The sequence below is a fragment of the Fuscibacter oryzae genome (assembly GCF_016765795.1).
Taxonomy (GTDB): Bacteria; Pseudomonadota; Alphaproteobacteria; order Rhodobacterales; family Rhodobacteraceae; genus Fuscibacter; species Fuscibacter oryzae.
In genome coordinates this window covers 1-56,685 of the sequence record NZ_JAESVP010000005.1, presented here as the reverse complement: position 1 = coordinate 56,685, position 56,685 = coordinate 1, and the positions used below count along the sequence as shown (strand labels likewise).

Here is a 56,685-nt window from a genome sequence, read left to right as displayed (position 1 = left end):
CGCCGCATCGCCGTTCTGGGCGACATGCTGGAACTTGGCCTGACCGAGGCGGCGTTGCACCTTGCCATCGCCCGCCACCCCGGCCTTGACCAGATCGACGTGATCCACTGTGTTGGCCCTCGGATGAAGGCGCTTCACGCCGCCCTGCCACGCAGCCAGCGCGGCCAGTGGGTTGAAAAGGCCACCGACCTTGCCAGCCATTCCCGCAGCCTGATCGATCCCGGCGATGTGATCCTTGTAAAAGGGTCAAAGGGGATCAAGGTCAGCCTTGTCGTTGACGCGCTGCGCAAATTGGGGCAACAGGCGACCCTCGTAAAAGGAGAGGCGTAATGCTCTACTGGCTTGCCGAGTTCTCGAAGGGGGGGGATTTCTTCAACCTCTTCCGCTATATCACGTTCCGGGCGGGCATGGCCTTTATCACGGCGCTGATCTTTGGCTTTATCTTCGGACGCCCGCTGATTGACCTCTTGCGCCGCAAGCAAGGCAAGGGCCAGCCGATCCGTGATGACGGGCCGCAAAGCCATTTCGTCAAGGCGGGCACCCCCACCATGGGCGGCCTGTTGATCCTGTCGGCGTTGATGGTGTCCACGCTGGTCTGGGCACGGCTGGACAATCCCTATGTCTGGATCGTCATGCTGGTGACCGTGGCCTTCGGCCTGATCGGGTTCGCCGATGACTATGCCAAGGTGACCAAACAGAACACCAAGGGCGTGTCGGGCCGGGTGCGGATGCTGCTGGGCCTTATGATCGCGGCACTGGCCAGCTATGCCGCCGCGCAGTTCCACCCGACAGAGCTGACCGGGCAACTGGCGCTGCCCTTGCTGAAGAATGCGCTGATCAATCTGGGTATCTTTTTCGTGCCCTTTGGCATGATCGTGATCGTCGGCGCGGCCAATGCGGTCAACCTGACCGACGGGCTGGACGGGCTGGCGATCATGCCGGTGATCATTGCGGCGGCCACCTTGGGTATCATCGCCTATGTCGTTGGCCACGCGACGTTTTCCACCTATCTGGGCGTGCATTTCGTGCCGGGAACGGGCGAATTGCTGGTCTTCACCTCTGCCCTGATCGGCGGGGGGCTTGGGTTCCTGTGGTACAATGCACCGCCTGCGGCGGTGTTCATGGGCGATACCGGATCGCTGGCGCTTGGCGGGGCCTTGGGGGCGATTGCGGTCTGCACCAAGCATGAAATCGTGCTGGCCATCGTCGGCGGCCTGTTCGTGGTCGAGGCGATGTCCGTCATCATTCAGGTTGCCTATTTCAAGCGCACCGGACGGCGGGTGTTCCTGATGGCGCCGATTCACCACCATTTTGAGAAGAAGGGCTGGGCCGAACCGCAGATTGTGATCCGGTTCTGGATCATCTCTCTGATCCTTGCGATGCTGGGTCTGGCGACGCTCAAAGTGCGCTAAGGTCAGCAAAGTGCGACAAGGGCCGCCTTCGGGCGGCCTTTTGCATTTTGGCGGCGTCATATGCGGAATGTTTTATCTGTTTGATGCGGATCAAGGCGCCGCGTTGCGCGCATCGGCAGAATGCCCCGAACGCGCCGATATGGGAGCCGAAGATGACCCGCCTGATGATGATCCTGTTTTCGATGATCTCGACCACGCTGATGGGCGTGATGATTATTGTCGCGCTGACGACCGGATACGGCACGTTGCGCCCGATCATGATTGCGGCGGTTGTTGGCTTTCTTCTGGCGATTCCGGTCAGTTATCTGGTGGCGCGCCGTCTGACAGAGTAGCGCGGCGCGACGGAACATGTTTGGCTGCCCGTGAAATGCGCAGCACATGGAGGTTCGCATGACGTCTAAAGGTTACTCTTCCACCCAGATCGCCCTGCATTGGGTTGTGGTCATCCTGTTCGCCGCGCAGTTCCTGTTTTCTGACAGCATGTCAGAGGCTTGGGACGCCTATGAAGAGGGTGGCACGACCGTGGCCGGGTCAGGCATCTGGGTTCACATCATTCCGGGCGTTCTGATCCTGATTGCGGCGCTGTGGCGGTTGGCGCTGCGGCTGTCGCATGGCGTGCCAGCCGCTCCAGAAGGCCCGGCCTGGCAGCGGCTCGCCGGAGAGGTGGTGCATTGGGCGCTTTACGCCGTGATGATCGCGCTGCCCCTGTCGGGCATGGCCGCATGGTTCGGCGGGATTGAGGATGCGGGCGACGTGCATCAGCTGTTCAAGATGGCGGCAATTGCGCTGGTGGTGCTGCATGTCGTGGCGGCGCTGTATCACCAGTATGTGGTGAAAGACGGGTTGATCCGCCGGATGATGCGCGCCGAAGACTAATCCGCTGTGCCGGGGGCGTTCAGGAAAACGCGCACCGTTTCCTCGAACTCTCTCGGCTTGTCGGCGTGCAGCCAGTGGCCCGCGCCCGGCAGCTTGGCAAACCGCGCCTTGGGAAACAGGGCGCGGATCGTCTCGCGGTATTCGGGCTTGACGTAATGGCTGTCAGCCCCGGTCAGGAACAGGGCGGGGCCCTCAAAGGGGCCGGGTTCGCCGGGCCAGCCGACGATCTTGGGCATCTCGGCCTCCAGCACATCAAAGTTCAGCCGCCAGCGCGGCCCGCCTTCGGCCTTCAGGTCCAGCGATTGCAGGAAGAAGGCGCGCAGCGCGGGGTCATCCAGCACAGCCGTCAGGCGCCGGTCGGCCTCACCCCGGCTGGTCAGGCCGGTCAGGTCAAGGCTACGCATCGCGGTGATGTATTGCGTCTGGTCGTGTCTGTAGGGCACGGGTGCCACATCGGCCACCACCAGCCGCCGGATCAGCCCTCCTTGGGTCAGGGCAAGCTGCATCGCCGCTTTGCCGCCCATCGAATGGCCCAAAAGGTCGGCCTTGCCGCCAAGCGACAAGATCACCTCGGCCAGATCGGCGGCCATGTCGGGATAGCTGTGGGTCGGATACCACGGGCTGCCCGCATGGTTGCGCATATCGACCGCGATCACGTCGCGCCCCTCGGCCAGACGGCGCGCGATGACGCCCCAGTTCCGGCCAGAGCCATAAAGGCCATGGGCGATCACCAGAGGCAGCGATCCATCAGGGGCGGCGGCGGGATGGCGGATCATCGTCAGCATGGTTTCAAATAGCGCAGCCTGTTGTTTCCCGCCAGAGCGGTTGATGGGAGGCCCATGCAGCCCTAGACTGCCCTCAACCAGATGGGGACAAGATGAGCGCGACAACGATCCAGCAAATGGCCGACCGGGTGGCGCAACTGATGGAGGCGCGCCTGCGCCTGAAAGGCAAGGGGCTGGCTGACAAGCTGCGCCGGGGCGGTCGGTCGGTGCCCAAGCGCCTGCGTACCAACGCCACCTTTCTGGCCGAAGCCGAGGATCTGTCCCGCAACCCCCGCCTTGCCCTGCAAATTGACCCGGCCCGCGTGGCCGAGGCCTATGATCAATGCCTGTCGCAACTGGGGGCAGGCGGGCGCAAGGAGGGCTGGGGAACCTGGGCCGTGAACCGGCTGGCCTCTGTCGTGCTGTCGCTGATGCTGCTGGCGGCGCTGATCGCGCTGATCCTGCGCTGGCGGCATCTGATGTGACGAAAAAGGCCCGCAGGGCTGGGTGCCATGCGGGCCTTTCGTTTTCTGTCGCCAGATTACAGCGTCGGATACATCGGGAAGCGGGCGCAGAGGGCCTGCACTTCCTTTTTCACCTTCGCCTCGACCGCGCCGTTGTCATCGCCGTTCTTGGCCAGCCCATCGACAACTTCGACGATCCAGCGGGCGATCTGGCGGAACTCGGCCTCGCCAAAGCCGCGGGTGGTGCCGGCGGGGGCGCCCAGACGGATGCCGCTGGTGACAAACGGCTTTTCCGGGTCAAACGGCACGCCGTTCTTGTTGCAGGTGATGTGGGCGCGGCCAAGGGCAGCCTCTGCCGCCTTGCCGGTCACCTTTTTCGGACGCAGGTCGGCCAGGCACAGGTGGTTGTCGGTGCCACCCGACACGATGTCGATGCCGCCCTTCATCAACTCATCCGCCATGGCAGCGGCATTGGCCTTCACACGGGCCGCATAGTCTTTGAACTCGGGCCGCAGCGCCTCGCCAAAGGCGACGGCCTTGGCGGCGATGACATGCATCAGCGGGCCGCCTTGCAGGCCGGGGAACACGGCCGAGTTCATCTTTTTCGCAATTTCCTCGTCATTGCACAGGATCATGCCGCCACGCGGGCCGCGCAAAGATTTGTGCGTGGTGGTGGTGACCACATGGGCATGGGGCAGCGGCGAGGCATGAACGCCACCGGCCACCAGACCCGCGATATGCGCCATATCGACATGCAGATAGGCGCCAACCTCATCGGCAATGGCGCGGAAGGCGGCCCAGTCCCATTCGCGGGAATAGGCGGTGCCACCGGCCAGAATCAGCTTGGGCCGATGCTCCAGCGCCTTCTGGCGTACCTCTTCCATATCCAGCCGCTGGTCCTGCTGGCGCACGCCATAGGACACGACGTTGAACCATTTGCCCGACATGTTGACAGGCGAGCCATGAGTCAGGTGACCGCCAGAGTTCAGGTCGAGGCCCATGAACGTGTCGCCTGGCTTCAGCAGGGCCAGAAACACCGCCTGGTTCATCTGCGAACCCGAATTCGGCTGCACATTGGCATAGTTGCAGTTGAACAGCGCCTTTGCACGCTCAATCGCCAGCGTCTCGGCCACGTCCACATACTGGCAGCCGCCGTAATAGCGCTTGCCCGGATAGCCTTCGGCATATTTGTTGGTCAGAACCGAGCCTTGGGCCTGCAACACGGCCAGTGATACGATGTTTTCGGATGCGATCAGCTCGATCTCATCGCGCTGGCGGCCAAGTTCATTGGTGATCGTGGCGAACAGGTCGGGATCGCTGGAAGACAGGTTTTCGGTAAAAAAGCCGGTGGTCGCGGACATGACGGTCTCCTGACTGGGGTTGGCGCTGTTTACGACAGGGCAGGGGGGTGGGAAAGGTGTGAAAACGACGCTTTCCGGCAGCAGCACGAAAAAAGTTTCCGATCGGAAACTTGGTGCCTTCGCAACGTCATCCCGGAAAGGGCTTGAGTTTGCCGCCCGCCCCGCCATTCTGCCGCCATAGCCGGAGGTGCCGCTTGTCATTCACCCATATCGCCTTTCGCGCCAGCACGGCACCCGCCGCACAAGAGGCGCTGGCTGCGCTGACGGCGCGCCATGGACAGACCGCCTTGGGCAAGGCCAATGTCGTGGTGGCGCTGGGGGGCGACGGCTTCATGTTGCAGACCCTGCATGAAACCCAAAGCGCGGGACTGCCCGTCTACGGCATGAACTGCGGCACCATCGGTTTCCTGATGAACACCTATTCCGCCGAGGATCTGCCTCAGCGGCTGACCGCGGCGGAAGAGGCGGTGATCAACCCCTTGTGGATGCGCGCCGTGGGGGCCGATGGCCGCGTGACCGAGGCTCTGGCGATCAACGAGGTGTCGCTGTTGCGCGCGGGCCCGCAGGCAGCCAAGCTGCGGATCAGTGTCGATGGCCGCGAACGGATGCCGGAACTGGTCTGCGATGGCGCGCTGTTGGCAACGCCCGCCGGGTCCACCGCCTATAACTATTCGGCGCATGGCCCGATTCTGCCCATCGGTGCCGATGTGCTGGCGCTGACCGCGATGGCGGCCTTCCGTCCCCGGCGCTGGCGCGGCGCGCTGTTGCCCAAGGCTGCCGTGGTGCGGTTTGATGTGCTGGAACATGACAAGCGCCCGGTGCGCGCCGATGCCGACAGCCGCCCCGTTCCCGATGTCGTGCAGGTCGAGGTGCGTTCAGAACCGGCGATCACCCACCGCATCCTGTTCGACCCCGGCCATGGTCTGGAAGAACGCCTGATCGTCGAGCAATTCGCCTGAGGGATCAGGTCTTTACGCCCCAACCTTCCAGCTTGCGGTAAAGGGTCGAGGGCGACACTTCCAGCGTGCGCGCGGCCTTGGGCACCGATCCGCCGTGGCGGGTCAGCACCGCCTCGATCACCAGTCGCTCGATCTCGGCCAAAGGGCGGGCCAGCAGGTTTGGTGGCAGGCCCGTCGGAATATCATGCAGCGGCATATCCGTGGCGGTCGGGGTAGGCCCGTCGATCCCTTGTAGAAACAGGCTTTCAGGCAGCATTCCCGGCGTTACCAGCCCGCCCATATGCAAAACGGCTATGTTGCGGATCACGTTCAAAAGCTGTCGCACATTGCCCGGCCACGGCAGGCGGCGGAACAGGGCGCGCACCTCGGGCGACAGGCCATCAAAGTGACGCCCCTCTTCTTGCGCGAAGCGGGCCAGCGCGGTTTCGGCAATCTCGATCACATCATCGCCCCGGTCGCGCAGGGGCGGCATGTGGATGGGCACAACGAACAGCCGGTAAAACAGGTCTTCGCGGAACTGGCCGCGCCGCACCGCATCCATCGGGTCACGGTTGGTGGCGCAGACGATCCGCACATTCACCTTGCGCGGCTTGGTCGCACCGACGGGAACGATGGTCGATGTTTGCAGGAACCGCAGCAGCTTGGTCTGCAAAGGCAGCGCCATTTCGCAGATTTCATCCAGAAACAGCGTGCCGCCATCTGCCGCTTGCGCCGCCCCCGGCTTGTCCGACAAAGCCCCGGTGAAAGAGCCCTTCATGTGCCCGAACACCTCTGATTCCAGCAGATCCTGCGGAATGGCACCACAATTCAGCGCAATGAACGGGCCGTTGGCGCGGGGCGAGGCGGCATGTATCCCCAATGCCGCCAGCTCTTTTCCCGTACCGCTTTCGCCGGTGATGAAGACTGTGGCCATCGATTTTGCCACCGATTCGATCTTGCCATGGATGCGCTGCATCGGCTCGGATGACCCGATGAACAGGTTGGCCTGCGGGCCTGCAGGCGCGGGCAGCGTGCGTTGCGGGGCATTTGCGGCATTGGCCAGCGCTGCGGTCAGACGCGCCTCGTCCACCGGCTTGACCAGAAAATCCTGCGCCCCGGCGCGCATCGCCTCTATCGCGCGGTTGACCGAGCCATGGGCGGTCAGCACGATCACCAGCGTCTCGGGCCGTTCGGCCAGCATCGCGCGCATCAGCGCCAGACCGTCGCCGTCAGGCAGCACCACATCCAGCAGCACGATATTGGGCGCTGTGGCGTGAAATTGTGCCAGCCCTTCAGCCGCACTGCCCGCCACCGCAACAGGATGACCCGCTGCCATGGCAATAGCGCGGTAAACCAGCCGCAGGCTGATGGTATCCTCGATGATCAGAACGGGGGGGTGCCGGACCGGACGATTGCCCATGTCTCAGCGCCCCAATTCGGTCGCGAGACGCTCTGCCAGCCGCGCGGCCCCTGTTTGCAACGAAAGGGCCAAGGCGCGGGCCTCTGTATCAAGGCCAGCGCCGATCTGATCCCGCAAATCACAGGCTTTCTGGTGCAGGCAGGCTGCCCCCGCCGTGCCGCACAGGGCCACCAGCGCGTGGATTGGGTGGCGCATCGCCTCTGTGTCGCCCAGCGTCAGGGCATGGTCCAGCGCATGGGCGGCGGCGGACAGATCATCCTTCAGGTGATGCAGGATCAGCGCGGCATCGGCAGGCCCGGCCAGCGACAGGATGTGCAGCAACCCGCTCGGGTCCCATTTGGTCAGGCCGTCCGGCAAGGGCGACCCCCACTGCTGATTCTGCGGGGATATTGGCAATCTGAACGGGAAATCGGTTTGCGCATCATCCCCGAAGGCTAGCGAAAAACCGGGTCAAGTCCAGTCACCTTTCGCGAAATGCAAAGCGCAAAACGCAACGAGCCTTAGCCTTTTGCATAGCCTAACGATTGCAGCGCCAGCGTGATCTCGTCCAGAATGGTCGGGTCGTCGATGGTGGCGGGCATCTTCCAGTCGGTGCCATCGGCAATTTTCACCATGGTGCCACGCAGGATCTTGCCCGAACGCGTCTTGGGCAAACGGTCCACCACCACCGCGCGCTTGAAATCGGCGACGGGGCCAATCTTTTCGCGCATCAGCTTGACGCATTCGGCCACGACCTCTGCCGGATCGCGGTTTGATCCACGGTTGAGGCACAGGAACCCGACCGGCGATTGCCCTTTCAGGTCATCCGCCACACCGATCACGGCGCATTCGGCCACATCCTTGTGGCTGGCCAGAACCTCTTCCATGCCCCCCGTGGAAAGCCGGTGACCCGCGACGTTGATTACGTCATCTGTGCGGGCCATGATGTAAAGGTATCCGTCCTCATCCACATAGCCCGCGTCGCCGGTTTCATAATAGCCGGGGAAGTGGTTCAGGTAGGATTTGCGGAACCGATCTTCGGCATTCCACAGGCCGGGCAGCGTGCCGGGGGGCAGCGGCAGTTTGACCGCAATAGCACCCAGCGTGCCGGGCGAAACCGGGTGGCCGCCTTCATCCAGCACCTGCACGTCAAAGCCGGGCATGGCGACGGAAGGCGATCCGATCTTGACCGGCAGCTTCTCAATTCCCATCGGGTTCGCGGCGATGGCCCAGCCGGTTTCGGTTTGCCACCAATGGTCGATCACCGGCACATTCAGATGCTTTTGCGCCCAAAGGATCGTATCGGGGTCGGCCCTCTCACCCGCCAGATACAGCGTGCGCAGGGTCTTCATGTTGTAATCCTTGACGAACTCCCCTTCGGGATCGTCACGCTTGATGGCGCGGAGCGCGGTGGGGGCGGTGAAGAAGCTCTTCACCTTGTTCTCGGCAATCACGCGCCAGAAGGTGCCCGCATCGGGCGTGCCCACCGGCTTGCCTTCGAACACAATCGTCGTGCAACCGGCGATCAGCGGCGCATAGCAGATATAGCTGTGGCCGACGACCCAGCCCACGTCCGACGCCGCCCAGAACACCTCGCCGGGATTCATGTCGTAGATAGCCTTCATCGTCCAGTTCAGCGCGACCAGATGGCCTGCCGTGGGCCGCACCACACCCTTGGGTGCGCCGGTGGTGCCAGAGGTGTACAGAATATAGGCCGGGTGATTGCCCTCAACCGGCACGCAATCGGCCGGTTCAACGCCATATTGAAAGGTGTGCCAAGCGACATCACGCCCCTCGATCAGCTTGGCAACCTCTTGCTCACGCTGGAAGATTACGCAGAAATCGGGCTTGTGGGCCGCCATGTCGATGGCGGCATCCAGCAGGGGCTTGTAGTGAACGATGCGGTTCGGCTCGATCCCGCAGCTTGCCGCGATGATGGCCTTGGGGGTGCAATCGTCGATCCGCACCGCCAGCTCATTGGCCGCAAACCCGCCGAACACCACGGAATGAATGGCGCCCAGACGGGCGCAGGCCAGCATCGCCTCCAGCGCCTCTGGCACCATCGGCATGTAGATGATCACGCGATCACCCTTTTCGACGCCCTTGGCCCGCAGCGCCCCGGCAAGGCTGGCCACCCGCTTTTGCAAATCCTTATAGGTGATGCCGCGGCGCAGGTGGGTAACCGGGCTTTCATGGATGATCGCCAGAGTGTTGCCGCGACCAGCCTCCACATGCCGATCCACTGCGTTCCAGCAGGTGTTGACGGTGGCATCGGTGAACCATTCGTACAGCGGTGCGCGGCTGTCGTTCAGCGCGCGGCTTGGCGGGGTAATCCAGTCGATCCCCTCGGCTGCCTTCAGCCAGAATGCTTCAGGATTGGCTTTCCAGCCGTCATAGACGTCACGGTATCCCATGGTATGCACTCCTCCGCCTCTGTGCGGCTGTTACGCCCGCCAGATTGAGTCGCGCAACAAGCGCGAAACCCCTGCGACAAAAAGTTTGCAGATATTGCGCTAACATGCGAGCGCGTATTTGCAAACTGGCGACTTTTCAAACTGGCGCAGCTAAGCAGGCGGGGGTTTGCAAATCCTAGCCGTAATGCGCCACCGGCGTTCCCGCAATCGCCGACATATTGAGCAGCCCCCGCGCCGTGATGGAGGGGGTGACCACATGAGCCTTGTTACCCATGCCCATCAGGATCGGCCCGACCTCCAGCCCGCCGGCCTTCAACTTCAGCATATTGCGCGCGGTGTTGGCGGCATCGGTGAAGGCAAACACCAAAATGTTGGCCGGGCCCGACATGCGGGAATTGGGGAAGATACGGTGGCGCAGATCGGGATCAAGTGCGGAGTCGATGCTCATCTCGCCCTCGTATTCAAAGTCTGCCTCACGCGTATCCAGCAGTTCCATAGCCGCGCGCATCCGGCGACCGGAATCGCTGTCAAGGTTGCCAAAGTTGGAATGCGAACACAGCGCTACCTTGGGGGCTATGCCGAACCTTTTGGCATGGCGCACCGCGCCAATCACGGTTTCGGCGATCTGTTCGGGGGTGGGGGCTGCGTTCACATGGGTGTCAGCGATGAACAGGGGACCGTCCTCCATGATCATCAGGCTAAGGGCGCCAACGGGGCGTAGTTTGCCGCGCGCCAGAATCTCGCGGATATAGCGTAGGTGCCAGGAAAACTCGCCAAAGGTGCCGCAGATCATGCTGTCGGCATCGCCACGATGCACGGCCACCCCGGCGATGGCGGTCGTGTTGGTGCGCAGCACGGCGCGGGCGATGTCGGGCGTGACACCCCGGCGCTGCATCAGCTCGTGATAGGTGGTCCAGTAGTCGCGATAGCGGTGGTCACTTTCGGGGTTCACGATTTCAAAATCGCGGTCGGGGCGGATCGGCAGGCCCGCGCGTTCGGCGCGAATGGCGATGACCTCTGGCCGCCCGATCAGAATCGGCTTGTCGGTGGTTTCTTCCAGCATCGCGTTGGCGGCGCGCAGAACACGCTCATCCTCGCCTTCGGCAAAGATGATGCGCAGGTCGGCCTGACGGCTGGCCTCGAACACCGGGCGCATGATCAGGGCGGATTTAAAGACCGATCCGTTCAGCTTTTGGCGGTAAATCTCCAGATCGGGCAGGGGGCGGGTGGCCACGCCAGATTCCATCGCCGCCTTGGCGACCGCACTGGCGACGACGCCGATGAGGCGGGGGTCGAAGGGTTTGGGAATCAGGTAATCCGCGCCGAAGGTCAGCTTTTCACCCTGATAGGCTGCTGCCGCCTCGGCACTGGTGGTGGCGCGGGCAAGCGCGGCGATGCCGTCGATACAAGCCAGTTGCATGGCATCGTTGATCTGCGTCGCGCCTACATCCAGCGCACCGCGAAAGATGAAGGGGAAGCACAGCACATTATTGACCTGGTTGGGAAAATCGCTGCGCCCCGTCGCGATGATGGCATCGGGGGCCACGGCGCGCACGGCATCCGGCAGAATTTCGGGCGTCGGGTTGGCAAGGGCAAAAACGATGGGCCGCGGGGCCATTTTCGCCACCATCTCGGGCGTCAGGACACCGGGGCCAGAGAGGCCAAGAAACAGATCGGCCCCCGCGATCACTTCGGACAGGGTGGCCGGGGTGGTGCCTTGGGCATAGGCCGCCTTTTGGTCGGTCATCTGGTCGGTCCGGCCCTGATAGACCAGCCCTGCAAGGTCGCACAGCCAGACGTTTTCGCGCCGCACGCCCAGCTTCAGCAGCATGTTCAGGCAGGCAATCCCCGCCGCCCCGCCACCGGTGGACACCACCTTGATCTGGTCAAACGCCTTGCCCGCAACATGCAGCGCATTGGTGGCTGCCGCGCCCACCACAATCGCCGTGCCGTGCTGGTCATCATGGAAAACCGGAATGTTCATCCGCTCGCGGCACAATTGTTCAACGATGAAACAATCCGGCGCCTTGATGTCTTCCAGATTGATCGCGCCGAACGAAGGTTCCAGCGCGCAAACGATTTCAGCCAGCTTCACCGGGTCGGGCTGATTCAGCTCAATGTCGAAACAGTCGATGTTAGCGAATTTCTTGAACAGAACCGCCTTGCCTTCCATCACCGGCTTTGACGCCAAAGCGCCAATGTTTCCAAGGCCCAGAACGGCGGTGCCATTGGTGACAACCGCCACCAGATTGCCCCGCGCGGTATAGCGGCTGGCGGCGGAAGGGTCGGCCTTGATCTCCAGACAGGCCTCGGCGACGCCGGGCGAATAGGCCAGGCTCAGGTCGCGGCCATTGGCCAGAGGTTTGGTCGGGCGGATTTCCAGCTTACCCGGCTTGGGAAATTCGTGGTAATGCAATGCCGGATGGCGGGCACTGTCACTGCGCGTCTCGTCAACCATCTGGTCCTCCTATGATCTGGTTCAGCCCTAAACCATTTCTTGTGACCGGGCTATCTTTGGGATGCTGCTGGGTCATACCGCCGGGCTTGCCGCGATCATAGCCCGCAGAAACGTGATTCCGCCATGCACGGGTGGGAATGCTTGCGCTTTGCCCCGGCGCGGCCCAGACTCCAACCAGATGGTCAAGAAATGGTGGAGCCCCCGATGTCCCTTTTGCAGGCAGCCAAGGATGTGCGCGAAAAGGCCTATGCGCCCTATTCGCGGTTCAAGGTGGGGGCAGCGATCCGGGGGGCGGATGGGGCCATCTATCAGGGCTGCAACGTCGAAAACGTCGCCTACCCCGAAGGCACCTGCGCCGAGGCGGGGGCGATTGCCGCCATGGTCGCGGCTGGTGAAACCCGCATCGCCGAAGTTTTCGTGATCGCCGACAGCCCGTCGCCGGTGCCGCCCTGCGGCGGGTGCCGTCAAAAGATTGCCGAATTCGCCGCCCCCGATGTCAGGGTGACGCTTGCCACGACCGACGGGCTGGAAAAGGTGATGACGGTGGCAGAATTGTTGCCCGGCCTTTTCACCAGCCAACACATGGACCGCAGTTGATGGATGCGCGTGCCATCATTGCCCAGATTCGCGACGGGGGCGTGCCGTCGCGTGATGCGCTGCGCTGGTTCGCGCGCGGGCTGGCGGATGGCACCGTCACCGATGCGCAGGCCGGGGCTTTTGCCATGTCCGTGCTGCTGAAGGGCTTGGGAGAGGACGGGCGCGTTGCCCTGACCATGGGCATGCGCGATTCCGGTCAGGTGCTGCGCTGGGACATGCCGGGCCCGGTGCTGGACAAGCATTCCACCGGGGGGATTGGCGATTGCATCTCGCTGTTGCTCGCCCCGGCGCTTGCGGCGTGTGGTGCCTATGTGCCGATGATCTCGGGCCGTGGCCTTGGCCATACCGGCGGCACGTTGGACAAGCTGGAGTCGATTCCCGGGTTCCGCACCGGCCTTTCGGAAGACCAGTTGCGCCGCCAATTGTCCGACATCCGCTGCGCCATCGTATCGGCCAGCGCCGAAATCGCGCCCGCCGACCGGCGGCTATATGCCATCCGCGATGTGTCGGGCACGGTGGAAAGCATTGATCTGATCACCGCATCAATCCTGTCGAAAAAGCTGGCGGCGGGGCTGGAGGCGCTGGTTCTGGATGTGAAATGCGGCTCTGGCGCCTTTATGAAAACGCTGGATCAGGCCGAGGCACTTGCCCGCGCGCTGGTGACTACGGCGCAAGGGGCCGGTTGCATGACCTCGGCGCTGATCACCGATATGAGCCAGCCCCTGGCCACCGCCGCCGGAAACGCGCTGGAGGTGATCGAGACGATGGAGACCTTGACCGGCACCTCGGTGAACACCGCCTTGTGGGATCTGACGGTGGCTTTGGGGGGCGAGGCGCTGGCCTTGGGAGGGCTTGCCGCCGATGCCGCCGATGGGGCGGGCCGGATCGGGCAGGCCCTGCAATCGGGCGCTGCGGCCGAATGGTTCGGGCGGATGGTGGCGGCCCAGGGTGGCCCCGCCGATTTTGTCGATCGCTGGGCCGACCGGCTACCCGCAGCCCCCGTGGTGGTGGAGGTGCCAAGCCCCGAAGCGGGTCATGTCGTGGCCATCGACGGGCAGGTGCTGGGGCTGGCGGTTGTGGCTTTGGGTGGCGGGCGTCAACGTGAGGGCGAGCGGATCAACCCTTCGGTCGGGCTATCCGATCTGGCGGGTCTGGGGGACGAGATCGGGCGTGGCGATCCGTTGGCGATGGTTCACGCCGCCAACGCCGATGCCGCCGCTGCTGCGATTGCAATGGTGCAGGGGGCCTATCGGCTGGCAGAACAGGCCGGGACTGAACCTGCCCTTGTTCTCAAAAGGATTGCCTGACATGCCGCGCGCCTTTCTGATCGTAATGGATTCCGTGGGTTGCGGCGGTGCGCCCGATGCAACTGCCTTTGGTGATGAGGGCGCGAATACCCTTGGCCATATCGCGCGTGCCTGCGCCGCCGGTCTGGCAGAGGTGGGTCGCAGCGGCCCGCTGAACCTGCCGAACCTTGCCGCGTTGGGGCTGGGGCAGGCGATTGCACTGGCCTCTGGGCTGCGCGCGCCCGGATTGCACGATGGTACAAATGGCCTGTGGGGGGCTGCGACCGAGGTGAGCAAGGGCAAAGATACCCCCTCTGGCCACTGGGAATTGGCAGGCGTGCCGGTGCCATGGGACTGGCATTACTTTCCCGATACTGTCCCAGCCTTTCCAGAAAATCTTGTCAAGATTGTCTGTCAGCTTGCTGGAACAGAAGGGATTTTAGGAAATTGCCATGCCTCTGGCATGCCCATCATCGCCGCGCATTGTGAGGAACATCTGCGCACCGGCTGGCCGATCTGCTATACTTCTGCCGATAGCGTTTTCCAGATTGCCGCGCATGAAGAAACGTTTGGGCTGGACCGCCTGCTGAAGCTTTGCGCCGATCTTGCGCCCCATCTGCATGCGATGAAGGTGGGCCGCGTGATCGCCCGGCCCTTCACCGGAAGTTGCGATAATTTTCACCGTACTGCCAACCGCCACGACTATGCCATCGCGCCCCCTGCACCTACGCTGCTGGATTGGGTGGCAGGGGCAGGGCGGGCCACCCATGCCGTGGGCAAGATTGGCGACATCTTTTCAATGCGGGGCATTGGCAAGCTGTGGAAGGGCAAAAACGACATTGACCTTTTCGATCATCTGGACCGTCTTGGGGCGGATGCGGAAGATGGTTCCTTGACCTTTGCCAACTTTGTCGAGTTTGACAGCCTTTACGGCCACCCCCGCGATGTGGCGGGTTACGCCCGTGCGCTGGAATGGTTCGATGCCCGCGCCTGGGCCTTCCTTGCTCGCCTCAAACCTGGCGATCTGGCGATTTTCACCGCCGATCATGGCAATGACCCGACCTGGCGCGGCACTGATCATACCCGCGAGAGGGTGCCGCTGCTCTGCGCGGGGGCGGGTTCGGGCAGCATCGGCCTGCGTGCCTTTACCGATGTGGCCGCCTCCATCGCTGCACATCTGGGCGTGCCCTCACAAGGCCCGGGAAGGAGTTTTCTTTGACCCTCAAAGACTTGCCGAATGTGGAGCTGCACCTCCACCTTGAAGGGGCGGCACCCCCGGCCTTTATCCGCGGCCTTGCCCGCGAAAAGCACATCGACATTTCCGGTATCTTTGCCGAGGACGGCAGCTACAGTTACACCGATTTTTGGCACTTTCTGAAAGTGTACGAGGCGGCCTGCACCCCGCTGCAAACCCCCGAAGATTTTCGTCGCCTGACCCTGGCCGTGCTTGAAGAAAGTGCCGCAAATGGCGTGATCTACAGCGAAACCTTCCTGTCGCCAGATTTCTGCGGCAACCGTGATCTTGCCGCCTGGCGCGACTATCTGGCCGCGATTGAGGACGCCGCCGATCAGGCCGAACGCACCATGGGCATCACCCTGCGCGGCATCGTCACCCCCATCCGCCATTTTGGCCCCGACAAGGCCCGTGAAACCGCAATCTGCGCGGCGGAAACGGCGGGCCGGTTCATCACCGGCTTTGGCATCGGCGGCGATGAGCGGTCCGGCAAGCTGAAGGATTTCCGCTGGGCCTTCGATTGCGCGCGTGAAGCCGGGCTGCGCCTGACCGCCCATGCCGGCGAATGGAACGGCCCGCAGGAAGTGCGCGATGCCATCACCGATCTGGGTGTTGAGCGCATCGGCCACGGGGTGCGTGCCATCGAGGATCTTGCGCTGGTTGATGAGCTGGCCGAGCGCGGCACGGTGCTGGAGGTCTGCCCCGGTTCCAACATCGCGCTGGGCATCTATCCCGGCTGGCGGGCGCACCCGATCGAGCAGCTTTACGACCGGGGCGTGAAAGTGACGATCAACACCGACGATCCGCCGTTCTTCCACACCACCATGGCGCGGGAATATGACATGCTGAACCGCGCCTTTGATTGGGACGAGGGGGTGTTCCGTCAGATCGCCCGCACCGCGCTTGACGCCGCATTCTGTGACGCCGATACCAAGGCAAAGATCGCCAAAAAGCTGGAGGCCGCCGATGCTTGACCACCTGACCGTCGTTTCCCACCCGCTGGTCCAGCACAAGCTGACGCTGATGCGCGAGAAAGACACCTCGACTGCAAGTTTTCGCAAGCTGCTGCGCGAAATCAGCCTGCTTCTGGCCTATGAGGTCACGCGCGAATTGCCGATGACCACAAAGCGCATTGAAACCCCGCTGGAACCGATGGATGCCCCCACGATTGACGGCAAAAAGCTGGCTTTGGTGTCGATCCTGCGGGCGGGCAATGGGCTGCTTGATGGCATTCTGGAGCTGATCCCGGCGGCGCGGGTGGGGTTTGTCGGCCTATACCGAGACCCTGAAACGCTGCAACCCGTGCAGTACTACAACAAGCTGCCCGACCATCTGGATGAACGGGTGTCGATCGTGGTGGACCCGATGCTGGCGACGGGAAACTCCAGTGCCGCAGCGGTGCAGTTGCTGAAGGATGCAGGCGCGAAAGACATCCGGTTTTTGTGCCTTTTGGCCGCGCCCGAAGGCATCAAGCGCATGCAGACTGCACATCCCGATGTGCCGATTGTCACAGCAGCGGTAGACAGCCATTTGAATGATCATGGATATATTGTGCCAGGCCTAGGGGATGCGGGTGACCGCATGTTTGGTACAAAATAAGGGGGCTTTCCCCTTTACTCGGAAACAATCCTGCCGCATGATTCGCCCAAGTCTTTTGGGGTCGAATATGCTGTTTCGTGTCGTTTCGCTTGCGCTTTGGGCCAGCTTTTGTGGGGTCACTCTGGCTCCTGCGCAAGCTGTTGCTGACATCGCAGGGCCGACCAACACGCCGCCTGCCGGGTTCAAAGGGCAGCAATTCGTGGACAATCGCGGCTGCGTTTTCCTGCGCGCGGGCTATGGCGGGCAAACCAGTTGGGTGCCCCGCGTCACGCGCGATCACAAGGCGATGTGCGGCTATCCGCCCAGCTTTGGCCCGCAGCCAGTGATCGAAACCGTGCCGGATGCGGCCCCAAAGGCAGCATCTGCCCCCAAGGTCACGCCGGTTGCCGTCAAGCCCGTGCCCTATGCCAAGGCCCCGCCGCTGCCCGTGGCCGCGCGTCCGGTGGTGGGCAGGGCAACGGCAACTGGTGTATTCGGCTGCTATGCAGAGGCCCCCGTGGCCGAAGAGGTCAGCCTGGCCAGTGGCGGTGCGGCCATCGTCTGCACTCGCGGTGATGGCACTGCGACCGGCTGGCGTCCGCCCGCGACGGTGGCGGCCCCGGTGTCGCCGCGTGGCAAGACCAACCCCGCAAGCGGTGACTATATGGTGATCGAGCCGGTTCCCACCCCACCCAAAGGCTATGAACTGGCGTGGAAGGATGACCGGCTGAACCCGTGGCGGGGTATCGGAACCGAACAGGGCTGGGCCGATCAGGACCAGATCTGGACCCGCACCGTCCCCGCCCGTCTGGTCACCAGAAAGCAGGTTCCCGTGGCCCAACTGCGCCGTCAGGTGACCTATTCCACCAAGAACTCGGACGGCTGACACCTATTCGGTGCAGATCGCCTGCAATTCCAGCCAGGTCTCGTCGCCCAGAATCCTCTCTCCAGCCTCATGGGCGAAAGGGTCGGCCTCTATCAGGCCCAGCGTGGTTTCGCCGGTCGGGTCAAGGCTGTAGGCGTAGGGAGATGCGGGCACGCGCGCCTTGGCAAACTCTGGCAGCAGTGCTTCATCCGGCAGGGGCGGTGGCGGCGCTGCGGTAGAGATCACCTCGCCATACCCCTCCATTGCTCCCGCACCGGGCATGCCGGTGGTCAAAAGCCGGATGGTAGACCACAGCCCCAGATGTGCCAAAAGCGGCAGCACGGGATCAGTGCCTTGGGCGCGCAGATGTTCGGCAATCAGATAACCGGCCACCACCTCTGGCGATTTGGCGTCTTGTACCAGCTTGGCGGGCAACAGCAGAATGTTGCCGGGCAGGTTTGCCGGATGGGTCAGCCCTTCGCGCAACACCTCGATCTGGGGTGGCGCATCGGGGAAAAGCCGCGCGGCCAGCGTGGCCGCCGCGCGCCGCCCCGGCACTGTCCGGCACGGAGAGCCGGACAGCCGGATCAGATCGGCCAGCGCCTCTTGCCCTAGATCGGCGCGGGTCGGGTCGGGCAAGACCTGCGCGGTATGCCCCACCAGCCGCCCCGGCAGCCAGAACACCACGACCGAGGCCAGCGCCGCAACCGTCGCCAGCAGGATCAGGTTGCGCAACCGGCCCGGATGGGGTTTGCGCTTGGCGATCACAACATGCACCGTATCCAGCGCGGCGATCATCTCTTTGTCGTCAATCTCCAGCGTCTCGATTCCGTCGCTGCCGGGCGAAAAGATCGCAGGGCTTTGGCCGGGGTTCATCCGCTCAATCGCGGGCAGCGACCATTGCGCCAAGGGCGTCTCGCTGCGCGGATCGGCCAGAATCAGCGTCGCCTCGCGCAGGCCCACAATCACCTCGCGCCGTTGGGCCGCAGGTGTTTCACGCCAAAGTCCGGGGCTTTCCAGCCGTTCATATTTGCGAAGCGCCGTCCGGGGCGGCATTGCCTGCCTTTCTGGTTTTTTTGCAGGTTAGCCGAGCCGCTGCGGCTTCACAATCGCCGGGCAGACATGATTGCCGCCGCTTAGAGAAGTTTCGCGACGGCGCGCAATTCAAACTTTTGTATCTTGCCGGTCGAGGTTTTGGGCAGTTCGGCAAAGACCACCATCTTTGGCGTGGCAAAGCCCGCCAAACGGGCGCGGCAATGGGCGATCAGCTCTTTGTCCGTCACCTCCATGCCGGGTTTCAGCTCGACAAAGGCGCAAGGCACCTCGCCCCATTTCTCATCGGGTTTGGCGACCACGGCGCACAGGCTGACGGCGGGGTGGTGCATCAGTGCGCCCTCAACCTCGACTGAGCTGACGTTTTCGCCGCCCGAGATGATGATGTCTTTCGCGCGGTCGGTGATCTTCAGATAGCCGTCAGGGTGCTGGAACGCGATGTCGCCAGACCGGAACCAGCCGCCCTTGAACGCCTCGGCCGTGGCGGTGGGGTTCTTGTAATAGCCCTTCATCACCAGATTGCCGCGCAGGGCGATCTCTCCCAGATGGTGGGCGTCGCGGGGCACGGGATTGCCTTGGGTGTCCTGCACCTCGGCCCCTTCCAGCATGGCCATGCGCACGCCGGTGCGGGCCTTGAGCGCCGCGCGCTCTTCGCCGGTCGCGCCCGCCCAATCCGGTTGCCACAGGCATTCGGTCGAGGGGCCATAGGTCTCGGTCAGCCCGTAAACCTGCGTGACGTTGAAGCCCAGGGGTTCAAACGCGGCCAGCGTCGCGGCAGGGGGTGGGGCACCGGCGGTGAACACCTCGACCACATGGTCAAAGGGGCGACGGTCTTCGGCTTTGGCGTTGATCACCATGTTCAACACGATGGGCGCGCCGCCGAAATGGGTGACACCCTCATCTGCGATTGCGTCATAGATCGCCTTGGCGGTGATGTCGCGGCAGCAGACCAGCGTGCCCCCCATCATCGGCACCAGCCAGGGCTGGCACCAGGCATTGCAGTGAAACAGCGGAACGATGGTCAGCACCGCGGGGAAAAGCTGCATCCGCCAGGCGATGGCATTTGCCATGCAGGCCAGATAGGCGCCACGATGGTGATACACCACGCCCTTGGGCCGCCCGGTTGTGCCAGAGGTGTAGTTGATCGCCAGGCTTTCCCATTCATCCTGCGGGGCGATCCATGCGGCGGCGGGGTCGCCCCCGGCCAGCAGGTCTTCCCATGTCGAATGGTGGCCGCTGGCGGCCTGGCCGTGATCGACAACCTCGATCAGTTCGGGGCGCGGCCCGGTCATGCGGCGCAGTGCTTCTTCGGCCAGCGGGATCAGCGTGGAATCCACCAGAACCAGCTTGGCCCCGGCATGTTCGAAGATATAGGCGACGGTATCGACATCCAGCCGCGTGTTGATCGTGTTCAGCACCGCACCTGCCGCAGGCACCCCGAAATGGGCGATGGCCTGCTGGGGGATGTTGGGCAGCAGGCTGGCCACCACATCGCCCGGCTTGATGCCCCGCAAGGCAAGGGCTGAGGCAAGGCGGCTGACCTCTTCCGCGTAATCGGCATAGGTCAGGCGGGTCGATTTCCAGACAATCGCGGTGCGGCTGGCGTACAGATCCGCCGCGCGTTTCAGGAAGGACAGCGGCGACAGCGGCACATAATTGGCGTCACACTTTTCCAGCCCGCTTTCATCGGCCAACCATCCCATCGCGTGTCCTCCCCCGGAAACTCTTGAGCTTGTGTCGTTTTCCGCCATGCACAATGCAGCCGCCCGCGCCACAAGAAAAGACAAGAAGCGAAGGAACCCCCATGCCTGCATCACAAGACCGCACCTTGGCGGCGGCCGGCCTGATTTTGGTCTATGCCATGGTCATCGGCTTTACCGACAATTATGTGCAGGTCATCGCCCGCGATGCCGGGCTGTGGCAGTTCCACCTGACGCGCGGCTGTATGGCCATGGCGATTCTGGGGCTGTTTTGCGCGGTGACAGGGCGGCGCTTGCGCCCGGTGAACCTGCGCGCCGTGGTGGCGCGGTCACTGATTCATGGCGTGGCGATGCTGATCTATTTCGGCGCGCTGGCCTTTCTGCCGGTGGCAATGGTGGCGGCCGGCCTGTTCACCGCCCCGATCTTCGTGCTGCTGATTTCACGGTTCGCCTATGGCCACCCGATCGGGCCGGTGCGCATTCTGGCCGTGGCGCTGGGGTTTCTGGGCGTGCTGCTGGTTCTGGGGCGCGAGGCCACGTCTGGCGCGTCACTTGCGGCCCTTTTGCCCATCGCGGCGGGGGCGATGTATGCCATGGGCAATATTGCCACGCGCGAATGGTGCGCAGAAGAGCGGGCAGAGACGCTGCTGGCCGGGTTCTTCATTGCCCTTGGCATTTTTGGTGCGATCGGCATCGTCGTGCTGGCCATCGCCGGGCCGCAAGTGCCCAGCGGGGCCGAGTATTTCCTGATGCGCGGCCCCGTCTGGCCCAATGCGGGCTTTTGGTTCTGGACCTTTGTTCAGGCCGCCGGGTCGCTGCTGGGCGTGGGCTTTATGATCCGGGCCTATCAGATAACCGATGCGGGCCGTGCCTCGGTTCTGGAATATGTCATCCTGCCGGCCTCGGCCTTTTGGACCTGGGTAATCTGGGGGCAGACGCTGCATGCGCAGGCGTGGATCGGCATGGCGCTGATCGTGGCGGCGGGCAGCATCATCGCCCTGCGCGCCCGCCAGCAAGAGGCGGGCTAAAGGTCGCCCGTCGCTGCACGCCAGTGGCGGCGGCACAGGCTTTGATAGGTGTCATTTCCGCCGATCACCACCTGCTCGCCTTCGCGCAGCACGCGGCCATCTGGGCCTTTGCGCACCACCATGGTGGCCTTGCGCCCGCAGTGGCAGATCGTACGCACCTCGCGCATTTCGTCGGCCCAAGCCAGCAGCGCCGCCGATCCGGGGAACAGGTTGCCCTGAAAATCGACCCGCAGGCCATAGCACATCACCGGCACGCCCAGATCATCGACCGCGCGGGCCAGTTGCCAGACCTGTGCCTTGGTCAGAAACTGCGCCTCATCGACAAAGACACAAGCAACCGCCCCCTGCGCCAGCCTTGCCTGCACCATCTGATACATATCGTCCTGCAGGGCAAAGGTCGCGGCGGGTTCGGCAATGCCGATGCGGCTGGCAATCTGGCCGTGCCCGGCGCGGTCATCCATCTGCGCGGTCATCAGGAAGGTCGCCATCCCGCCTTCGCGGTAGTTGTGCGACGCCTGTAGCAGCAGGGTCGATTTCCCGGCATTCATGGTGGAATAGTGAAAATACAGCTTGGCCATGACCGGCCCTTAGCCGAAGCAGCCCCCGGCCCGCAAGGGGCCGGGTAGCGAGAGGGTAGGGGCCATCCGTGGTGGCTTTATCTTGCCGCACACCGCGCCACAGGCCGGTTACTCGTACACTCAGGAAACATCCTGATCACTGATACACGGGACAGGCCCGCCGGCACCGCCAGATTGCACTGTGCGGCGGACCCCCACCCTTGGCCAATGCTGGGGACATCGGCCTTAAACTCGTTACGCTTCCGGTAGCCCGGAATGCCTTTATGAATGACAAACTCTTGCCGCGTGATTAATGGGAAAGTTCTATGGGTTTTCCCCGCCCTGATCCTTTTGGGGAAGAAGGTGAATACAATATGAGTGCGGCGAGCTATCTTAAGAAACATACCGAAGCGTTGGTCAAGGATGTGGGCATCGAAGCCGCCTGCGAGATCACCGGCAAGTCGAAGGCGACGCTGGGGCGCTATTATTCAGACAATGACGAACACGGTGACCGCTTTATGCCGATCGACGTGGTGGCAGAGCTGGAGTCGGCCTCGCGCTTTCCGCATGTCACCTCGGCCTTGGCCGAGTTGCGCGGCATAACGCTGTCTTATGACCATGATAAGCGCAACTCGACCTCAAAAGGGGTCAATCAGGATGTCGTGGCGCTGGCACAGCGTTTCGCCATGCTGATGGGAGAGTATAATCTTGCCATCGCAGATGGTCAGATTACCGTGAATGAGGCCAAACGGATGCTGCGCGAAACGCTGGCCTTGCAGGAAGTGCTGCTGGAGATGAAGCTGAACCTTGAAGACGAGGTCAGCTAAGCCGGGTAAGCTGGGGCGGTCAGCTAGACCGCCGCCCGCCGCCCGGTTTGCCGCCGCTGCCACCCCGGCGCGGCGCTTGGGCACCGCCCCGTGCTGCGGGTTTCGGCCCGCGCGGGGCCTGAGCGGGGCGATCCCCTTTTGGCGCTGCTGCCTTGGGTCCGGCAGAGCGTGGACCGCCTCCCTGTGGCCGCTGGCCCTGCGGCCTTCCGCGGCCCTGGTTGGGCTTGGGGGCCGCCGCAATCGCATCTGCCGCCCAAGGGGCACCGCCCAGAACCGGCAGCACCTTTTTCAGGATCTTTTCGATGGCTTGCAGTTCGCCCATTTCGGCTGGCGCGCAGAAGCTGACCGAAGTGCCCTCGGCCCCGGCGCGCGCGGTGCGGCCAATGCGGTGAACGTAGTTTTCGGGCACGTTCGGCATGTCATAGTTATAGACGTGCCGCACAGTCGGAATGTCGATGCCTCGCGCGGCGACATCGGTCGCTACCAGCACATCCACCTCACCGGCCTTGAACTCTGACAGGATGCGGTCTCGCTGGTTCTGGCTGCGGTTGCCGTGAATGGCCCCGACCTTGAAGCCCCAGCCGCCAAGCACCTTGGCCAGCTTGTCCGCGCCATGCTTTGTACGCGAAAAGACCAGCGCCTGTTCGCCGGGATGCTTGAGCAGATAGCTTTCCAACAGCTTGGCCTTGTCGCCGTTGGGGATATAGTGAACCCCTTGGCTGACCTTTTCAGCCGGTTTGCCCGGCGGGTTCACCTGAACGCGGATCGGATCGCGCAGATAGGTGTCGGCGATTTCCTCGATATCCTTGGGCATCGTGGCCGAGAACATCATGGTCTGGCGGCGCAGCGGGATATGCTTGGCAATCCGGCGCAGGGCATGGATGAAGCCCATGTCCAGCATGTGGTCGGCCTCGTCCAACACCAGATAGCCGCATTTTTCCAGATTGACGTCGTTGCGCTCGATCAGGTCGATCAGACGGCCCGGCGTTGCCACCAGAACATCGGCACCTTTGGCCAGCGACATGGCCTGCCGGTTTACCGAGGCCCCGCCCACGACCATCACCACCTTGACGGCGGTGCCCTTGGTGAAGGTTTCGAAATTGTCCTTGATCTGCTGTGCCAACTCTCGGGTCGGGGCCAGGATCAGCGCGCGGATGTTGCGCGGGCCGGGAGGGTGGCCGATATCCAAAAGCCGGTGCAGCAGGGGCAGGCCAAAGGCCGCCGTTTTGCCGGTGCCGGTCTGGGCAAGTCCCATCAGATCGCGCCCCGCCATGATCGGCGGAATGGCTTGCGCCTGAATCGGGGTGGGGGTTTGCAAATTCGTCGCGGCCAAAGCCTGGACGAGTTTGGGCGAAAGGCCAAGGTCCGCAAATGTGGTCATGCGCGGCGGATGGTGGATTTCAGCTCCAATGTCAAGCGAAGCTGCCGTGTAACTGGATCAGGCGGCAAAAGCAGCGACGGGGCGCCCTGCCTGTTCGGTCAGCGCGGGGCTGCGACGGGCGGATTTGCTCTGCGGTGCCGTGCCGGTCAGATGCTGTTGCAGCATGCCGATATCTTCCGCCGCGAACCCGGAGTTGTGGATCAGCGTCGGCACCACCAGCCCGGCAAAGTCGAATCGGTCGGCCATTCCACGGCAGTTTTCCATCAACACGCCGATCCGCGCCAAATTCGCCTCTACCCCGCGCGAAGGATCGATCTGAAAGGCAGTCAGGATGCGGTTCCAGACATGGAGTTCAGCGGCGATGACCGCCTCTGCCGTGTCACCGGCATAGCCGTTGACCTGGGCGACATACAATTTGCGGGCCGCTTCCAATGCAGCAAGGCGGGGGTTCGGTCGTGCGAAAAGCCCGGAGAACATGGATGCGCGCCTCTTGTTAGTCGATTCTACCTAGTTAACTTCACTCAGCCCTGAGGCGAGTCTCTGGCCGGATTGTGGCAAGATTGAGTTAAGCGCAGGTTAATCTCCCTTTGGTTGAGTTGCCACCCAGCCGATGAATGCAGGGCCAGTCTAGGCGGTTCATTGCCTGCGATGTGGGATTTCCTGTATGCAAAACATGATAATCCATTGATTAAAATGAAATATTATGCCAACATGGGGCAGGGTTGCACCATGCTGAATTGAAAAGGGGCGCATCTGGATGCGCCCTTTTAGATAACTGAGTCAGGCCGCCAGAATCAGGCGGATTTACGCTTTCTGCTGCGGCGACTGGCAAAACCCAAGCTGCCGATAGCGGCCAGCAACAGTGGTGCAGCCGCAGGCAGCGGCACCGGCGAAACTGCAGACACGTCCAGATTGTTCAAAGCCCAGGATTCATCGCCTGTGCCCTGATTGCCGCCATTGTAGGGGCCGACCGGATTATAGGTGACAGCGAAGCTGTTCGCGCCGGCGACCAGATTGGCCAGACCAGACACCGCAACCGTGCCGCCGTTCCACGAACCGCCGGAAACTGCGGTCCAAGCCCAGCCAAGGGTGTTGGTGATCACGGAATCACTGCCGCCACCGCCAAGGTTGAAATAGCCCTCGAACACGGTGACGCCGTTCAGAGCGACCGAGAACAGGTCATCATAGCCGTTGCCAAAGTCATCAACGCTTTGCGCGCCGAACAGATCGAATGACAGCGCGGTCGAGCCGCCAGCGGCACTAAAGTTGACGGTCAGGGTTTCGGGGCCGCGATAGGCACCGTTGGGCTTGGTCGCGCCGTCGGTGTAAATCACCGCGGCCGGTGCGACCGCCGCCGACAGGACAGACGCCGACAAGGCAAATGCAGCACTTTTGAGAAACGAATAAGATATGGGTTCTCCAAAAGTTACAGAACGACATCAGCCAATTGCGCGCCGATCCGTTAAATTTTGGAGGATAAGGATGGCCCGCGATGGGGCGAAAAGCGTTGAGTTTTGGCACTCCACCCGCCGCATGACCAGATATGCCAAGGCGTGAGCATTGTTGATTGCCCGGCAACAAGTTGGCTAGGCGAATGCGCACCAATCCTGTCGGGCTGACGACCAAAGACACTTGTCGCCTGCGGCAAGCGAATCGCGATTTTTTCCACGGGGAGATGCTCTCTGGCCGAAGTGACGGCCAGAGATCGGATGTGGCCCGGATCTCAGCCCTGCAACGTCCGCACGCCATACCCTTCACCGCGCGCCTTCATGGCGGCGACGGTGGCGATGGAGGCGGCAGCGGTGGTGAAATAGGGGATCTTGTCCATCAGCGCGACGCGGCGGATGTCGCGGCTGTCGGCGATGGCTTGCGTGCCCTCGGTCGTGTTCATCACCAGAGCAATTTCGTTGTTTTTCAAGCGGTCAACGATGTTGGGGCGGCCTTCGTACACCTTGGCAACCGGGGTCGCGGCAATGCCGACCGAAGACAGCCATTGCGCGGTGCCCTTGGTGGCGACAATCTCGAACCCCATGGCAACCAGATCGCGGGCGGCCTCGGCCAGTGCCTCGGTCTTGTCCATGTCTTTCACCGAAACGAAGGCGCGACCGGTGTCGGGCAGTACCGTGCCCGCCCCCATCAGCGCCTTGAGGAAGGCCAGCGCGAAGGTGCGGTCCCAGCCCATGACCTCGCCGGTCGATCGCATTTCCGGCCCCAGAACGGGGTCAACGCCGGGGAAGCGGGCAAAGGGCAGAACCGCCTCTTTCACACTGAACCACGGGGTATTCGGGTTTGCCAGTGTCAGCGGATCAGCCAAGGGCAGCGGGCTGTCGGGGCCGACGCCTTGGGGATACGGGGCGCGGGCCGGGAAGTTCGACAGCGGTTCGCCCGCCATGAGGCGCGCGGCAATGGAGGCGATTGCGCTGTCGGTGGCTTTTGCCACGAAGGGCACGGTGCGGCTGGCGCGCGGGTTGACCTCCAGCACATAGATCACGCCGTCCTTGATGGCGAACTGCACGTTCATCAGTCCGACGACATGCAGGGCGCGGGCCATTTCAACCGTCTGGCGTTTCAACTCTTCAACGGTTTCGGGCGACAGGGAGTGGGGCGGCAGGCAGCAAGCGCTGTCGCCGGAATGAACGCCCGCCTCTTCGATATGTTCCATGATTCCAGCGACATGCACATTGGTGCCGTCACAGAGCGCATCCACATCCACCTCGATCGCGCCGGACAGATAGCTGTCAAGCAGCACAGGCGTATCGCCTGAAACCTGCACGGCGGTGGCGATATAGCGTTCCAACTGCTCATCCGAGCGCACGATTTCCATCGCCCGACCACCCAGCACGAAAGATGGGCGGATGACCAGCGGATAGCCGACCGCATGGGCAACCTTGAATGCCTCGTCCCGGCTGCGGGCGGTGCCGTTCACCGGCTGTTTCAGACCCAGCTTTTGCAGGAAGTGTTGAAAGCGCTCGCGGTCCTCTGCCAGATCAATCGCATCGGGCGTGGTGCCAAGGATCGGGATGCCCTCTTCATGCAGGGCGTTGGCCAGTTTCAGCGGGGTCTGCCCGCCGAATTGCACGATCACGCCATGCAGCGTGCCGTTTTCCTGCTCTACCCGCAGGATTTCCAGAACGTGTTCCAGTGTCAGGGGTTCGAAATACAGGCGATCCGAAGTGTCATAGTCGGTCGAAACCGTCTCGGGGTTGCAGTTGACCATGATGGTTTCATAGCCCGCCGCCGTCAGGGCATAGCAGGCATGGCAGCAGCAATAATCGAACTCGATCCCCTGACCGATGCGGTTCGGGCCACCGCCAAGGATGACGACCTTTTTGGCAGCACTGGGCCGGGCCTCGCACTCCACATCGCCCATCGCGGGGGCTTCGTAGGTGGAATACATGTAAGGGGTCTGCGCCTCGAACTCCGCCGCGCAGGTGTCGATGCGCTTGAAGACGGCGGTGACGCCAAGGTTGCGGCGGGCGCGGCGCACCTGCGCCTCATCCCGGCCGGTCAGCTTGGCCAGACGGGCATCGGTGAAGCCCATCATCTTGAGCTTGCGCAGACCATCGGCGGTGACGGGCAGGCCGGATTTGCGGATGTCGGCCTCGGTGTCGATGATCTCGCGGATGCGGGCCAGGAACCAGGGGTCGAAAGAGGTGATGGCCTGAATGTCGTCATTGCTGAGGCCATGGCGCATGGCTTGGGCGATAACGCGCAGGCGGTCTGGCGTGGCTTGGCTCAGGGCTTTGGAAATGGCGGCGCGGTCGGGCGTGCCCGTATTCGAAACACCGGGAATGGCGATTTCGTCAAAGCCGGTCAGACCGGTTTCAAGGCTGGCCAGTGCCTTTTGCAGCGATTCGTGGATGGTGCGGCCAATCGCCATCGCCTCGCCCACCGATTTCATCGCGGTGGTCAGCAGGGGTTCGCTGCCGGGGAATTTTTCAAACGCGAAGCGCGGGATTTTGGTGACCACATAGTCGATCGAGGGTTCGAACGACGCGGGCGTGACCTTGGTGATGTCATTGTCCAACTCGTCCAGCGTATAGCCGATGGCGAGTTTTGCGGCGATCTTGGCAATCGGGAACCCCGTCGCCTTCGACGCCAGCGCGGAGGACCGCGACACGCGCGGGTTCATCTCAATCACCACCATGCGGCCGTCGGCGGGGTTGATCGCCCATTGCACGTTGGAGCCGCCGGTTTCCACCCCGATCTCGCGCAGCACGGCGATGCTGCCGTTGCGCATGATCTGATATTCTTTGTCGGTCAGCGTAAGCGCAGGGGCCACGGTGATCGAGTCGCCGGTATGCACGCCCATCGGGTCGATGTTTTCGATGGAGCAGACGATGATGGCGTTGTCGGCCTTGTCGCGGACAACCTCCATTTCATATTCTTTCCAGCCCAGCAGCGATTGGTCCACCAGAACCTGAGCCACGGGCGAGGCCTCCAGCCCCGAGCGCACGATGGCCTCGTAGTCATCGCGGTTATAGGCCACGCCGCCGCCGGTGCCGCCAAGGGTGAAGGCGGGGCGGATGATGGCGGGCAGGCCGACATATTCGATTTCGGAAATCGCCTGTGCGACGCCGGCGGCGATGTCATACTTACCGTTGACCTTGGGGGCGGACACGATGGTTGCTTTGGGGTTTTCCAACCCGATGCGGTCCATCGCCTCGCGGAACAGCTTGCGGTCTTCGGCCATTTCGATGGCGTCGCGCTTGGCGCCGATCAGTTCGACGTTGAACTGGTCCAGCACGCCCATGTCGGCCAAGGCCAGCGCGGTGTTCAGGCCGGTCTGCCCGCCCATGGTGGGCAACAGGGCATCGGGGCGCTCTTTCTCGATGATCTTGGCGACAACCTCGGGGGTGATCGGCTCAATATACGTCGCATCGGCCAGACCGGGGTCGGTCATGATCGTGGCGGGGTTCGAGTTCACCAGAATGACGCGGTAACCCTCTTCCCGCAGGGCTTTGCAGGCCTGAGCGCCGGAATAGTCGAACTCGCACGCCTGACCGATGACGATGGGGCCTGCGCCGATGATCATGATAGACTTGATATCGGTTCTTTTTGGCATCTCATTCTCCATCGGGCGGGCAAACTGGCGGGGTTATAGTCGCCTGCTTTCCGGGCGCAAGGCGGAATCGGTCGGGCCTTGGGGCACAAAATCCCCGGAAGGATTGTGCAAATTTCTTTGAAGAAATCCGGCGCCAGATCCGGCGCAGCAAAAAGGGCCGGAAGTTTCCTTCCGGCCCTTTGCGTTTATGTCAGACCGCTCAGGTCTTTTCGCCGACCGCAGCCTCTGCCGCGGCGATTGCGGCCTTGCGTGCGGCGATGCGATCACCCGTTGGCGGGCCTTCGAAACGGCGGTTTTCCACCAGAACCCACAGCACGACGGCAAGGGCGATGAAGCCCAGCACCACATAGAGCACCCGTTCATTCGGCGGGGCCACGGCGATGAACAGGATCACCGCCATACCAACCACCGACAGAACGGTGACCAGCTTGTAAAGCCCCGCAGACATCGCCCAAGGGCCGGGGTTCGGCCATTTGGCGGTGCCATAGGCAAACAGGCCCGCGACCAGCGGCACGGTGAAGGACAGGAACAGGAACACAAGGGTCGAGTTCACGACGATCACATAGATCGAGGTTTCACCGACCTTGATGGTCATGGCCAGCACCACATACAGGATGCACAGCACCGTGGCCGTCCAGATGGCATTCACCGGGGTGCGATACTTGGGCGACACGGTGGCCAGCGCCTTCGAGAACATCGGGACACCATCGTCGCGCGAGAAGGCGAACAGCATCCGGCTGGCCGAGGTGACCGTGGCCAGACCGCACAGCAGTTGCGCGATGAAGATGCCCAGATACAGCACGTCTTTCAGCGCGGCAGGCAGGATCGCATCCATCGTGGCAAAGAACATGCCCCAGCCCTGACCGGCCGCGGTGGCCATGTCGGGGATTGCCAGAGTGATGGCGCAGATCATGATCCAGCCGATGAACGACGACCAGAACACGGCCGTCACGATGCCTTTTGGCACCGAGGTGGCGGCGTTCTTGGTTTCCTCGGACGTGTGGGCCGAGGCGTCATAGCCGGTGATGGTATAGACCGGCAGCAACAGGCACAGCAGGAACAGATAGCCTACGTTATCCGATTGCGGGAAGACGTTGCCGCCTGCCTCGCCCGAATAATTGGTGAACGTCCACAGCCGCGAGATGTCGATTGCGGGCGCATAGACCAAGCAGGCGATGACCAGAACGGCAGTCACAGCAAAGATGATATAGCCCGAGATGTCGGTCAGCATCGTGGTGACCTTGATCCCCAGATGGTTGAACAAGGCTTGCCCGGCGGTGATGGCGGCGACAAAGCCCACCACCTGCCAGTCGGTGCCGGTAAAGCCGAACATCGGACCGAAGGTGCCGGCAAAGAAATAGGCGGTGCCGATGTTGATGGCCCCCAGAACCGTGATCAGGCCCAGAAGGTTAAGCCAGGCGGTCAGCCAGCCCCAGAAGCGGTTCCCCAGAATGGAGCCCCAGTGATAAAGGCCCCCCGCCGTGGGAAAGGCCGAGGCGATCTGTGCCATCGACAGGGCGAACATGCCCGACAGGATACAGCCGACGATCCAGCCGATACCCGCGCCAGCGCCGCCGACCGAAGAGATGGCTTGGGCGAACGAGTTGATGCCGCCCGACAGGATACAGATGATCGAGAACGAAATGGCGAAGTTCGAGAACTTCGACATCGAGCGTGACAGCTCTTGTGCATAGCCCATGCCATGCAGGACTTTTACGTCCTCATGGTGGTCCTTGTCGGAATATTGGTCCGAAGACATGGTTTGGTTACCCTCCAATCCGTTGGGATGTTCTTATTGTTTTTGAGAGGTGCGGCTGCATGTCGCGCCCTGCGGCAAAGGAGAACCGGGATTTTTCAGTCTGGCAAGCGTTGAATAGAATTTTACAGCACGATGTCAGGGGGCAAGGCCGGGGTGGGGGCGGATTGCCCTTTGCGCGGGCGTCGCAAATGTCACCCGTCGGGGCGTGGCAATGCTGGCCTGCGGGGGGGAGGCGCGCTAGGTAGAGGGCGTGGCGGCAGGAGGCGGCGGGTTGTGATCGTTCTGGAAGATGGCCCGAACGGCGGGCCTGCGCTGTTTCACGGAGCCGAGACGGTACTGGTGGCCCATCGGGGTGACGAGGTGGCCGATCTGCTGGCACAGTTGGATGCAGCGCGCGCGCGCGGCCTGTGGGTGGCGGGCTGGCTGGGCTATGAGGCGGGTTATGCCGCAGAGCGAAGGCTGGCAGGTCTTGCGCCGATGCCAGAAGGGCCGCTGGCGGTGTTCGGGCTGTTTCGCGGGCCAGAGGCGGCGGATGCGGTGCTGGCCCGCGCGGCAGAGGAGGGGCGTGGCGTGGCTTTGGCTCCGGCAGAGCCGATGATCTCGCGCGCCGAATATGACACGGCGATGGCACGGGTGCTGGGTTATATCGGCGCGGGCGACTGCTATCAGATCAACCTGACCTTTCCTTTGCAGACGCGGCTTTTGCGCGGCACGCCGCTAGGCCTTTATGGCGCGCTGCGGGCCCGGCAGGCGGTGGGCCACGGGGCCTTCGTCGATCTGGGGGCAGGGCCGGTGGTTGTATCGCGCAGCCCGGAACTGTTCCTGCGCACAACGGCGGTGGGCCGGATCGAGGCCAAGCCGATGAAGGGTACCCGCCTGCGCGATGCCGATCCGGTGCGCGATGCCGAACTGGCCCAAGAGCTGCGCGAAAGCCCCAAGGACCGCGCCGAGAACCTGATGATCGTGGATCTTTTGCGCAATGACATCAGCCGGGTTGCCCGCATCGGCTCGGTCAAGGTGCCCAAATTGTTTGCGGTGGAAAGTTTTGCCACCGTGCATCAGATGGTGTCCACCGTGGTGGGCGATTTGGTCGATGCGCCCTCAATGGCCGGGCTGATGGCGGCGCTCTTTCCCTGTGGATCGATCACCGGGGCGCCGAAAATCCGCGCGATGGAGATCATCCGCGAGGTCGAGCCCCATCCGCGCGGGGTGTATTGTGGCGCGATCGGCTGGATGGCCCCCGATGGGGCCAGCAGTTTCAATGTGGCCATTCGCACACTATCGCTGTGGGCTGATGGCCGGGTCACCTTGAATGTCGGCGGCGGCGTGGTGCAGGATTCCACCGCGACAGGCGAGTGGGAGGAAGCGCTTTGGAAAGCGCGCTATATCCGGGGGCTGACGACCCCGACCTGAAGCTGATTGAAACGCTGCTGTGGGATGGCGCGCGCTTTCCCCGTTTGCCCTTGCACGCCGGGCGCATGGCGCAATCGGCCGAGGCGCTGGGCTGGGCATTTGATCTAGCCGCCTTTCGTGCCGCCCTTGCCACCCGGCCAGATGCCCCCGCCCGGGTGCGGGTTACCGCCAACCGGGCGGGCGAGGTGGTGGCCGCCTTTCACCCCTTGCCGCCCCGCGCGTTGGGATGGCGGATTGCGGTCTGCCCAGTGCGGCTGCGGTCGGATGACCCGTGGCTGGGGCTGAAAACCACACGGCGGGCGGTTTATGACCGTGCCCGTGCCACGATGCCCATCGGCATCGACGAGTTGCTGTTTGCCAATGAGAAAGGTGAGGTCTGCGAAGGCACCATCACCAACATCTTCTTTGACCGGGGCAAAGGGTTGCGCACGCCACCGCGCACATCCGGCCTGTTGCCCGGCGTGCTGCGCGAGGCGATGGCCTGCCCGGAGGAGGTGTTGCTGTTCGGCGATCTGCCGATGGTCAAGATCTGGGTCGGCAATGCCCTGCGCGGGCTGATCCCGACGGTCTGGGCGTAAGGGGGCAGGCGCCAGAGTTTGTCCGGGCGGAATTGGAAACGCACCGCGTTTCCCGCCCGCGCGTGCGGATATCACAAGAGACGGTGCCAGATGCGCCCAAGAAAGGCCGGTGCCTGCCCCCGGTGGGCGAGACGCGCCCGCCGATGGCGGGGCGGGCGCTGGCCGGGCCTTAGAGGCCCGGCGGTGCAAATTGCCCTCGCACCGCATGGCGAAGGCGATGGCCTTCGCCAGAACGCAGACAGGATAGCTGCTGTCCGCCCCCTCCCCACCGGGGGGTTGACTTGGCCGCGTGGCAGGGGTCTATCGGCGCGGACCAATAGCCTCGACCCAAGGGGACGCTTATGCACGCCTATCGCAGCCATACCTGCGCCGATCTGAACAAGGCCCATGTGGGCGAAACCATCCGCCTTTCGGGCTGGGTTCACCGTGTGCGCGACCATGGCGGGGTGCTGTTCATCGACCTGCGCGACCATTACGGCATCACGCAGGTTCTGGCCGACAGCGACTCGCCCGCCTTTGCCGCGCTGGAAAAGGTGCGCGCTGAATGGGTGGTGCGGATCGACGGGCGGGTGAAGGCGCGGGATGCCGCGCTGGTCAACGCCAAGATCCCGACCGGAGAGATTGAGGTTTACGCCACCGGCGTCGAAGTGCTGGGTGCTGCCGAGGAACTGCCGATGCCGGTCTTTGGCGAGGTGGAATACCCCGAGGAAACCCGCCTGACCTATCGCTTCCTTGATCTGCGCCGCGACACGATGCACCAGAACATGATGCTGCGGTCGAACGTGGTGCGCTGGCTGCGCAATGCGATGTGGGACCAGGGGTTCAACGAATTCCAGACCCCGATCATCACAGCCAGCAGCCCCGAAGGCGCGCGCGACTTCCTCGTGCCGTCGCGCCTGCACCCCGGCAAGTTTTATGCCCTGCCGCAAGCGCCGCAGCAGTTCAAACAACTGATCCAGGTGGCGGGCTTTGACCGCTACTTCCAGATCGCGCCTTGCTTCCGCGACGAAGACCCGCGCGCCGACCGTTCGCCGACCGACTTTTACCAGTTGGACATCGAGATGTCGTTTGTCACGCAGGATGATGTGTTCGGTGCCGTGCAGCCGGTGCTGCAAGGGCTGTTCGAACATTTCGGCAAGGGCCGCAAGGTTCACACCGACTGGCCCAAGATCGCCTATCGCGACAGCCTGAAATGGTATGGCAGCGACAAGCCCGACCTGCGCAACCCGATCAAGATGCAGGACGTGTCCGACCATTTCCGCGGCTCGGGCTTTGCGATCTTCGCCAAGCTGTTGGAGACCGAAGGCAACGAGGTCCGCGCCATTCCCGCGCCGGGCGGCGGCAGCCGCAAGTTCGCCGACCGGATGAACGCCTTTGCCCAGAAAGAGGGCCTGCCGGGCATGGGCTATATCTTCTGGCGGAAGGCCGAGGATGGCACGACCGAAGCCGCCGGCCCTATCGCCAAGGCTTTGGGTGCGGAAAAGACCGAAGCCATCCGGCTGGAACTGGGCTTGGCCGAGGGCGATGCCGTGTTCTTTCTGGGCGGCAAGGCCGAGCAGTTTGAATCCGTCGCGGGCCGGGCGCGCAACGAGATTGGCCGCGAACTGGGGCTGACCGATACCAACAGCTTCCGCTTTGCCTGGATCGTCGATTTCCCGATGTATGAGAAGACGGATGAGGGCAAGATCGACTTCAGCCACAACCCGTTCTCGATGCCGCAGGGGGGCCTTGAGGCGCTGAACGGCGACCCGCTGAACGTCTATGCCTATCAGTATGACCTTGCCTGCAACGGCTATGAGGTCATCTCTGGCGGCATCCGCAATCACAAGCCGGAAATCATGTACAAGGCGTTCGAGCTGGCGGGTTACCCGAACAGCGAAGTGGACAAGCGGTTCGGCGGCATGGTCAAGGCGTTCAAATATGGCGCCCCACCCCATGGCGGCTGTGCGGCGGGGATCGACCGGCTGGTGATGCTGTTGGCCGATACCTCGAACATCCGCGAGGTCATCATGTTCCCGATGAACCAGCGCGCCGAAGACCTGCTGATGAACGCTCCATCCGAACCGACCAACGCCCAGTTGCGCGACCTGCATCTGCGCGTCATTCCGAAAGAAGCGTGACGATGACCTCGCCGCTCTATTCCGCGTCCGTGCCGGTCTTCCTGCACTATCTGGACCGGATGGACGGCATGGTGCGCCAGACGGCGGGGCGAGAGCATTTCCTGCAAGCGCGGATCGCGCCCGATATGTTCACCGCAGCCCAGCAGGTGGCCACGGCCACCGGCTTTGCCTTGCGGGTGGCCTTTCCGCTGGCTGGACGCGAGGTGCCAAAGCTGGCCGATCACGGGATGGACCGCATCGGCCTTGGTCGCCTGATGGTCGAGGCGCGGCAGGGCTTGCAGGGTCTTGACCCGACCGAGTTTGCCGAGGCCCACACCCGCCTCATCCGCCACCGTGCGGGCTTTGCCGAGCTGGACCAGACGGGGGCCGATTTTCTGCACCTGTTCGGGATGCCGAACTTTCTGTTCCACGCCAGCATGGCCTTTGCAGTGCTGCGCCAGCAGGGCCTGCCCATCGGCAAGGCAGATTTCGACGGGCTGCACGATTATCCGCCCGGTTTCCGGTTCTAGGCAGCGCGCCGGGCGGGAAATCGCGCGGATCTGATCGGCAGTGCTTGGACACGGTACCGCCCGTCCCTACATTCAGGGACAGACAAGGGTAGGCCCGATGACCCCAGCCGAGATTGCCGCCTTCCGCTTTGGCTATGGCCCCGGACCCGGCATGGCCATAACGGCGGATGCTTTGTTGGCTGGTCTGGCAAAGCCCGACAGCGCGGCGCTGGCCTATCCGATAGTGGCAGGCGACGACCTGACCCAGATGCTGAGCGCCGCAGATCAGGCACGGTTGGCGGCCAAGAGGCATAATCCGCGCGATCCGGCCCTTGATGCGCGGGCGATTGAACTGGATCAGGCGGTGATTGCCGCCTCCGGTGCTGCACTGCGGGCCACGCTGGCGCGGGCGGTGGCGGCCCCCGATGGTCTGCGAGAGCGGCTGGGGGCGTTCTGGGCTGACCATTTCACCGTGGCCGCCCCCGGCCTGCACCGCGCAATCATGCCCGCCGCCATGGCGGAAGAGGCGATCCGCCCGCATCTGACCGGTAATTTCGCCGATATGCTGACGGCGGTGGCGCTGCATCCGGCGATGCTGATCTATCTGGATCAGTCCTTCTCGACCGGGCCGAATTCGGCTTTGGGCAAGCGCAAGGGCAAGGGCCTGAACGAGAATTTCGCGCGCGAACTGCTGGAGTTGCACACGCTGGGGGTGGGGGCAGGCTATGCACAGGATGATGTGCGCGAACTGGCCAAACTTTTGTCCGGGCTAAGCTGGCGGCTGCGCACGGGCTTCTCTTTCAACCCGCAAAAGACCGAGCCGGGGCCGCAGGTGGTGCTGGGCAAGACCTATGCGGGCGATACGCTGGACACGGTGCGCGAGGTGCTGGGCGATCTGGCGCGGCGGCCCGAGACAGCGACCCATCTGGCGCGCAAGCTGGCGGTGCATTTCGTGGCCGATGCGCCAGATGCGGGCCTTGTGGCGGCACTGGAGGGGGCGTTCCTGCAAGGCGGCGGTGCGCTGATGCCGGTTTATGAGGTGTTGCTGCGCCACCCGGCGGCGCTGGTGCCGGAGATGGCCAAGGCCAGGCAACCATGGGATTTTCTGGTGGCCAGCCTGCGTGCGCTGGGGGTGACGGGCGATGACATCATGGCCTGGCCCGGCAAGCATTTGACACGCCGCATCATCAAACCCTTGATCGCCATGGGCCAGCCCTGGAAACAGCCGCGCGGCCCCGATGGCTGGGCCGAGGATTTCGCCGCTTGGATCAGCCCTTCGGGGCTGGCGACGCGGATCACCTGGGCGATGAGCGTGCCGGAAACCATTCTGCGGCCCTTGCCTGACCCTGCGGCTGTGGCGCGTGGCGCCTTTGGCACCAACCCGCCCGATACGGTGATCTGGGCCGCCAGCCGCGCCGAGACGCGGGCCGATGGCATCGGGCTGGTTCTGGCCTCGCCCGCGTTCAACAGGAGATGACGATGATCCAGCGGCGGCATTTCTTGCGAGGCGCGGGGGCACTGGCCTGTTCGGCGGCGGCGCATCCGTTTCTGACCACGGTCACGCTGGCCGCGTCCGATGGCGGGCGGCCTTTGGGCGATCATCGGCTGGTCGTGATTCTGCTGCGTGGCGCGATGGATGGGCTGGACGTGGTGCAGCCACAGGGCGACCGTGGCTTTGCCGCGCTGCGCCCCACGTTGAACCGGCCCGATGCGCTACCGCTGGACGGGTTCTTCGCGCTGAACCCGGCCTTGGGCGGGCTGATGCCGCTGTGGCAGGCCGGTCAACTGGGCTTTGTGCATGCCACCTCCACCCCCTACCGCGACAAGCGCAGCCATTTCGACGGGCAGGACCAGCTAGAGGCGGGCACCGGCAATGATCTGGCGCTGGCCTCGGTGCGCGATGGCTGGCTGAACCGGCTGTTGCAGGCGGTGCCGGGGGTGCGGGCCGAAACCGCCTATGCCGTGGGTCGCGAGGAGATGCGCATCCTGTCCGGCCCGGCGCAGGTGCGCGACTGGGCCCCCGATACGCGGCTGGACCTGTCGCCACAGGCGCGTCGGCTGCTGGAGCAGGTTTATCATGACGACCCCGCTTTTCTTGCGGTGGCGAATGAGGCAATGGAACTGGGCATCGACCTTGACGCAGAGCCGGCGGGCATGCAAGCGCCCATGCCAGAGCTTGCGGGCGCGCGTCTGGCCGATGTCGAGGAGCTGGTCGGTTTTGTCACCGCCCGGTTGCGTGCCGAAACCCGGATTGCGGCCTTTTCGCTGAATGGCTGGGACACCCACAAGGCGCAAAAGACCGGAATCGGCCGCAGCCTCAGCCGGCTGGAACGGGCGATCCTGCGGCTGTCACAGCGGCTGGGGCCGGAAATCTGGGGCAAGACCGTGGTGCTGGCGATGACCGAATTCGGACGGACAGCGGCCGAGAACGGATCGGGCGGCACCGACCATGGCACGGCAGGTGCGATGCTGCTGGCAGGTGGGGCCGTGCGCGGCGGCAAGATTTGGGGCGACTGGCCGGGGCTGGACGAGGCCGATCTTTACGACCGGCGCGATCTGTTGCCCACCAGCGATGTGCGTGTCTGGGCGGCGCATGTGATTGCGGGGCTTTATGGCATTGACCGGGCCACGCTGGAATCTGCGATCTTTCCGGGGATGCAGATGGGGCAAGTGCCGGGGCTTATTCTTTAGTGATTGCGTTGGGGTGCGGCCTTGTCTTAGCTGTTTGAAAACAGGGAGAGATACATGGCCGAGACGCCAAGGTTCGGGGCCGCAGTGCCCGACTGGACGCCGCCTGCCCGCCCGCTGGGCGAGGGGCTGGAGGGGCATTGGGTGCGGCTGGAAAAGCTGGACGCCGATGCCCATGCCGCCGACCTGCACCGCGCCTATACCGGGCATGATGCGCTGTGGGATTACATGCCCTATGGCCCGTTTCATTCCGCCGCCGCCTATCACCGCTGGGTGAAAGAGCGCGAGGACTCGACCGATCCGCTGTTTTACACCGTTCGCAATCGCGAGACAGGGCATTGTGGCGGCGTGGCCAGTTACCTGCGCATCACGCCGGAAATGGGCAGCATCGAGGTCGGGCATATCTGTCTGTCGCCCGAAATCGCGCGGGGCCGGGCATGGACCGAGGCGATGTTCCTGATGATGGACTGGGCATTTCGTGCCGGATACCGCCGGTATGAATGGAAATGCGATGCACTGAATATTCCGTCGCGCCGGGCGGCGCAACGGCTGGGATTCAGCTATGAAGGGGTGTTCCGGCAGGCGGCAGTGGTGAAGGGCCGCAACCGCGATACGGCGTGGTTTGCCATCATCGACAAGGAATGGCCCGCGCTGGCAGAGGCTTATCGCGCCTGGCTGTCGCCGTCGAATTTTGACGCCAAGGGGCGGCAACTGGAGCGGCTGAGTGATCTGACGCAGTTGGTGCGGGCGGGGTCGGACCCGGTTCTTGGCTAAGGCCTGTTGGTCCCGGAATGGTGAGGAGGCTGGCAAGCAGCCTCCTTCCGCAACGCGATTTACAGAATTTTCTGGCCGGTCTTGGCCCAATCCTTCTCGAACTGTTCCAGCCCCTTGTCGGTCAAGGGGTGCGAGGCCAGCGACTTGATCACCGAAGGCGGCGCGGTCATCACATCGGCCCCCACCAGTGCGGCTTGGGTCACATGGTTCACCGTGCGGATCGAAGCGGCCAGGATCTGGGTGTCATAGCCATAGTTGTCATAGATCTGGCGAATGTCGGCGATCAGGTCCATGCCATCCAGGTTGATGTCATCCATGCGTCCGATGAAGGGGCTGATGAAGGTGGCGCCCGCCTTGGCCGCGATCAACGCCTGATTGGCGCTGAAGCAAAGGGTGACGTTGACCATCTTGCCTTCGCCCGACAGCACCTTGCAGGCCTTCAGTCCGTCCCAGGTCAGCGGCACCTTGACGGTGATGTTTTCGGCAATCTCGGCCAGCTTGCGGCCCTCGGCAATCATGGCATCGGCCTTCATCGCCACCACTTCGGCCGAAACCGGGCCAGAGACGATCGAGCAGATTTCCTTGGTGACTTCCAGAATGTCGCGGCCGGATTTCAGGATGATCGAGGGGTTGGTGGTCACACCATCCACCATGCCAAGATCGTTCAGCTCGCGGATCGCGTCCACATCGGCGGTATCGACAAAGAACTTCATGGCATCCTCCGGGTTGAATAGGGTTGCAGGGGGTTTACCTCAAACCGGCCAGCGGCGAAAGGGTTCTGTTTGCGCTAACATGGCGGATCGGCTTGCAGGGGTCGATGCGTCGGGCTAGGCCCGAGGGAAAGCGGGGGTGATCGTGGTCGAACGGGTCTATGAGGCGGGGCAACTGGTGGGCGTGTTGACCACCGAACCGCTGGGCCGGGTTCTGGACTACAAGGCCCCCGAAGGCGGCTGTGGCGACGGTGATTTCGTCGAGGTTCCCCTTGGTCCGCGCCGGGTGATGGGTGTGGTTTGGGGCAAGGGCGAGGGCAATTTCGACCCCGCCCGCATCCGCCCCGTGCATCGCGTGCTGGAGGCAGCCCCGATGCGGGCCGAGTTGCGCACGTTTCTGACCCGCGCCGCTGACTACACGCTGACGCCCTTGCCCGCCATGTTGCGCCTTGCCACCCGCGCGCCGGGCTTGGCCGAGGGCGTATCGGCCCGCAAGGTTTACCGACTTGGCGGCGCGGTGCCGAACCAGTTGACCGAGGCCCGGTTCCGCGTGGTCGAGGCGCTGCGGCGGTTTGGCGCGTCGCCGGTGACGCTGGGCGAGTTGGCGGAGGAGGCGGGCTGCGGCGCGTCGGTCGTCAAGGGCTTGGTCAAGCTGGGCGTGGTCGTTGAGGAAGAGGCGCCGCGCGATCTGCCCTATCCGGTGCTGGACCCGGCCCGGCCATCGCGGCTGGCGGGCGATCAGGTGGCGGCGGGGGATGCCTTGGTGGCATCTGTCGCGGCGGGCAGCTTTTCGGCAACCTTGCTGAAAGGCGTCACCGGGTCGGGCAAGACCGAGGTGTATCTGGAGGCGGTGGCCGAATGCCTGCGCGCCGGGCGGCAGGCACTGGTTCTGCTGCCGGAAATCGCCCTGACGGCCGATTTTCTGAACCGGGTCGAGGGGCGGTTCGGGGTGCGCCCGGCCGAATGGCATTCCGGCGTAACCCAGACCGAGCGGCGGCGGCTGTGGAAGATGGTGGGGCAGGGCGGCGCGCAATTCGTCGTCGGCGCGCGGTCGGCCCTGTTCCTGCCGTTCCGCGACCTTGGGTTGATCGTTGTCGATGAGGAACACGACACCAGCTACAAGCAGGAAGACGGGGTGCTTTACAACGCCCGCGACATGGCGGTTTTGCGCGCCAGTATCGTGGGCTGCCCGGTGGTTCTGGCCTCGGCCACGCCGTGTCTGGAAACCTGGGCGAATGTCGAGGCGGGGAAATACGGCCGCATCGACCTTGGGTCGCGCTTTGGCACCGCCGAACTGCCCGAGATGAAGCCCATCGACATGCGGGCCGAACAGATGCCCGCCGACCGCTGGATTTCCGGCAAGCTGGCCGCCGAGGTGCAGGCGCGGCTGGGCAAGGGCGAACAGTCGATGCTGTTCCTGAACCGCCGGGGCTATGCGCCGGTCACCCTGTGCCGGGCCTGTGGCGCGCAGGTGGGGTGCGAGCATTGCGATGCGCGGATGGTGGAGCATCGGTTCCTCAAGCGGTTGGTGTGCCACCAATGCGGGGCGACGAAGCCGGTGCCCACCGCCTGCCCAAGCTGCAATGTTGAGGGACGGATGGCTGCCGTGGGGCCGGGGGTCGAGCGGTTGGCCGAAGAGGTCAAGGCGCGGTTCCCGGATGCGCGGCTGTCGGTGCTGTCGTCCGACCTCTTCGGGTCGGCGCGGGCCTTGAAAGAGGCGGTGATCGATATTGCGGCGGGCGGGGCCGACATCATCATCGGCACGCAGATCGTGGCCAAGGGGCACAACTTTCCGCTGCTGACGCTGGTGGGGGTGATTGATGCCGACCTTGGGTTGCAGGGTTCAGACCTGCGCGCGGCGGAGCGGACGTTTCAGCTGATGCGGCAGGTGGCGGGCCGCGCGGGGCGGGCCGAGAAAAAGGGCGTCGCCTTCCTGCAGACCCATCAGCCCGACCATCCGGTGATCCGCGCGATCCTTGGTGGCGATGAAGAGGCCTTCTGGCGCGCCGAGGCCGCCGAGCGCCGGGCGGCGGGCGTGCCGCCCTATGGGCGGATGGTGGGCATCATCCTGTCCGGTCCCGACGTGGCGCAGGTGTTTGATGTGGGGGCAGAGCTTGCCCGCCGCGACGGCCCCTTGCGCCGCATCGGGGCCGAGGTCTGGGGGCCCGCGCCCGCACCGATTGCGCGGGTGCGCGGGCGGCATCGGGTGCGGCTGCTGGTCAAGGCTGCCAAGACCGCGCCGGTGCAGGCGGCGGTGGCGGAATGGGTGGCGCAGATCAAGCTGCCCACCAACCTGCGGCTTGCCGTGGATATTGATCCGCAGAGTTTTTATTGAGCCATCGGGTCAGCCGGTCTTGCAAAACAGGCTGAACTGGAACGATTGGGTATTGCCGCCCGGCGTCTGGTGCTTTTGCGCGCGGTGCGCGATCAGGGTGAATCGCCCTCCAACTTGCCGGGCAAGAGAGGTGGGGTCATACCTTATGACAGGCAAGCCGCTGCATCTGTCCGGACCATCGGGCGCAAAGGTGGCGATGATCGCATGGCCACCCGATGGCACTGCATCGTGCAGCCTTTCCAGATAGGCTGCCCGGTTCGTCGCCTCGGTCAGAAAGTGAAACACGGCGCGGTCGTGCCAGAGGTCAAATCTGCGCGGAACCGCCCATTGTGTGATATCGGCGGCAATCCAGTGGACCGTATCCGCCGCGCCCTCAAGCCTGTTGCGCGCGACTTCCAAAGCCACGGGTGAAAGGTCCAGAACCGTGATGTCACGCAGGCCGCGCGCGATCAGTTCTGCCGCCAGCCGCGACGTACCGCCGCCGATATCTATGACGGATGTTTCCGGCGTCAGGCCCGCCAGTAGCGCCAGCTCCAGCGATATGACGGGGCTGTCCTGATACCAACTTAGCGTGTCATCCGCCTTGCGTCGGTAGATATCGTTCCAGTGGGCCTGACGATCTGTTTCCAACGCCACCTCCCTTGCCTGACAGGATCACAGTGCTGGGGCAAAAGAGGTAGCGCAAGCCGGAAAAACAGGTTACCCCCGCCGCCCGCGCCGCTCGCGCTTCGGCCCTTCATCCCCGCCCGTGCCATCAGAGGCCGACGAAAAACCGCCGAGCTTACCAGCAATATCCTCCAGCGTCGGCCGCTCACCCTTGGGGCGGCTTTCCAGCGCCGCCCGCATCGCCCGCAGATGTTCGGGCATCGTGCCGCAGCAGCCGCCGATGATCCGCACGCCCGCATCGCGCGCAAGCACGGCATATTCCGCCATCAACTCGGGCGTGCCGTCATAGTGGATATGGCCATCGTGATACTTGGGAATGCCGGCGTTGCCCTTGGCGATGACGGGCCGCGCGGCGCCATGGGTGATGAAGCCCATCACCGTGCGCATCAGGTCAGACGCCCCGACGCCGCAGTTTGCCCCGAAGGCCAGCGGCGGATTGGGCAGGGTTTCGACCAGATCGGCCAGCGCCGAAGAGGTGACGCCCATCATGGTGCGGCCTGCGGTGTCAAAGCTCATCGTGCCGCACCAGGGCATGTTGGCCAGCTTGGCCGCCTCGGCCGCCGCGCGGTATTCTTCGGGGGCGCTAATGGTTTCGATCCAGAGCACATCCGCGCCGCCTTCTTTCAGCCCCTCGGCCTGTTCGTGAAATATCTCCACGGCAACGGCATGGGTCATGGTGCCCATCGGTTCAAAGATTTCCCCGGTCGGCCCGACCGAGCCTGCCACCACGACCGAACGCCCCGAGGCATCGGCAATCTCGCGCCCCAGCGCGGCCCCGACGCGGTTCAATTCGCGCACCCGGCTTTGGGCGTTGTGCAGCTTTAGCCGTGCCGCGTTGCCACCAAAGGTGTTGGTCAGGAAGATGTCGGACCCGGCATCCACCGCGGCCCGGTAAAGGGTGCGGATGTTGTCGGGCTGATCGACGTTCCACAATTCGGGCGGCTCACCGGACGACAGGCCCATGTTGAACAGGTTGGTGCCGGTTGCGCCATCGGCCATCAGCCAGTCGCGGGTGGAGAGGAGTTGGGAAAGTCTGTCCATGATAGGCCTTTGGGGCTTGGGGTTTGTTCTGTGGTGCCATGGGGGCGCAGGATAGGCAAATTCATATTGCGCATGATCATTTTCGATTGGCGGCAAATGAAAAGGCCGGGCGCCTGTCTGGCCCCGGCCCTGCGTATCATTTTGGGATGACTTAGTTCTCGGTCATCAACTGCGCTTTGGCGACGGCCAGCAGCTCGCCCAGCTTGGCGCGAATCTCGTCCGCGCCAGCCTTGGCACCCAGGTCGGTGGCCAGCCTGCGCACCACATCCTCGCTGCCCGCTTCCTCGAAATCCGCGGAAACCACTGACATTGCGTAGTCGTTGGCTTCATCGCCGGTTTTGCCCAGCAGACCTGCGGCCCACAGCCCGGCCAGCTTGTTGCGGCGGGCCTCGGCGCGGAACTGCATGTCGGCATCATGGGCGAATTTGGCTTCGAAAGCGTGCTCGCGGTCGTCGAACGTGGTCATCTCTGGCCCCCTGGGTCACTGATCCTTTCCCCCCATATGCCCGCAGCACCCCAGCCGATCAAGCCCCGTTGACGCCCAAGGAACCACCCCGCGACGGTTCGCCCCCGGTTATGGCGGTCGCAGGGGTGGCAGTCGGGTTGCGCTGGGCGGTTGCACGGCATATAGGCAGGGCACCGGGACAGGGTGGCCTTTGCTGCCCCGATACCCATTGGCATGAGGTCAAGATGGCGCGGCGCAAGAAGGTCTATGAGGGCAAGGCAAAGATCCTGTACGAAGGGCCGGAGCCGGGCACGCTGATCCAGTACTTCAAGGATGAGGCCGCCGCCGGTCAGCCAGAAGTGCAGCCCTCGGCCGTCGAGGGGCGGGGGGTGCTGAACAACCGCCTGTCGGAATTCTTCATGGCCGGGCTGAATTCCATCGGGGTGCCGACGCATTTCATCCGCCGCCTGAACATGCGTGAACAACTGGTCCGCATGGCCGAGATCATTCCGTTGCAGGTGGTCGTGCGCAACTTTGCCGCTGGCGAGCTGTCTACCCGCCTTGGCATTCCCGAAGGCATGCCGCTGCCGCGTCCGATCGTGGAATATTACTACAAGGACGAGCGGCTGAACGACCCGATGGTGTCGGAAGAGCATATCGTCGCCTTTGGCTGGGCCAATCAGCAGGATCTGGATGACATGATCGCGCTGGCCTTGCGGGTGAATGATTTCCTGTCGGGCGTAATGATGGGCGTGGGCATCCGCCTTGCCGATTTCCGCATCGAGGTGGGCCGCATCTGGGAGGGCGATTTCATGCGCCTGATCGTGGCCGACGAGATCAGCCCCGACAACTGCCGTCTGTGGGACATGCGCGGGTTGGCCGAGCGCGAAGGCACTGCCGGTGCACCGGTGGAACCGGGGCCTTTGGCCGATGTCTATACCGAGCTTGCCCGCCGTTTGGGTGTGTTGCCGTCGAACGTGACCCACGCGCCCAAGCCCACATTGATCAACTGACCTCTTGCCCTTCCCTTGCCCCTGCGGCTAAGGGGGCGGCATATCCTTTGCAGCGGAGAAAACCGATGAAAGCCCGTGTGACCGTGATGCTGAAATCCGGCGTTCTGGACGTGCAGGGCGAGGCGGTGCGCCACGCGCTGGGCACCTTGGGCTTTGCCGGTGTGAATGGCGTGCGTCAGGGCAAGGTGATCGAGCTGGATCTGGCCGAGACCGACAAGGCCGCCGCCGAAGCTGCGGTCAAGTCGATGTGCGACAAGCTTTTGGCCAATACGGTGATCGAAAGCTACCGCATCGAACTGCTGTAAGCGTTTCACTCCTTCAAAGAAATCGGCCCGAAATCTTTGAAGATTTCGGGTTCAGCCCAAGGGCGCGATCAGCGTCTTGAGGGCGGCAACTGGATTGTCGCTGGCCCAGATTTCCTCGCCAATACCGAAGAAATCGGTGACCGGGCCAAATTTCGCAACCAGTTCGGTGGTCAAGGCACCTTCGGCGATGCTGGGCACCTCGATCACCTGGCTCCACCAGTCGAACAGGTCGAATTCGACCTGCTCTCCTTTCCCTAGGGACGAGGCGCCGATCGGGCCAAAGGCGGCATAATCGGCCCCGGCCTCGCCCGCGCTCATCCCCTCGTGCCGGCTGGTGCCACAGAAGGCGCCGATGATGGCATCGGCCCCCAGATCCTTGCGCGCGGCGCGGACCGAACGGGCGCCGTCGGTCAGGTGAACACCATCCAGCCCCAGCCGCTCGACCAGCAGCAGATGGCTTTCGATCACAATCGCCACGTCGCGGGCGTGCGACACGACACGGCAGGCATCGCCCGCGCGCAACAGCGTGTCTTCATCCCGCGTGGCCAGCGCCAGACGGACACAGGCGACATCGACCTGATCCAGAACGGCGGCCAGTTGATCGGGGAACACCTCCAGATCAAAGGCGGGCGGGGTGATCAGGGTCAGTTGCGGGCGTTCGGTGTCAGACATGCGCAGATCTCCGGCTTTCGGCCCCCTTAGCGGCTTTTTCGCGGCTTGGCCAGTTTTGGCGGCAACGATTGCACGACAGCCAGCGCAAGCGCCATGATCTGGCCGCGTCGGGCGTCATCGGCTATGGCTTGATCGCTGGCATCGACCATGGCGGCCATGGGGCGGTCGCCCATCATCATGGGGGTGATGCCGGGAACGGCCAGCGCCGCCGCATAGCCCTCTTTCCCGACGCGGAACATGGCCCCGCCGCGGTGGACGCCGCAGACCATGTGGCCGTTCAGCAAAAAGGCGAGGCCGCCGAACATCTTCTTTTCCACGATGCCGTGCCCGGCCAGATCATCGCGCAAAAGCTGCGCCAGTCCTTCGTCCCATGCCATTCCGTCCTCCGATCTGCCCGCCTTGTCAGGTGGGGTCGTGAAGGGTATCACGGCCCGCACCCCAAGCCAAAGGCCACCCATGATCCCCCCCGCCTTCATTCTTGTGCGCCCGCAGATGGGCGAGAACATCGGCGCGGCGGCGCGGGCGATGTTGAATTTCGGGCTGGACCGGATGCGGATTGTGGACCCGCGCGACGGCTGGCCCAACCCAAAGGCCAATGCCATGGCCTCGGGCGCGGGCCGTGTGCTGGACCATGCCGGGGTGTTCCCCGATCTGGCGGCGGCGGTCGGTGATTGTGATTACGTCTTTGCCACCACCGCGCGCAACCGCGAGATGGTCAAGCCCGTGCTGACGCCCGAGCGGGCGATGGAACAGGCCCGCGCGCTGGTGGCGGCGGGCAAGCGGGTGGCCGTGATGTTCGGCCCGGAACGCGCGGGGCTGGAAAATGAGGATCTGGTGCATGCAAATGCGCTGATCACGGTGCCGGTGAACCCCGAGTTCCCGTCGCTGAACCTGGGCCAATGCGCGTTGCTGGTGGGCTATGAATGGGGTCGGCAGACGCAGGAGGTGGTGCCCGAGGTGATGAACCTTGCCCGCACCGAATTTGCCCAGCGGCACGAGGTGGAAAAGCTGGCCGAGCATTTTGAGGAGCGGCTGGAGGCGGCGGGCTTCTTTTTCCCACCCACCAAGGCCGACGGGATGCGGCTGAACCTGCGCAACATGTGGGGGCGGCTGAACCTGACGCGGGCCGAGGTGCAGACCTTTCACGGCATGTTGCGCCAGATTGCCTATAAGCTGAAGGTGCAGGGCGGGGAATAGGGTTTTGGTTCTTGGCGTTGGGCGACATTCCGCATGTTGCGACAGCGGGGGTTTCACACCCCCGCGCCCCCGTGGGATATTTATGAACAGATGATGGGCAGGCGGCTATGGGGGCGAGGATGATCACGCGGCGTGGGGCGGTTTTGGGGATGGTGTCGCTGGCGGGGCTTTCGGCTTGCGTAGGCGGCGGCGGGTCTGTGCCGCGCGTGCCATCGCAGGTGTTCCGGCCCGAGCCGAATGCGGCGTTTGACGCTTGGGTTGACGGGTTTCGGGCGCGGGCAGCGGGGCGGGGGATTTCCGGCGGCGTGATCGACGCGGCCTTTCGCCATGTCGGCTTCCTGCCCGGCGTGATCGAGCGCGACCGCAACCAGACCGAGTTTACCCGCACGACCGAGGATTACCTGTCCATCGCCGCCTCGGATGAGCGGGTGGCGCTGGGGCGGCAGATGGTTTCGCGCTTTGGCGGCGAGTTGGCGGCGATTGAGGGGCGCTATGGCGTAGACCGTTACATCGTGGCGGCGGTCTGGGGGCTGGAGAGTTTCTTTGGCACCCGGCGCGGCGATGTGCCGGTGATCTCTGCCCTGTCCACGCTGGCGTTTGAGGGGCGGCGGGGCGAGTTTTTCGAGGGGCAGTTGATTGCGGCGCTGAAAATCCTGCAGTCGGGCGATACGACGCCCGACCGGATGACCGGCAGTTGGGCGGGGGCGATGGGGCATACCCAGTTCATCCCGACCTCTTATCTGGCCTATGCGGTTGATTTCGATGGCGACTGGCGACGCGACATCTGGTCGGATGATCCGGGTGATGCGCTGGCTTCGACTGCCGCCTATCTGTCACGCTCGGGTTGGCAGCGCGGGCAGCCCTGGGGGATGGAAGTGCGCCTGCCCGCCGGGTTCGACACCGCGCTGGCCGGGCGCGGCAAGGGGCGGGCCACGGCGGAATGGGCGGCGATGGGGGTGACAGCGGCGGAGGGCGGCGGGTTGCCGGGCGGTGTCGGGTCGGTTCTTGCCCCGGCTGGGGCGGGCGGGCCTGCGTTTTTGATTTTCCAGAATTTCAACGTGATCCTGCGCTATAACAATGCCGAGAATTATGCGTTGGGCGTCGGCCATCTGTCGGACCGGTTGCGCGGGCAGGGGCCGCTGCGCGGCAGCTTTCCGCCCGATGCCACCGGGCTGACCAAGGCTGACCGGCAGGAGATTCAAACGCGGCTGGCGGGCATGGGCTATGACGTTGGCACGCCGGATGGGGTGATTGGCACCAAGACCAAGGATGCCATCAGCGCCTTTCAGAAATCGCGCGGGCTGGCGGTGACGGGGGTGCCCTCGCCAGACCTTCTGGCGGCTTTGCGTCGCGGCTGAGGGGGGGGTTGAAGCCCCCATTGCCCAAGCCTAGTGTCCGGCCCAAGCGAAGGGGACGGACATGGCCACAAAGCGCAGTATTTTCGAGGAAGTGGGCGCGGGCACCAAACCTGCACCGGTGCCTTCGGGCGGGTTGATCGACGGGCGCAAGGGCGCGCGCGGGGCTATCCGGCTGTGGCTGGTGGCGATTTTCCTGCTGGTGGCGGCGATGATCGTGGTGGGTGGGATGACCCGGCTGTCGGATGCGGGCCTGTCGATCACGGAATGGAAGCCTGTGACCGGGGCCATTCCGCCGATGAATGACGCGGCTTGGGGCGTGGAGTTCGATAAGTATAAGGCGACGCCGCAATTTGCCCTGATGAACAGCCAAATGACCTTGGAGGAGTTCAAGTCGATCTTTTGGTGGGAATGGGGGCACCGGCAGTTGGGGCGGCTGATCGGGATGGTCTGGCTGGTCGGGTTTACCGTTTTCCTGCTGGCGCGGAAGATACCAGCGGGCTGGACCGGGCGGCTGTTCGGTCTGGGTGTGCTGGGCGGCGCGCAAGGGGCGATTGGCTGGTGGATGGTGTCTTCGGGCCTGACCGGCAGCATGGTGTCGGTGGCGTCGTACCGGCTGGCGGTGCATCTGGGGATTGCCTTTGTGATCCTTGGTCTGTCGGCCTGGTATGTGCTGCTGTTGGGGCGGACAGAGACCGAGCTGATGCAGGCGCGCCGCGCAGGCGAGCGCAAGCTGAAGGGCATGGGCACCGGGCTGATGCATCTGGCCTTTGTGCAGGTGTTGCTGGGCGCGCTGGTGGCGGGCATCGACGCAGGGCGCGCCTTTCCGACCTGGCCCGATATGAACGGCAGCTTTTTTCCGGCGGATGCGTTTTATCTGCCCGAGGGCGGCGGGTTGTGGCGGGCGTTCTTTGAAAACCCGGGTCTGGTGCAGTTCAATCACCGGATCGTTGGATACTTGCTGTTCATCTTTGGCATTGGCGCGTATTTCGCTGCGCGCAAATCGCCCTATCTGGCAACGCGGCGGGCGTTCCTCGCGGTGGCGGTGATGCTGCTGGCGCAGGTGACCCTTGGCATCTTTACCGCGCTGACCGGGGCGCATCTGCATGTGGCGATCACCCATCAGATTGGCGCTGTGATCCTGTGGGTTCTGATCCTGCGGGCGCGGCATCTGGCAATTTATCCGGTTCAGGGTTCGATTCGTGAGGGCAGGGCATGACCAGCAACACCACCGCATTCGCCGATCTGATGGCGCATCAGCGCCAGACCGAGGCGCTGGGCTTTGTCGCCGAACGGCTGGGCTGGGATCAGGAAACCATGATGCCGCGGGGCGCTGCCGAGCAGCGCGGCGAAGAGATGGCGGCGATGGAGGGCGTTTTGCACGCCCGCCGCACCGATCCGCGGATTGGCGAGTGGCTGGTGGCGGCCACCGCCCCCGATGCGGCGGGCGAGGCGGCTTTGCGGCTGATCGGGCGGTCTTATGCGAGGAACGTCAAGGTGCCCGCCGATCTGGCGCAGGAGCTGGCGCGGGTGACGTCCACCGCACAAGGCATCTGGGCCGAGGCGCGGGCGCGCGATGATGTGGCGGCCTTTCTGCCGACGCTGGCCGAGGTGATTGCCCTGCGCCGACGCGAGGCGGAATGTCTGGCGGCGGGCGGCGACCTTTATGATGCGCTGATGGATGATTACGAACCCGGCGCGACGGCGGCCAGCATTGGCGCGATGTTCGACCGGATGCGGCCCCGGCTGGTTTCCTTGCGCGAGCGTATCCTTGGTTCGGCCCCCCAGCCCAAGGCGCTGGAGGGCAACTTTGCCACCGAAACCCAGTTGCGCCTGTCGCGCGATCTGGCGTCTGCTTTCGGGTATGACTGGAGCCGGGGGCGGATTGACCTTGCGGTTCACCCCTTCAGCTCTGGTGGCTGGAATGACAGCCGGATCACGACGCGGGTGGTGGAGACTGAGCCGTTCAACTGCTTTTATTCCACCATCCATGAGGTTGGCCATTCCAGCTATGAACTTGCGATTGACCCCGATTACGCGCTGACGCCGATGGGCCATGGCGTGTCGATGGGCGTGCATGAAAGCCAAAGCCGGATTTACGAAAACCAGATGGGCCGGGGCCGTGCCTTTACCGGCTGGATCTATCAGGAAATGCGCGAGCGGTTTGGCGAATTTGGTATCAATAGCCCCGAGAGTTTTTATGGCGCGGTGAACCGGGTGCATTCCGGGTTCATCCGCACCGAGGCGGATGAGGTGCATTACAACCTGCACATCATGATGCGGTTCGATCTGGAGCGCGCGCTGATCAAGGGCGATCTGGCGGTTGGCGATCTGGAGGCGGCATGGAACGACCGTTTCAAGGCCGATTTCGGTGCTGCGGTAGACCGGCCCAGCCATGGCATGTTGCAGGATGTGCATTGGTCGGTGGGGCTGTTCGGCTATTTCCCGACCTATACTTTGGGCAATGTCTATGCAGGCTGTCTGTGGCAGGCGTTGCGTGATGCCGTTCCGGATGTCGATGCAGCGCTGGCCAAGGGCGATGCGACGCCCGCGACCGGCTGGCTGCGCGAAAACCTGCAACGGCATGGCGGGCTGCGATCCCCGCGCGAAACCATCGCTTATGCCTGCGGCTTTGAACCCAACGAAGGCCCGCTGCTTGACTACCTTGAGACCAAATTCGGCGAGCTTTACGGGTTGTGACCAAGCACGCGGGCAGGGCGGTCTGGCTGCTGGCCTTGGGCCAGTTCTTGACCTATGCCGGGGTTTATTACTCCTTTGCCTCGCTGCTGCCCGATCTGCTGTCGGCGACGGGGTGGAGCAAGGGGCAACTGGCGGCCGGGCCTACGCTGGCCTTTCTGGTGGCGGCGCTGGTGACGCCTCTGACCGGGCGGCTGGTTGACCGGGGGTTTGCGACGCGCCTGCTGGTCGGGCTGCCCCTTGTCGCCGGATTGGCGCTGATCGGTCTGTCCGTTGCGGGCAATCCGATGATCTGGCTGGCGCTGTGGGGCGTGATCGGCGTGACGCAAGCGGGGATGATGTATGAAACCTGCTTTGCCCATCTGACACGCCATACCGGCGCCGAAGCCCGCGCCGCGATTACCCGCGTCACGCTGGTGGCCGGGTTGGCCGGGACGCTGAGTTTTCCCCTTGGCCATTGGCTTGGATCTGCTCTGGGCGGGCAGTATGCGCTGGTGGTATTCGGGGCGCTGATGATCTTTGGTGCGGCCCCGGTGAACCTGCTGGGGCTACGCAGTTTGCAGGCCGTGTCGGTGGCGGCACCCTCTCGGGTCGGAGAGGGCGGGGGCAGGTTGGGCCGGGCGATGCGCAAGCCGGCCTTTTGGGTGATCGCAGCCCTTTTTGGCCTGGTGATGCTGAACCACTCGCTGATCCTGACCTTTGTTTTGATCCTGATGGGCGGCAAGGGGGCCAGTCCGGCCACGGCGGCGCTGGCGGCGGCCTGTATCGGCCCGGCGCAGGTGGTGGGGCGCATCATTCTGATGATGAATGAGGCACGGATGACCAATGGCCGCGCTACGATCATTGCGCTGGTCATGGTGGCGCTGGCGGCGCTGGTGCTGAACAGTGCGGGGGGCTGGGTCGGTCTGATCTTTGTCTTTGCTGTCATGCAGGGGGCGGGGGTGGGCATTCTGTCGATCCTGCGCCCGGTGCTGGTGGTGGAATATCTAGGCCGCAGGGGCTTTGGCGCAATCTCTGGCGCGATTGCGGTTGCCCCGACGCTGGCGCAGGCTTTGGGCCCCAGTCTTGGTGCTTGGCTGATTGCCTGGGGCGGGGAAACGGCGGCGCTGGTTGCCGCGACGGCGATGGCCTTTGTTGGCGTGGTGCTGGGGCTGCTGCTGGCCAGTTGGCGCGTGAGGGGGGATGACGGTCTTGCAGATGACGGCAGATGAGTTGCAGCAATTTCTGGCGCGCGATTTCGGTCAGGTTGCCGAGGATTTCACGGTCGAGCGGGCCGATGGCGCGGGCCTGTGCCTGCGGCTGCGAGTGGCAGACCGGCACCTGCGCCCCGGTGGCACGGTGTCTGGCCCCGCAATGTTCGGATTGGCCGATGTGGCGATGTATCTGGCCATTCTGGCGCGGATCGGGCCGGTGGCTTTGGCGGTGACGACGAATTGTTCGATCGACTTCATGCGCAAGCCGGTGGCGGGCCGCGACCTGTTGGCCGAGGCGCGGGTGCTGAAGCTGGGGCGGGTGCTGGCGGTGGGGGATGTGCTGATTTTCTCGGAAGGAGAGGGTCAGCCGGTTGCTCGGGCGGGGCTGACCTATTCCATCCCGCCGAAATGAAAAAGGTGCGTGAGATCACGCACCCTACGGAAAGAGGAGGAGGTTGCCTGCTTTGCATGCACCTTTACGGATGGTTCAGGCGAAAGCGCCCTTCAATCTGCGCGCCGCTTTCGATCACCAGCGTTGAATAGTTCACATCTGCCGTGACCTGAGCCGCCGCGCGCAGGGTGAAATTCTCGCTATGGACCTTGCCGTCCAGCTTGCCCTTGATCTCGACCACATCGGCGGCGATGTCGCCGCTGACCTTGCCCTCGGACCCGACGATCAGGGCCTGTGCCTGAATGGTGCCCTCAACCTCGCCCAGAACTTCGACCTGACCGGTCGAGGTGACCTCTCCCACGATCTTGAGGTCGGCACCCAGAACCGAGCGCGTGTTGCCGCCCAGACCGGCAGGCCGGGCAGGGGTAGAGGTGGGGTCGGCGGTTTTCGAAAACATGCGGAAATCCTCGGCTGGCTTGGCGCGATAAGGACCGAAGGCGGCGGCGGGGTCAAGGGTCAGGCCCCCGGTTGGTCGGGAAGGAGACATTCGTTGGCGCAGAAGGGGCGACAGGGCGGGTGGAATTTGATCATATGGGTCGGGAATCAGCCTTTGGAGGTCATATGCAGGACGGGTTCTTCACGCCGGTTTCGGGGTTCGACATGCCGCGATTCGCAGGGATTCCCACCTTCATGAGGTTGCCGCATGTCGGGCTGGACCATCCGCGTCTGGCCGAGGTGCAGATAGGCCTGATCGGGGCACCCTGGGATGGCGGCACCACCAACCGCCCCGGCCCGCGCCACGGGCCGCGCCAGTTGCGCGATGCCTCAACCATGATACGGGCGCAGAACGGGGCAACCTGGGTCGCGCCGTTTCAACTGGCGCGCTGCGCCGATCTGGGTGATGTGGCGCCCAACCCCGGCGATCTGATGGACAGCATGGCGCGGATGGAGGCGTTTTATGACCAGGTGGTCGCGGCGGGCATCCTGCCGCTGACCGCCGGGGGCGACCATCTTTGCACCTTGCCCATTCTGCGCGCGGTGGCCAAATCGCGCCCGGTGGGCATGATACAGTTCGACAGCCACACCGACCTGAACGACATCTATTTCGGCACCAGTCGCTATAACCACGGCACCCCCTTTCGCCGCGCAGTGGAAGAGGGGCTGCTGGACCCCAAACGCTATGTGATCATCGGTATCCGCGGGTCGGCCTATGGGCGCGAGGATTGGGATTTTGCCGCCGCCAACGGCATCCGCATCATTCCTATCGCCGAGTTCCACGCGCGCGGGGCCGAGGATGTGATGACCGAGGCGCGCGAGATTGTGGGGCAGGGGCCGACCTATGTCACCTATGACATCGACTTCGTGGACCCGACCTTCGCGCCCGGCACCGGCACGCCCGAGGTGGGGGGGGCGAATTCGTGGCAGGCGTTGCAGGTGGCGCGGGGACTGCGCGGGCTGAATGTGGTGGGGGCCGATCTGGTCGAGGTGTCTCCACCCTTCGATGCGCAGGGCGGGACGGCGCTGTTGGGCATCCACCTGATGTTTGAAATGCTATGCGTCATGGCCGAGCGGATCGCCAAGGGCTGAGGGCGGACCAGAAGCGTGGACCGGGGGCTAGCCCCCGGACCCCCAGGATATTTTTACCAATGTGAAAGGAAAGAGCCGTGCTGGCTGAGATGATCATCACCAATGCCAAGGTTCTGACGATGGATGAAGGCGCGCCGCGCGCCGAGGCGGTTGCGGTGGCGGGGGGCAAGATACTGGCAGTGGGCAGCGCCGATGACGTGGGGCGGCTGACGGGGGCCGGGACGCAGGTGATCGATGCGGGCGGTCGCACGTTGCTGCCCGGCTTTGTGGAAAGCCATCTGCATCTGGTTCTAGGCGGGAATGAACTGACGCAGTTGCAGTTGGGCGGGGTATTGGGGTTCGAGGCACTGAGCGCAGCGTTTCTTGGCTATGCGGCGGCGAACCCCGACAAGCCCCTGCTGATGGCGCAGGGAGCGGCCTATGAGATTCTGGGCGATGCGGCGGTGACCCGGCAGGATCTGGACCGGATCATCGCCGACCGCCCGATTGCCATGACCTCGCCCGATCATCACACGGTCTGGGCCAATACGGCGGCCTTGCAGGCGGCTGGGCTGCTGCATGGTGCCACCATGCCGCATGGGCATGAGGTGGTGATGGCCGCTGATGGCATGGCCGCAGGCGAGTTGCGCGAGTTCGAGGCGTTCAGCCCCATCCTTGCGCTGTCGGGCGAGTTGCACCTGCAACTGGGCATCGCCACCGGCGGCGAGCCGGAACCCTGGCCCGATGCCGCACAGCGCGCGATTGACAAGGACAAGGTGGCGGCGGGGCTGGCGCATTGCGCGCGCCATGGCATCACATCGATGGTGAACATGGATGGCAACCTTTATACCCTGCGTCTGCTGCAAGAGATGGAGGCCGAGGGCCGGTTGACCGCGCGGGTCAAGGTGCCGTTCCACATGAAGCCGCATATGGGGCTGGAGGAGTTGGAGCGTGCCACCGCAATGACCGAAGCCGCCACGGGTGACTGGGTCTTTGCGGGCTTTGTGAAGATGTTCCAGGATGGCGTGGTCGATAGCCGCACGGCTTATATGCTGCACGACTATCCGGGCACCAACGCCCGCAGCGAGCCGCTGTTCGACCCGGAGCGGTTCAAGGACATCTGCGCCGAAGCGGATCGGCGCGGTTTACAGATCGCGGTTCATGCCATTGGCGACGGCGCGGTGCAGGTGACGATCGACGGCTATGAGGCGGCGCAGGTTCGGAATGGCAAACGCGACAGCCGCCACCGGATCGAACATATCGAGCTGATCGACCGGGCCGATGTGCCGCGCCTTGGCGCCCTTGGCATCACAGCCTCGGTGCAGCCGCCCCATCCGCCCGGCGTGATGGACTTCCCGCTGTCCACCATGGACCATGTGTTTCACCGCCACCGCTGGGTCGATGCCTATCTGTGGAAGACCCTGGCCGACCATGGTGCGCCGCTGGCTTTCGCCAGCGACTGGCCGGTGACCGATGTCAGCGTGATGCGCGGTATTCAGGCGGCGCTGACGCGGGTGCCGTTCGAAGGATGCCAGGATGAACGGGTGACGCTGGACGCGGTGCTGCGCGCTTATACGGCAGGTGGGGCATGGGCTGCGCATATGGAGGGGGTGACGGGGCGGCTGATTCCGGGCCTCGCGGCGGATCTGGTGCTGATCGATGGCGATATCGAGTCGATTCCTGCCACCGGAATCGGCGCTACGGGAATCGCTTTGACGGTTGCGGGGGGGCAAATCACCCACCAAGGGACTGGATTCGCTTGAGTTATCCACAGAGTCGGGCGGAAGAGGCATCATGCCGCCCGACTTTCCGCCGCGCATCATGCGTATGGCGAAGAAAATTTCACCAACAAAACTTGGGTTTCGCGGGGCTTCCGACAAAAAATCGTCACGAAGCCCGTTTTTTCCTCTTGCGGCTTTTGTCGTGTCTCCGTAAATACCGCCTCACCGAAGCGGAAGACGCTGAAAGAAGCGAAACGGAAGCGCGGTGAGACGGACGGAAGGCTGGTTGTGGCGGAAGCTG

Annotated in this window: 54 protein-coding genes (1 of these 54 only partly in view); 32 read left to right on the top strand and 22 right to left on the bottom strand. The window is 63.8% G+C overall.

Annotated features, from left to right (window positions below):
* The 4 genes from JI744_RS10705 to JI744_RS10690 all read left to right on the top strand — a co-directional run.
* Positions 1–330, top strand: the end of a protein-coding gene (locus tag JI744_RS10705; RefSeq protein WP_202661472.1) for a UDP-N-acetylmuramoyl-tripeptide--D-alanyl-D-alanine ligase. Its footprint begins 1,110 nt before the window's first position; 330 of the gene's 1,440 nt are visible here — the last part of the coding sequence; its start codon lies off the left edge, out of view; the stop codon is at positions 328–330.
* Positions 330–1,412 carry a phospho-N-acetylmuramoyl-pentapeptide-transferase gene (gene mraY / locus JI744_RS10700; protein ID WP_202660594.1) on the top strand — a complete coding sequence of 361 codons (1,083 nt, stop codon included), beginning with the start codon at positions 330–332 and terminating at the stop codon, positions 1,410–1,412. Before JI744_RS10705 ends, mraY begins: the two co-directional genes overlap by 1 nt.
* A gap of 152 nt (positions 1,413–1,564) precedes the next feature.
* Complete coding sequence (locus JI744_RS10695) at positions 1,565–1,744, top strand: CTP synthetase (RefSeq protein WP_202660592.1); 180 nt, start codon at positions 1,565–1,567, stop codon at positions 1,742–1,744.
* A 58-nt stretch (positions 1,745–1,802) separates the two neighbouring features.
* The gene (locus JI744_RS10690; protein ID WP_202660590.1) at positions 1,803–2,288 is read left to right on the top strand and encodes a cytochrome b; all 486 of its coding nucleotides are present in this window, start codon (positions 1,803–1,805) and stop codon (positions 2,286–2,288) included.
* On the opposite strand, the gene JI744_RS10685 is transcribed toward JI744_RS10690, so the two are convergent.
* Positions 2,285–3,073: an alpha/beta fold hydrolase gene (locus tag JI744_RS10685; protein WP_202660588.1), complete on the bottom strand. Its 789-nt coding sequence runs from the start codon at positions 3,071–3,073 to the stop codon at positions 2,285–2,287. The genes JI744_RS10690 and JI744_RS10685 overlap by 4 nt on opposite strands.
* A gap of 92 nt (positions 3,074–3,165) precedes the next feature.
* Here JI744_RS10685 and JI744_RS10680 point away from each other — a divergent pair, with 92 nt between their 5' ends.
* The gene (locus tag JI744_RS10680; protein ID WP_202660586.1) at positions 3,166–3,537 is read left to right on the top strand and encodes a hypothetical protein; all 372 of its coding nucleotides are present in this window, start codon (positions 3,166–3,168) and stop codon (positions 3,535–3,537) included.
* 56 nt (positions 3,538–3,593) lie between these two features.
* Here JI744_RS10680 and glyA read toward each other — a convergent pair whose 3' ends face one another.
* Positions 3,594–4,877: a serine hydroxymethyltransferase gene (gene glyA / locus JI744_RS10675; protein WP_202660584.1), complete on the bottom strand. Its 1,284-nt coding sequence runs from the start codon at positions 4,875–4,877 to the stop codon at positions 3,594–3,596.
* A gap of 194 nt (positions 4,878–5,071) precedes the next feature.
* On the opposite strand from glyA, the gene JI744_RS10670 reads away from it, so the two are divergent.
* Positions 5,072–5,836 carry an NAD kinase gene (locus JI744_RS10670; protein WP_202660582.1) on the top strand — a complete coding sequence of 255 codons (765 nt, stop codon included), beginning with the start codon at positions 5,072–5,074 and terminating at the stop codon, positions 5,834–5,836.
* A gap of 4 nt (positions 5,837–5,840) precedes the next feature.
* Here the strand turns inward: JI744_RS10670 and JI744_RS10665 are convergent, their stop codons facing one another.
* The 4 genes from JI744_RS10665 to JI744_RS10650 form a co-directional block, all read right to left on the bottom strand.
* On the bottom strand, positions 5,841–7,235 hold the full coding sequence (locus JI744_RS10665; protein WP_202660580.1) for a sigma-54-dependent transcriptional regulator: 1,395 nt from the start codon (positions 7,233–7,235) through the stop codon (positions 5,841–5,843).
* Between the two features lie 3 nt (positions 7,236–7,238).
* Positions 7,239–7,592, bottom strand: coding sequence for a hypothetical protein (locus tag JI744_RS10660; protein ID WP_202660578.1), 354 nt, complete (start codon positions 7,590–7,592; stop codon positions 7,239–7,241).
* Positions 7,593–7,735: 143 nt separating this feature from the next.
* On the bottom strand, positions 7,736–9,628 hold the full coding sequence (prpE, locus tag JI744_RS10655; protein ID WP_202660576.1) for a propionate-CoA ligase PrpE: 1,893 nt from the start codon (positions 9,626–9,628) through the stop codon (positions 7,736–7,738).
* A gap of 175 nt (positions 9,629–9,803) precedes the next feature.
* Positions 9,804–12,086 (bottom strand): NADP-dependent malic enzyme, encoded by a 2,283-nt coding sequence (locus tag JI744_RS10650; RefSeq protein ID WP_202660574.1) that lies wholly within the window; start codon positions 12,084–12,086, stop codon positions 9,804–9,806.
* 204 nt (positions 12,087–12,290) lie between these two features.
* On the opposite strand from JI744_RS10650, the gene JI744_RS10645 reads away from it, so the two are divergent.
* From JI744_RS10645 to JI744_RS10620, 6 genes are all read left to right on the top strand, one after another.
* Complete coding sequence (locus JI744_RS10645; RefSeq protein WP_202660572.1) at positions 12,291–12,683, top strand: cytidine deaminase; 393 nt, start codon at positions 12,291–12,293, stop codon at positions 12,681–12,683.
* Positions 12,683–13,990 (top strand): thymidine phosphorylase, encoded by a 1,308-nt coding sequence (locus JI744_RS10640; RefSeq protein WP_202660570.1) that lies wholly within the window; start codon positions 12,683–12,685, stop codon positions 13,988–13,990. Before JI744_RS10645 ends, JI744_RS10640 begins: the two co-directional genes overlap by 1 nt.
* A 1-nt stretch (position 13,991) precedes the next feature.
* Positions 13,992–15,188: a phosphopentomutase gene (locus JI744_RS10635; RefSeq protein ID WP_202660568.1), complete on the top strand. Its 1,197-nt coding sequence runs from the start codon at positions 13,992–13,994 to the stop codon at positions 15,186–15,188.
* Positions 15,185–16,177, top strand: coding sequence for an adenosine deaminase (locus JI744_RS10630; RefSeq protein WP_202660566.1), 993 nt, complete (start codon positions 15,185–15,187; stop codon positions 16,175–16,177). Before JI744_RS10635 ends, JI744_RS10630 begins: the two co-directional genes overlap by 4 nt.
* The gene (gene upp, locus JI744_RS10625; RefSeq protein ID WP_202660563.1) at positions 16,170–16,802 is read left to right on the top strand and encodes a uracil phosphoribosyltransferase; all 633 of its coding nucleotides are present in this window, start codon (positions 16,170–16,172) and stop codon (positions 16,800–16,802) included. The genes JI744_RS10630 and upp overlap by 8 nt, the downstream gene beginning before the upstream one ends.
* A gap of 67 nt (positions 16,803–16,869) precedes the next feature.
* Positions 16,870–17,667 (top strand): hypothetical protein, encoded by a 798-nt coding sequence (locus JI744_RS10620; protein ID WP_202660561.1) that lies wholly within the window; start codon positions 16,870–16,872, stop codon positions 17,665–17,667.
* Positions 17,668–17,670: 3 nt separating this feature from the next.
* On the opposite strand, the gene JI744_RS10615 is transcribed toward JI744_RS10620, so the two are convergent.
* Both JI744_RS10615 and JI744_RS10610 read right to left on the bottom strand, forming a co-directional pair.
* Positions 17,671–18,702: a hypothetical protein gene (locus JI744_RS10615; RefSeq protein ID WP_202660559.1), complete on the bottom strand. Its 1,032-nt coding sequence runs from the start codon at positions 18,700–18,702 to the stop codon at positions 17,671–17,673.
* A gap of 80 nt (positions 18,703–18,782) precedes the next feature.
* Entirely contained in the window at positions 18,783–20,402 is a 1,620-nt protein-coding gene (locus JI744_RS10610; protein WP_202660557.1) for an AMP-binding protein, read from the bottom strand.
* Positions 20,403–20,503: 101 nt separating this feature from the next.
* Here JI744_RS10610 and JI744_RS10605 point away from each other — a divergent pair, with 101 nt between their 5' ends.
* On the top strand, positions 20,504–21,427 hold the full coding sequence (locus tag JI744_RS10605; RefSeq protein ID WP_202660555.1) for a DMT family transporter: 924 nt from the start codon (positions 20,504–20,506) through the stop codon (positions 21,425–21,427).
* Here JI744_RS10605 and JI744_RS10600 read toward each other — a convergent pair.
* The gene (locus tag JI744_RS10600) at positions 21,424–22,005 is read right to left on the bottom strand and encodes a thymidine kinase (protein WP_202660553.1); all 582 of its coding nucleotides are present in this window, start codon (positions 22,003–22,005) and stop codon (positions 21,424–21,426) included. The genes JI744_RS10605 and JI744_RS10600 overlap by 4 nt on opposite strands.
* Positions 22,006–22,358: 353 nt before the next feature.
* On the opposite strand from JI744_RS10600, the gene JI744_RS10595 reads away from it, so the two are divergent.
* A complete protein-coding gene (locus JI744_RS10595) occupies positions 22,359–22,811 on the top strand; it encodes a hypothetical protein (protein WP_202660551.1) in 453 nt (150 codons plus the stop codon).
* A gap of 19 nt (positions 22,812–22,830) precedes the next feature.
* On the opposite strand, the gene JI744_RS10590 is transcribed toward JI744_RS10595, so the two are convergent.
* From JI744_RS10590 to JI744_RS10570, 5 genes are all read right to left on the bottom strand, one after another.
* Entirely contained in the window at positions 22,831–24,192 is a 1,362-nt protein-coding gene (locus tag JI744_RS10590; protein WP_202660550.1) for a DEAD/DEAH box helicase, read from the bottom strand.
* A gap of 57 nt (positions 24,193–24,249) precedes the next feature.
* On the bottom strand, positions 24,250–24,669 hold the full coding sequence (locus JI744_RS10585; RefSeq protein ID WP_202660548.1) for a hypothetical protein: 420 nt from the start codon (positions 24,667–24,669) through the stop codon (positions 24,250–24,252).
* Between the two features lie 317 nt (positions 24,670–24,986).
* Positions 24,987–25,568, bottom strand: a complete 582-nt coding sequence (locus tag JI744_RS10580) for a hypothetical protein (RefSeq protein ID WP_202660546.1) — start codon at positions 25,566–25,568, stop codon at positions 24,987–24,989.
* Positions 25,569–25,915: 347 nt separating this feature from the next.
* Complete coding sequence (gene carB, locus JI744_RS10575) at positions 25,916–29,257, bottom strand: carbamoyl-phosphate synthase large subunit (RefSeq protein WP_202660544.1); 3,342 nt, start codon at positions 29,255–29,257, stop codon at positions 25,916–25,918.
* Between the two features lie 199 nt (positions 29,258–29,456).
* Entirely contained in the window at positions 29,457–31,016 is a 1,560-nt protein-coding gene (locus JI744_RS10570) for an amino acid permease (protein ID WP_202660529.1), read from the bottom strand.
* A gap of 273 nt (positions 31,017–31,289) precedes the next feature.
* On the opposite strand from JI744_RS10570, the gene JI744_RS10565 reads away from it, so the two are divergent.
* From JI744_RS10565 to JI744_RS10535, 7 genes are all read left to right on the top strand, one after another.
* Positions 31,290–32,429 (top strand): aminodeoxychorismate synthase component I, encoded by a 1,140-nt coding sequence (locus tag JI744_RS10565; RefSeq protein ID WP_202660527.1) that lies wholly within the window; start codon positions 31,290–31,292, stop codon positions 32,427–32,429.
* Positions 32,387–33,007: an aminotransferase class IV family protein gene (locus JI744_RS10560; protein WP_202660525.1), complete on the top strand. Its 621-nt coding sequence runs from the start codon at positions 32,387–32,389 to the stop codon at positions 33,005–33,007. The genes JI744_RS10565 and JI744_RS10560 overlap by 43 nt, the downstream gene beginning before the upstream one ends.
* Positions 33,008–33,348: 341 nt before the next feature.
* Positions 33,349–35,127, top strand: coding sequence for an aspartate--tRNA ligase (gene aspS, locus JI744_RS10555; protein WP_202660523.1), 1,779 nt, complete (start codon positions 33,349–33,351; stop codon positions 35,125–35,127).
* Between the two features lie 2 nt (positions 35,128–35,129).
* The gene (locus JI744_RS10550; RefSeq protein WP_202660521.1) at positions 35,130–35,636 is read left to right on the top strand and encodes a DUF1993 family protein; all 507 of its coding nucleotides are present in this window, start codon (positions 35,130–35,132) and stop codon (positions 35,634–35,636) included.
* A 97-nt stretch (positions 35,637–35,733) separates the two neighbouring features.
* On the top strand, positions 35,734–37,092 hold the full coding sequence (locus tag JI744_RS10545) for a DUF1800 domain-containing protein (protein ID WP_202660519.1): 1,359 nt from the start codon (positions 35,734–35,736) through the stop codon (positions 37,090–37,092).
* 2 nt (positions 37,093–37,094) lie between these two features.
* Positions 37,095–38,306: a DUF1501 domain-containing protein gene (locus JI744_RS10540; protein ID WP_328757222.1), complete on the top strand. Its 1,212-nt coding sequence runs from the start codon at positions 37,095–37,097 to the stop codon at positions 38,304–38,306.
* 54 nt (positions 38,307–38,360) lie between these two features.
* A complete protein-coding gene (locus tag JI744_RS10535; protein WP_202660516.1) occupies positions 38,361–39,077 on the top strand; it encodes a GNAT family N-acetyltransferase in 717 nt (238 codons plus the stop codon).
* Between the two features lie 59 nt (positions 39,078–39,136).
* On the opposite strand, the gene fsa is transcribed toward JI744_RS10535, so the two are convergent.
* Positions 39,137–39,790, bottom strand: a complete 654-nt coding sequence (fsa, locus tag JI744_RS10530) for a fructose-6-phosphate aldolase (RefSeq protein WP_202660514.1) — start codon at positions 39,788–39,790, stop codon at positions 39,137–39,139.
* A gap of 142 nt (positions 39,791–39,932) precedes the next feature.
* Here fsa and JI744_RS10525 point away from each other — a divergent pair, with 142 nt between their 5' ends.
* A complete protein-coding gene (locus JI744_RS10525) occupies positions 39,933–42,122 on the top strand; it encodes a primosomal protein N' (RefSeq protein ID WP_456237459.1) in 2,190 nt (729 codons plus the stop codon).
* 9 nt (positions 42,123–42,131) lie between these two features.
* Here JI744_RS10525 and JI744_RS10520 read toward each other — a convergent pair whose 3' ends face one another.
* The 3 genes from JI744_RS10520 to JI744_RS10510 all read right to left on the bottom strand — a co-directional run bounded on the left by JI744_RS10520 (position 42,132) and on the right by JI744_RS10510 (position 44,295).
* Positions 42,132–42,758 carry a class I SAM-dependent methyltransferase gene (locus tag JI744_RS10520; protein ID WP_202660512.1) on the bottom strand — a complete coding sequence of 209 codons (627 nt, stop codon included), beginning with the start codon at positions 42,756–42,758 and terminating at the stop codon, positions 42,132–42,134.
* 63 nt (positions 42,759–42,821) lie between these two features.
* Positions 42,822–43,832, bottom strand: a complete 1,011-nt coding sequence (bmt, locus tag JI744_RS10515; protein WP_202661470.1) for a betaine--homocysteine S-methyltransferase — start codon at positions 43,830–43,832, stop codon at positions 42,822–42,824.
* Positions 43,833–43,980: 148 nt separating this feature from the next.
* Entirely contained in the window at positions 43,981–44,295 is a 315-nt protein-coding gene (locus JI744_RS10510; protein ID WP_202660510.1) for a DUF1476 domain-containing protein, read from the bottom strand.
* 224 nt (positions 44,296–44,519) lie between these two features.
* Between JI744_RS10510 and JI744_RS10505 the strand changes: the two genes are divergently transcribed.
* Complete coding sequence (locus tag JI744_RS10505; RefSeq protein WP_202660508.1) at positions 44,520–45,287, top strand: phosphoribosylaminoimidazolesuccinocarboxamide synthase; 768 nt, start codon at positions 44,520–44,522, stop codon at positions 45,285–45,287.
* 65 nt (positions 45,288–45,352) lie between these two features.
* Positions 45,353–45,592, top strand: a complete 240-nt coding sequence (gene purS, locus JI744_RS10500; RefSeq protein ID WP_202660506.1) for a phosphoribosylformylglycinamidine synthase subunit PurS — start codon at positions 45,353–45,355, stop codon at positions 45,590–45,592.
* 51 nt (positions 45,593–45,643) lie between these two features.
* Here purS and JI744_RS10495 read toward each other — a convergent pair whose 3' ends face one another.
* Together JI744_RS10495 and JI744_RS10490 are read right to left on the bottom strand one after the other, a co-directional pair.
* On the bottom strand, positions 45,644–46,264 hold the full coding sequence (locus JI744_RS10495) for a thiamine phosphate synthase (RefSeq protein WP_202660497.1): 621 nt from the start codon (positions 46,262–46,264) through the stop codon (positions 45,644–45,646).
* 26 nt (positions 46,265–46,290) lie between these two features.
* The gene (locus tag JI744_RS10490; RefSeq protein ID WP_202660495.1) at positions 46,291–46,641 is read right to left on the bottom strand and encodes a TfoX/Sxy family protein; all 351 of its coding nucleotides are present in this window, start codon (positions 46,639–46,641) and stop codon (positions 46,291–46,293) included.
* A gap of 79 nt (positions 46,642–46,720) precedes the next feature.
* Here JI744_RS10490 and JI744_RS10485 point away from each other — a divergent pair, with 79 nt between their 5' ends.
* The 6 genes from JI744_RS10485 to JI744_RS10460 all read left to right on the top strand — a co-directional run bounded on the left by JI744_RS10485 (position 46,721) and on the right by JI744_RS10460 (position 53,118).
* Positions 46,721–47,461, top strand: coding sequence for an RNA methyltransferase (locus JI744_RS10485; protein ID WP_202660493.1), 741 nt, complete (start codon positions 46,721–46,723; stop codon positions 47,459–47,461).
* A 119-nt stretch (positions 47,462–47,580) separates the two neighbouring features.
* Positions 47,581–48,819 carry a lytic murein transglycosylase gene (locus JI744_RS10480; protein WP_202660491.1) on the top strand — a complete coding sequence of 413 codons (1,239 nt, stop codon included), beginning with the start codon at positions 47,581–47,583 and terminating at the stop codon, positions 48,817–48,819.
* 61 nt (positions 48,820–48,880) lie between these two features.
* The gene (ctaA, locus tag JI744_RS10475; protein WP_202660489.1) at positions 48,881–50,035 is read left to right on the top strand and encodes a heme A synthase; all 1,155 of its coding nucleotides are present in this window, start codon (positions 48,881–48,883) and stop codon (positions 50,033–50,035) included.
* Positions 50,032–51,516 carry a carboxypeptidase M32 gene (locus JI744_RS10470; RefSeq protein WP_202660487.1) on the top strand — a complete coding sequence of 495 codons (1,485 nt, stop codon included), beginning with the start codon at positions 50,032–50,034 and terminating at the stop codon, positions 51,514–51,516. Before ctaA ends, JI744_RS10470 begins: the two co-directional genes overlap by 4 nt.
* Complete coding sequence (locus tag JI744_RS10465; RefSeq protein WP_202660486.1) at positions 51,513–52,724, top strand: MFS transporter; 1,212 nt, start codon at positions 51,513–51,515, stop codon at positions 52,722–52,724. Before JI744_RS10470 ends, JI744_RS10465 begins: the two co-directional genes overlap by 4 nt.
* Positions 52,696–53,118: a PaaI family thioesterase gene (locus JI744_RS10460; protein WP_202660484.1), complete on the top strand. Its 423-nt coding sequence runs from the start codon at positions 52,696–52,698 to the stop codon at positions 53,116–53,118. The genes JI744_RS10465 and JI744_RS10460 overlap by 29 nt, the downstream gene beginning before the upstream one ends.
* 64 nt (positions 53,119–53,182) lie before the next feature.
* Here JI744_RS10460 and JI744_RS10455 read toward each other — a convergent pair whose 3' ends face one another.
* Positions 53,183–53,554, bottom strand: a complete 372-nt coding sequence (locus tag JI744_RS10455) for a bactofilin family protein (RefSeq protein ID WP_202660482.1) — start codon at positions 53,552–53,554, stop codon at positions 53,183–53,185.
* Positions 53,555–53,718: 164 nt separating this feature from the next.
* Here JI744_RS10455 and speB point away from each other — a divergent pair, with 164 nt between their 5' ends.
* Positions 53,719–54,684 carry an agmatinase gene (gene speB / locus JI744_RS10450; protein WP_202660480.1) on the top strand — a complete coding sequence of 322 codons (966 nt, stop codon included), beginning with the start codon at positions 53,719–53,721 and terminating at the stop codon, positions 54,682–54,684.
* 80 nt (positions 54,685–54,764) lie between these two features.
* Positions 54,765–56,426 carry an amidohydrolase gene (locus JI744_RS10445; protein WP_202661469.1) on the top strand — a complete coding sequence of 554 codons (1,662 nt, stop codon included), beginning with the start codon at positions 54,765–54,767 and terminating at the stop codon, positions 56,424–56,426.
* Between the two features lie 56 nt (positions 56,427–56,482).
* Here the strand turns inward: JI744_RS10445 and JI744_RS19110 are convergent.
* A partial coding sequence (locus tag JI744_RS19110; protein WP_236019386.1) for a hypothetical protein occupies positions 56,483–56,685 on the bottom strand: 203 nt, incomplete at its 5' end.

Excerpts from the sequence above, each read along its gene's own strand:
- JI744_RS10585 (WP_202660548.1), bottom strand. The coding sequence starts at position 24,669 with ATGTTCTCCGGGCTTTTCGCACGACCGAACCCCCGCCTTGCTGCATTG.
- JI744_RS10650 (WP_202660574.1), bottom strand. The coding sequence starts at position 12,086 with ATGGTTGACGAGACGCGCAGTGACAGTGCCCGCCATCCGGCATTGCAT.
- speB (WP_202660480.1), top strand. The coding sequence starts at position 53,719 with ATGCAGGACGGGTTCTTCACGCCGGTTTCGGGGTTCGACATGCCGCGA.
- JI744_RS10540 (WP_328757222.1), top strand. The coding sequence starts at position 37,095 with ATGATCCAGCGGCGGCATTTCTTGCGAGGCGCGGGGGCACTGGCCTGT.
- mraY (WP_202660594.1), top strand. The coding sequence starts at position 330 with ATGCTCTACTGGCTTGCCGAGTTCTCGAAGGGGGGGGATTTCTTCAAC.
- carB (WP_202660544.1), bottom strand. The coding sequence starts at position 29,257 with ATGCCAAAAAGAACCGATATCAAGTCTATCATGATCATCGGCGCAGGC.
- JI744_RS10665 (WP_202660580.1), bottom strand. The coding sequence starts at position 7,235 with ATGGGCAATCGTCCGGTCCGGCACCCCCCCGTTCTGATCATCGAGGAT.
- JI744_RS10595 (WP_202660551.1), top strand. The coding sequence starts at position 22,359 with ATGAGTGCGGCGAGCTATCTTAAGAAACATACCGAAGCGTTGGTCAAG.
- JI744_RS10590 (WP_202660550.1), bottom strand. The coding sequence starts at position 24,192 with ATGACCACATTTGCGGACCTTGGCCTTTCGCCCAAACTCGTCCAGGCT.
- JI744_RS10495 (WP_202660497.1), bottom strand. The coding sequence starts at position 46,264 with ATGTCTGACACCGAACGCCCGCAACTGACCCTGATCACCCCGCCCGCC.
- JI744_RS10635 (WP_202660568.1), top strand. The coding sequence starts at position 13,992 with ATGCCGCGCGCCTTTCTGATCGTAATGGATTCCGTGGGTTGCGGCGGT.
- JI744_RS10510 (WP_202660510.1), bottom strand. The coding sequence starts at position 44,295 with ATGACCACGTTCGACGACCGCGAGCACGCTTTCGAAGCCAAATTCGCC.
- JI744_RS10695 (WP_202660592.1), top strand. The coding sequence starts at position 1,565 with ATGACCCGCCTGATGATGATCCTGTTTTCGATGATCTCGACCACGCTG.
- JI744_RS10690 (WP_202660590.1), top strand. The coding sequence starts at position 1,803 with ATGACGTCTAAAGGTTACTCTTCCACCCAGATCGCCCTGCATTGGGTT.
- upp (WP_202660563.1), top strand. The coding sequence starts at position 16,170 with ATGCTTGACCACCTGACCGTCGTTTCCCACCCGCTGGTCCAGCACAAG.
- JI744_RS10505 (WP_202660508.1), top strand. The coding sequence starts at position 44,520 with ATGGCGCGGCGCAAGAAGGTCTATGAGGGCAAGGCAAAGATCCTGTAC.
- JI744_RS10460 (WP_202660484.1), top strand. The coding sequence starts at position 52,696 with ATGACGGTCTTGCAGATGACGGCAGATGAGTTGCAGCAATTTCTGGCG.
- JI744_RS10605 (WP_202660555.1), top strand. The coding sequence starts at position 20,504 with ATGCCTGCATCACAAGACCGCACCTTGGCGGCGGCCGGCCTGATTTTG.
- JI744_RS10685 (WP_202660588.1), bottom strand. The coding sequence starts at position 3,073 with ATGCTGACGATGATCCGCCATCCCGCCGCCGCCCCTGATGGATCGCTG.
- fsa (WP_202660514.1), bottom strand. The coding sequence starts at position 39,790 with ATGAAGTTCTTTGTCGATACCGCCGATGTGGACGCGATCCGCGAGCTG.
- JI744_RS10610 (WP_202660557.1), bottom strand. The coding sequence starts at position 20,402 with ATGGGATGGTTGGCCGATGAAAGCGGGCTGGAAAAGTGTGACGCCAAT.
- JI744_RS10620 (WP_202660561.1), top strand. The coding sequence starts at position 16,870 with ATGCTGTTTCGTGTCGTTTCGCTTGCGCTTTGGGCCAGCTTTTGTGGG.
- JI744_RS10470 (WP_202660487.1), top strand. The coding sequence starts at position 50,032 with ATGACCAGCAACACCACCGCATTCGCCGATCTGATGGCGCATCAGCGC.
- JI744_RS10455 (WP_202660482.1), bottom strand. The coding sequence starts at position 53,554 with ATGTTTTCGAAAACCGCCGACCCCACCTCTACCCCTGCCCGGCCTGCC.
- JI744_RS10490 (WP_202660495.1), bottom strand. The coding sequence starts at position 46,641 with ATGGCATGGGACGAAGGACTGGCGCAGCTTTTGCGCGATGATCTGGCC.
- JI744_RS10680 (WP_202660586.1), top strand. The coding sequence starts at position 3,166 with ATGAGCGCGACAACGATCCAGCAAATGGCCGACCGGGTGGCGCAACTG.
- JI744_RS10545 (WP_202660519.1), top strand. The coding sequence starts at position 35,734 with ATGACCCCAGCCGAGATTGCCGCCTTCCGCTTTGGCTATGGCCCCGGA.
- JI744_RS10485 (WP_202660493.1), top strand. The coding sequence starts at position 46,721 with ATGATCCCCCCCGCCTTCATTCTTGTGCGCCCGCAGATGGGCGAGAAC.
- glyA (WP_202660584.1), bottom strand. The coding sequence starts at position 4,877 with ATGTCCGCGACCACCGGCTTTTTTACCGAAAACCTGTCTTCCAGCGAT.
- ctaA (WP_202660489.1), top strand. The coding sequence starts at position 48,881 with ATGGCCACAAAGCGCAGTATTTTCGAGGAAGTGGGCGCGGGCACCAAA.
- JI744_RS10480 (WP_202660491.1), top strand. The coding sequence starts at position 47,581 with ATGATCACGCGGCGTGGGGCGGTTTTGGGGATGGTGTCGCTGGCGGGG.
- JI744_RS10550 (WP_202660521.1), top strand. The coding sequence starts at position 35,130 with ATGACCTCGCCGCTCTATTCCGCGTCCGTGCCGGTCTTCCTGCACTAT.
- JI744_RS10570 (WP_202660529.1), bottom strand. The coding sequence starts at position 31,016 with ATGTCTTCGGACCAATATTCCGACAAGGACCACCATGAGGACGTAAAA.
- JI744_RS10615 (WP_202660559.1), bottom strand. The coding sequence starts at position 18,702 with ATGCCGCCCCGGACGGCGCTTCGCAAATATGAACGGCTGGAAAGCCCC.
- JI744_RS10600 (WP_202660553.1), bottom strand. The coding sequence starts at position 22,005 with ATGGCCAAGCTGTATTTTCACTATTCCACCATGAATGCCGGGAAATCG.
- JI744_RS10640 (WP_202660570.1), top strand. The coding sequence starts at position 12,683 with ATGGATGCGCGTGCCATCATTGCCCAGATTCGCGACGGGGGCGTGCCG.
- JI744_RS10535 (WP_202660516.1), top strand. The coding sequence starts at position 38,361 with ATGGCCGAGACGCCAAGGTTCGGGGCCGCAGTGCCCGACTGGACGCCG.
- prpE (WP_202660576.1), bottom strand. The coding sequence starts at position 9,628 with ATGGGATACCGTGACGTCTATGACGGCTGGAAAGCCAATCCTGAAGCA.
- aspS (WP_202660523.1), top strand. The coding sequence starts at position 33,349 with ATGCACGCCTATCGCAGCCATACCTGCGCCGATCTGAACAAGGCCCAT.
- purS (WP_202660506.1), top strand. The coding sequence starts at position 45,353 with ATGAAAGCCCGTGTGACCGTGATGCTGAAATCCGGCGTTCTGGACGTG.
- JI744_RS10645 (WP_202660572.1), top strand. The coding sequence starts at position 12,291 with ATGTCCCTTTTGCAGGCAGCCAAGGATGTGCGCGAAAAGGCCTATGCG.